Annotated in this window: 28 protein-coding genes, 3 tRNA genes and 2 pseudogenes; 13 read left to right on the top strand and 20 right to left on the bottom strand. The window is 41.0% G+C overall.

Going from position 1 to position 42,969, the window contains the following annotated elements; all coding sequences use genetic code 11:
• Nucleotides 1-401: 401 nt before the first annotated feature.
• Nucleotides 402-1,349: a cysteine synthase A gene (gene cysK, locus HMPREF1505_RS00910; protein WP_009011384.1), complete on the bottom strand. Its 948-nt coding sequence runs from the start codon at nt 1,347-1,349 to the stop codon at nt 402-404.
• A 194-nt stretch (nt 1,350-1,543) separates the two neighbouring features.
• Between cysK and HMPREF1505_RS00905 the strand changes: the two genes are divergently transcribed.
• The 3 genes from HMPREF1505_RS00905 to HMPREF1505_RS00895 all read left to right on the top strand — a co-directional run bounded on the left by HMPREF1505_RS00905 (nt 1,544) and on the right by HMPREF1505_RS00895 (nt 4,826).
• The gene (locus HMPREF1505_RS00905) at nt 1,544-2,362 is read left to right on the top strand and encodes an AAA family ATPase (RefSeq protein WP_025837893.1); all 819 of its coding nucleotides are present in this window, start codon (nt 1,544-1,546) and stop codon (nt 2,360-2,362) included.
• 19 nt (nt 2,363-2,381) lie between these two features.
• Entirely contained in the window at nt 2,382-3,395 is a 1,014-nt protein-coding gene (locus HMPREF1505_RS00900; protein WP_036921181.1) for a DUF4435 domain-containing protein, read from the top strand.
• Between the two features lie 129 nt (nt 3,396-3,524).
• The gene (locus HMPREF1505_RS00895; protein WP_036921179.1) at nt 3,525-4,826 is read left to right on the top strand and encodes an alpha-L-fucosidase; all 1,302 of its coding nucleotides are present in this window, start codon (nt 3,525-3,527) and stop codon (nt 4,824-4,826) included.
• A gap of 304 nt (nt 4,827-5,130) precedes the next feature.
• Here HMPREF1505_RS00895 and HMPREF1505_RS00890 read toward each other — a convergent pair whose 3' ends face one another.
• From HMPREF1505_RS00890 to HMPREF1505_RS00875, 4 genes and pseudogenes are all read right to left on the bottom strand, one after another.
• Entirely contained in the window at nt 5,131-8,349 is a 3,219-nt protein-coding gene (locus HMPREF1505_RS00890) for a P-loop NTPase fold protein (protein ID WP_231480312.1), read from the bottom strand.
• Nucleotides 8,350-8,775: 426 nt separating this feature from the next.
• Nucleotides 8,776-9,072, bottom strand: a pseudogene (locus HMPREF1505_RS00885) (winged helix-turn-helix transcriptional regulator); the annotation flags it as partial.
• Nucleotides 9,056-9,376, bottom strand: a pseudogene (locus HMPREF1505_RS00880) (BRO family protein); the annotation flags it as partial. The pseudogenes HMPREF1505_RS00880 and HMPREF1505_RS00885, both read right to left, overlap by 17 nt.
• Nucleotides 9,377-9,772: 396 nt before the next feature.
• Nucleotides 9,773-11,017 (bottom strand): VapE domain-containing protein, encoded by a 1,245-nt coding sequence (locus HMPREF1505_RS00875; protein ID WP_036921172.1) that lies wholly within the window; start codon nt 11,015-11,017, stop codon nt 9,773-9,775.
• 580 nt (nt 11,018-11,597) lie between these two features.
• On the opposite strand from HMPREF1505_RS00875, the gene HMPREF1505_RS13065 reads away from it, so the two are divergent.
• Nucleotides 11,598-11,756: a hypothetical protein gene (locus tag HMPREF1505_RS13065; RefSeq protein ID WP_155948901.1), complete on the top strand. Its 159-nt coding sequence runs from the start codon at nt 11,598-11,600 to the stop codon at nt 11,754-11,756.
• 54 nt (nt 11,757-11,810) lie between these two features.
• Here the strand turns inward: HMPREF1505_RS13065 and HMPREF1505_RS00870 are convergent, their stop codons facing one another.
• The 12 genes from HMPREF1505_RS00870 to HMPREF1505_RS00815 form a co-directional block, all read right to left on the bottom strand.
• Nucleotides 11,811-12,236, bottom strand: a complete 426-nt coding sequence (locus HMPREF1505_RS00870; RefSeq protein WP_197017484.1) for a DUF6078 family protein — start codon at nt 12,234-12,236, stop codon at nt 11,811-11,813.
• 436 nt (nt 12,237-12,672) lie between these two features.
• Nucleotides 12,673-13,503: a CPBP family intramembrane glutamic endopeptidase gene (locus HMPREF1505_RS00865; protein WP_036921166.1), complete on the bottom strand. Its 831-nt coding sequence runs from the start codon at nt 13,501-13,503 to the stop codon at nt 12,673-12,675.
• Between the two features lie 503 nt (nt 13,504-14,006).
• Complete coding sequence (locus HMPREF1505_RS00860; RefSeq protein WP_036921163.1) at nt 14,007-14,372, bottom strand: hypothetical protein; 366 nt, start codon at nt 14,370-14,372, stop codon at nt 14,007-14,009.
• A gap of 74 nt (nt 14,373-14,446) precedes the next feature.
• A complete protein-coding gene (gene dnaK, locus HMPREF1505_RS00855) occupies nt 14,447-16,354 on the bottom strand; it encodes a molecular chaperone DnaK (protein WP_036921161.1) in 1,908 nt (635 codons plus the stop codon).
• Nucleotides 16,355-16,732: 378 nt separating this feature from the next.
• The gene (locus HMPREF1505_RS00850) at nt 16,733-17,356 is read right to left on the bottom strand and encodes a DUF4840 domain-containing protein (protein ID WP_036921158.1); all 624 of its coding nucleotides are present in this window, start codon (nt 17,354-17,356) and stop codon (nt 16,733-16,735) included.
• Nucleotides 17,357-17,818: 462 nt separating this feature from the next.
• The gene (locus HMPREF1505_RS00845) at nt 17,819-19,276 is read right to left on the bottom strand and encodes a TrkH family potassium uptake protein (protein WP_036921155.1); all 1,458 of its coding nucleotides are present in this window, start codon (nt 19,274-19,276) and stop codon (nt 17,819-17,821) included.
• A gap of 2 nt (nt 19,277-19,278) precedes the next feature.
• Nucleotides 19,279-20,619, bottom strand: coding sequence for a Trk system potassium transporter TrkA (gene trkA, locus HMPREF1505_RS00840; RefSeq protein WP_036921152.1), 1,341 nt, complete (start codon nt 20,617-20,619; stop codon nt 19,279-19,281).
• A gap of 49 nt (nt 20,620-20,668) precedes the next feature.
• A complete protein-coding gene (dxs, locus tag HMPREF1505_RS00835; protein ID WP_036921148.1) occupies nt 20,669-22,588 on the bottom strand; it encodes a 1-deoxy-D-xylulose-5-phosphate synthase in 1,920 nt (639 codons plus the stop codon).
• 271 nt (nt 22,589-22,859) lie between these two features.
• Nucleotides 22,860-23,948: an OmpA family protein gene (locus HMPREF1505_RS00830; RefSeq protein WP_036921145.1), complete on the bottom strand. Its 1,089-nt coding sequence runs from the start codon at nt 23,946-23,948 to the stop codon at nt 22,860-22,862.
• A gap of 590 nt (nt 23,949-24,538) precedes the next feature.
• Complete coding sequence (locus tag HMPREF1505_RS00825) at nt 24,539-25,960, bottom strand: MATE family efflux transporter (protein WP_155948900.1); 1,422 nt, start codon at nt 25,958-25,960, stop codon at nt 24,539-24,541.
• 236 nt (nt 25,961-26,196) lie between these two features.
• Entirely contained in the window at nt 26,197-26,892 is a 696-nt protein-coding gene (locus tag HMPREF1505_RS00820; protein ID WP_197017483.1) for an FKBP-type peptidyl-prolyl cis-trans isomerase, read from the bottom strand.
• Nucleotides 26,893-27,003: 111 nt separating this feature from the next.
• Nucleotides 27,004-28,551 carry a glycine--tRNA ligase gene (locus tag HMPREF1505_RS00815; RefSeq protein WP_036921142.1) on the bottom strand — a complete coding sequence of 516 codons (1,548 nt, stop codon included), beginning with the start codon at nt 28,549-28,551 and terminating at the stop codon, nt 27,004-27,006.
• A 492-nt stretch (nt 28,552-29,043) separates the two neighbouring features.
• Between HMPREF1505_RS00815 and HMPREF1505_RS00810 the strand changes: the two genes are divergently transcribed.
• The 3 genes from HMPREF1505_RS00810 (at nt 29,044) to HMPREF1505_RS00800 (ending at nt 33,797) form a co-directional block, all read left to right on the top strand.
• Complete coding sequence (locus HMPREF1505_RS00810; RefSeq protein ID WP_036921139.1) at nt 29,044-31,770, top strand: DNA gyrase/topoisomerase IV subunit A; 2,727 nt, start codon at nt 29,044-29,046, stop codon at nt 31,768-31,770.
• A 156-nt stretch (nt 31,771-31,926) separates the two neighbouring features.
• A complete protein-coding gene (locus tag HMPREF1505_RS00805) occupies nt 31,927-32,763 on the top strand; it encodes a DUF3316 domain-containing protein (RefSeq protein WP_036921136.1) in 837 nt (278 codons plus the stop codon).
• Nucleotides 32,760-33,797, top strand: coding sequence for a S41 family peptidase (locus HMPREF1505_RS00800; RefSeq protein WP_036921132.1), 1,038 nt, complete (start codon nt 32,760-32,762; stop codon nt 33,795-33,797). Before HMPREF1505_RS00805 ends, HMPREF1505_RS00800 begins: the two co-directional genes overlap by 4 nt.
• Before the next feature lie 37 nt (nt 33,798-33,834).
• On the opposite strand, the gene HMPREF1505_RS00795 is transcribed toward HMPREF1505_RS00800, so the two are convergent.
• Complete coding sequence (locus HMPREF1505_RS00795) at nt 33,835-34,332, bottom strand: hypothetical protein (protein ID WP_231480311.1); 498 nt, start codon at nt 34,330-34,332, stop codon at nt 33,835-33,837.
• Nucleotides 34,333-34,624: 292 nt separating this feature from the next.
• Between HMPREF1505_RS00795 and HMPREF1505_RS00790 the strand changes: the two genes are divergently transcribed.
• Nucleotides 34,625-34,706 (top strand) — tRNA-Leu (locus HMPREF1505_RS00790).
• Between the two features lie 228 nt (nt 34,707-34,934).
• Here the strand turns inward: HMPREF1505_RS00790 and HMPREF1505_RS00785 are convergent.
• Nucleotides 34,935-35,426 carry a porin family protein gene (locus HMPREF1505_RS00785; protein WP_036921129.1) on the bottom strand — a complete coding sequence of 164 codons (492 nt, stop codon included), beginning with the start codon at nt 35,424-35,426 and terminating at the stop codon, nt 34,935-34,937.
• 549 nt (nt 35,427-35,975) lie between these two features.
• On the bottom strand, nt 35,976-36,410 hold the full coding sequence (locus tag HMPREF1505_RS00780) for an HU family DNA-binding protein (RefSeq protein ID WP_036921126.1): 435 nt from the start codon (nt 36,408-36,410) through the stop codon (nt 35,976-35,978).
• A gap of 975 nt (nt 36,411-37,385) precedes the next feature.
• Between HMPREF1505_RS00780 and HMPREF1505_RS00775 the strand changes: the two genes are divergently transcribed.
• From HMPREF1505_RS00775 to asnS, 5 genes are all read left to right on the top strand, one after another.
• Nucleotides 37,386-37,463: transfer RNA gene (locus HMPREF1505_RS00775), tRNA-Val, on the top strand.
• A gap of 45 nt (nt 37,464-37,508) precedes the next feature.
• A tRNA-Val gene (locus HMPREF1505_RS00770) sits at nt 37,509-37,583 on the top strand.
• A 157-nt stretch (nt 37,584-37,740) separates the two neighbouring features.
• Complete coding sequence (purB, locus tag HMPREF1505_RS00765) at nt 37,741-39,087, top strand: adenylosuccinate lyase (RefSeq protein WP_036921125.1); 1,347 nt, start codon at nt 37,741-37,743, stop codon at nt 39,085-39,087.
• 335 nt (nt 39,088-39,422) lie between these two features.
• Nucleotides 39,423-40,970: a pseudouridine synthase gene (locus HMPREF1505_RS00760; protein WP_036921122.1), complete on the top strand. Its 1,548-nt coding sequence runs from the start codon at nt 39,423-39,425 to the stop codon at nt 40,968-40,970.
• A gap of 140 nt (nt 40,971-41,110) precedes the next feature.
• Nucleotides 41,111-42,502, top strand: a complete 1,392-nt coding sequence (gene asnS, locus HMPREF1505_RS00755) for an asparagine--tRNA ligase (RefSeq protein WP_036921119.1) — start codon at nt 41,111-41,113, stop codon at nt 42,500-42,502.
• Nucleotides 42,503-42,969: the final 467 nt, after the last annotated feature.

The raw sequence follows: 42,969 nt of genomic DNA, 5'->3' as shown, positions 1-42,969 counted from the left end.
CTTTTTAGGCTTGCCAAAATATATGCCTATCCCCACTAAATATCTACTGTCCCCTCGTTTTTAATCAAGCACCTTCTGCATTCGAATTAACGCCCTTTTGGCTTGCAAAAGATGCCCTTTTGAGGTGTTACTAACGCCCTTTAAGAAGCCAATTAAGCACCTTTTCTTTTACGAGTTTGCAATCGACTGATAATCTGAACGTTAGAAAGAGGGAAACTAAAGCATTATTTTATAGTGTCAATAGGAGTTAAAGTCTCATTTGTGTAAAACATTTTCAAATGTCAAAATAGTATTTATCAAACTATAAAAGCATTATCTTCCTACCTAAAAATAAAAACAGACTGCCGTGTCTTAAGGACAAAAGCAGTCTGTTGGGAAAGTATTTTAGAATTTGAAAACAATTAAAGAGGATACTCGTCAAAGGCGTAAAGCACTGTTGAGAGATAACGCTCACCTGTATCTGGCAGCAAGGTTACGATGGTCTTACCAGCATTCTCTGGACGCTTAGCAATCTCAGTAGCTGCAAAGGCTGCTGCACCAGATGAGATACCAACCAACAAACCTTCTTGTTGTGCCAACTGACGACCAGCAAGGATAGCCTGATCATTCTCTACTTGGAATATCTCATCAACATACTTATTATTATAAGTGTTTGGTACGAAGCCTGCACCAATACCCTGAATCTTATGTGGTCCACTCTCTCCACCGCTCAAAACTGGAGATGAGGTTGGCTCAACAGCAATAATCTTCACATCAGGGTTCTGCTCTTTGAGGTAGCGACCAATACCACTCACTGTACCGCCAGTACCTACACCAGCTACAAAGACATCAACCTTACCATCTGTATCGCGCCAAATCTCAGGACCCGTAGTAAGATAGTGACGTTCTGGATTAGCCTGATTCTCGAACTGCTGAAGGATAATACTACCCGGAATAGAATCTCTCAACTCCTCCGCAGCCTTGATAGCACCCTTCATACCATCCTTTCCACTTGTCAACTTCACAGTAGCACCGTAAGCCTTTACGAGATTACGACGTTCCACACTCATGGTCTCTGGCATAGTGAGAATAAGCTTATAACCCTTCACTGCTGACACCAAAGCCAAGCCAACACCTGTGTTTCCACTGGTTGGCTCAATGATTGTAGCTCCTGGCTTTAAGAGTCCTTTAGCCTCAGCATCCTCTATCATCGCCAATGCTATACGATCCTTCACACTACCACCGGGATTGAAATACTCAACCTTTGCAAGAACAGGAGTTTTGAGTCCTCTTTCTGCTGAGAATTTATTAAGTGCTAACAGCGGTGTATTACCGATAAGTTCTGTGAGTTTGTTTACTATCTTTGCCATATTCTTTAGGGATTTAATTTCTTACTTAATGTTCACGGATGCAAAGGTACGGATATTTGCCAACATGTGAAATACTCTCTTTATGTTATTTAGCATACCATAAATGTGGTATTTACATTAAAATAAGACTTTCTTATTGCCATTAAAGCAAAATTCCTTATATTTGCACTACGATTGTCACTATATCTACGAGTATGCAGAAATACGCAGATTACATAGAAGAGATTGAGATAGACTCGCTTTGGAGCGGGAAGAAACACATTCGCTGGACACTGGACCGACAGGTGAATATCCTAAGTGGTATCAATGGTGTCGGGAAGAGTACCATACTTAATAAGGTGATACGCAGTCTGTCGCAAGGTGGTGAATTCCCCAGCCATTCACTGAAGGGTGTCCGACTGAAGGTAAGTCCTAATGATGCGCGGTGGATACGTTATGACATTATCCGCTCGTTTGACCGTCCACTGATGAACTCGGATAGTATCAGCAAGATTAACGTCGATCTTGTTACAGAACTTGATTGGCAGCTCTTTCAGCTTCAGCGCAAGTATCTTGACTATCAGGTGAATATCGGTAATCGTATTATCGAGACATTACAAAGTGGTGAAGCTGATGCTGCAGAGAAAGCACAACAGATATCACAACCTAAGAAACGTTTCCAAGATATTTTGGACGACCTCTTTACCGAAACAGGTAAGAAGATTATTCGCTCGGAGAATGAAATAAAATTCTCTTCTTTAGGTGAAGTCCTCGCTCCCTATCAGTTGTCAAGTGGCGAGAAGCAGATTTTGGTTATCCTGCTGACCGTATTGGTTGAGGACAATGAGCATTACGTTCTCTTTATGGATGAGCCAGAAGTGAGTCTGCATATAGAGTGGCAGAAACGCTTAATCGACCTCATCTTAGAACTGAATCCGAATGTTCAGATTATCCTCACAACCCACAGTCCAGCTGTCATCATGAACGGATGGATTGATCGTGTGACAGAGGTTACGGACATAACCGATAAATGATTGTCAGAAGGAGGGAGCGATGGGAAAAAGACTGAGCGACAACCTATCATCGGCTTATATTGATGCAGCAAACCGATTGAACGGTAAGCGGGCACGGAGAAAGATTATCGCATACGTGGAAGCGTATGACGATATCTTCTTTTGGCGCACTGTCTTAAGCGGATTTGAGAACGAGGAGCGTTACTTTGAAGTGATGTTGCCATCGCGATTAAACCTTACCAAGGGCAAACGGTCGGTATTGATGAACCTTGTTTCGCAGAATATTGGTGAGAACATGATTGCTTGCGTTGATGCTGATTATGACTATCTGCTACAAGGAACTACCCCACTATCCGATGAAGTAATCAACAACCCATACGTTTTTCATACCTATGCTTACGCTATTGAAAATCTACAATGTTATGCACCGAGCCTACATGATGTGACTGTAGCAGTAACGCTCAACGACCATTCTATCTTTAATTTCGAAGAATTCCTAAAGCTGTACAGTGAGAGTATACATCCCCTCTTTGTCTGGAGTATCTGGCATTATCGCCAAGGTATTCATCGACGTTTTACGATCTCCGACTTTAATCGAGTTGTGGAGATTGGTAATTTCTCTCTACAAGGGGCAACTGAAAGTATTCAACGGCTACGCCATAAGGTGCAGATGCGTGTACGACAACTGCAAAAGGAAAATCCGAACGCAAAGGATAGCTATCTAAAACTAAAAGACGAACTGCGTTCCTTAGGGGTTACACCTTCAACAACCTACTTATATATACAAGGTCATCATCTCTTTGATAATATTATCGTACCGGTATTGAAACGAGTATGTGACATCCTCATTCGCGAACGTGAAGACGAGATTAACCGCAATGCAGTACACGATACGCAACGTCGAAACGAACTATCAAGTTATGGTCATAGTACGGAGGCGATTATCCCTATGCTCCGTCGCAATGTTGGTTATACGAACGCTGAACCATTCCTAAGATTGAAAGAAGATATTTATACATTCTTGAATCCACCGACACAACAACCAACAGACTGAGTCCTTCTGTTTTCTTCATAACATCACCCTACCCCCATGGTTCTACCTACACTTTCTTTACGAAGTGGGGCATTATCTGCTGTACTTTTATTATCTTTGTACTCAAAATCTAAACAACAAAATTCTTACATGAAGAAGACTCTACTTTTAATCGCAACACTGCTGACAAGTTACGTCGGTATGGCACAAGAGACTTATCATCCAACGGCTGAGAATCTTAAAGCACGCGAACAGTTTCAAGACGAGAAGTTTGGTATCTTTCTACATTGGGGACTCTACTCAATGATGGGTACTACCGAATGGATTATGACCAACAGGGATATCAACTATAAGGAATATCCTAAATTGGCAAAGACGTTCTATCCTTCAGAGTTTGATGCGGATGCTTGGGTGAAAGCTATCAAAGCTGCTGGTGCAAAGTATATCACCATTACGACACGTCACCACGATGGTTTCTCACTCTTTAAGACAGCCACCAGCACGTATAATTCCGTTGATGGAACTCCTTTCAAACGTGACATCATAAAAGAAATGGCTGATGCTTGCCAACGTAATGGTATCAAGTTGCACCTTTATTATTCTCACCTTGACTGGGGACGTGAAGACTATCCAGTGGGAAGAACAGGAACTGGTACTGGTAGAACAAAAGAGAAGGCTGACTGGGCAAGCTACTATAAGTTTATGAACACGCAGTTGACGGAATTGCTCACTAACTATGGAAAGGTGGGTGCAATCTGGTTTGATGGATGGTGGGATCATGACAGCGATGCAAAACCTTTCGATTGGCAGTTGGAGGAGCAGTATGCTTTGATTCACAAACTGCAGCCACAGTGCCTCATTGCTAACAATCATCACCATACTCCTTTCCCTGGCGAGGATATCCAAATCTTCGAACGTGACCTACCGGGTGAGAACAAGGCTGGTCTCTCTGGTCAGAGCATCGGTCGCCTACCCTTAGAATCATGCCAGACTATCAACGAGCATTGGGGTTACAACATCACTGACACCCTCTACAAATCACCCAAAGAGTTGATTCAAATGCTTGTTCGTGCTGCTGGAAAGAATGCCAACCTCCTGCTCAACATCGGTCCAGAACCAGGTGGAGCCCTTCCCGAACTTGCCCTCAACCGTCTTCAGTCCTTAGGTAAATGGCTGAACCAATATGGTGAAACCATCTACGGCACTCGTGGTGGTATCGTTGGGCCACACGACTGGGGTGTAAGTACACAGCGTGGTAACAAACTCTACATCCACATCCTAAACTGTATGGACTCCAGCCTCTTCATCCCTACTGGCAACCACAAAATCAAGTCCGCCACCGTCTTTGGCACCAACAAGCGTGTCAACTTCACAAAGACTGGCAACGGCATCACCCTTAACTTCGACACCGTCCCTACTGATATTGATTATATCGTTGAGTTGACGTTGTAAAAGGATATCAAGTTTATTAGTATGCAAAACAACCCGCAGCAATCAATCCGTTGCTGCGGGTTTGTTTATGCATAAGTATGGTTTTCTTCCTCAAACTTATCCGACACTGATTATCAGAACCTGACATTTGCATGACGCAAAAATATTTCCTCAATTTGAGTAGTATCGATTAGTAAACATCTTGGATGTTATCATATAATATTTACTATGACTCTATGTGCAAAGACGAAAGCAATGTTTGATAATCCATCTTGTAATTGTCTTATAACAGCTTTTCGTATAATATCAGCAATATAATCAACTTTTATGTATTGTTTTTACTAGAATCATCTTGCTTATTATTTATCAATGTAGCAATTTTATCATGTATTGATTCATATATTTCTAATTCTAACATATTTTTTAGGATAGGCTGACCAACAGTTACTCCAACTTTGAATATATAGAGATAAAAGTCAGAAAAACTTGTAATGATCTCTGCACATTTTTCGTCATGATAAACAGGTTTAATGAAATGTTCTATTATGCCTATACATGTATTTACAGCAATATTTTTATATAGTCTTGGAAATAATTTTCCAAAGACTTGGAACTGTATATTATTGGTATAGTTCTGTGTAAAGTAAACCGACATCTTGTCGTTAAGGTAGCTAATAAATATGGACGTATCGGGTGAATTGCTTAATAAGCAATTTAGAAGTTCTTCATCTCTAATAGCATTACAACTAGTAACATAATCCAGATGTTGTTTTAATTCTACTGTAAGCTGTTCATTTGTTGATGGTAGACATTTCATTCCGAGGAAGACTTTCACAAAACTAATCCAGTAACTACCACTATTTAAGAAACCTTCAGGTTGCCTTTCCATTGCTTTTACTGCCAATGTAATAAGCCCGTGTGTGAAACTTCCAGGATTACTCTTATAATCTTCGAATAATGGTTCAAGAACATAGCTACTATAAGAACTTATATCATTTTCATCCCATTTAAAAGGGCAACGATTAAATTGTTTAAATAAAACTTCATAAGTGATATTTAGCGCATTCTTAATACTTTGTATGTTTTGAGCAACATATTTTGGATTAAGCTTGCTTCCAACACAATTCTCTATCATATATCGATTTATTTTATATAGAGCACTGCCAGAATTACCCAATCTAGTTATAAGGCTAGTATAATTTATATACTTTTCGATTATATGACTTACTCTTGGAACCATCCTATCCTCAAAATTGGTAATGTCATAGCCGTTTGCAACATACATTGCGGCTATGTCTTCATTACCTTGCTTTGAAAACTCATTCCAAGGAGCAGAACAAATAGCAGGAGCCTTCGGATTTATGGTTTCAGCATTAAAATGTGTTTCCAACATATCATCTCCATCATGCAAAAGGCGATTCACAAGTGCGGAAAGACGAAGATTATCGTCATCATTTGCCCAATGTTCAATTCGCTCTGAAAGTTCATTTCTCAATACACTAAAATTATATCGTGGGTCTTTAAGTACTAATTGAAACATAAAAATAGTAGAATCTATGCCTTTTAGTGTATTATCTAATACATACTCATTGAGTAGTTGATTATCTGTGGAGACTTTGAATATAGGATAATTCTCTCCTGCAGCATTCACATATTCCTCAAATATCTTTGGAGTAACTTTTCTTTCCTGCAACATTCCTATTATATTAATTTCCTTATATGTATTATCAATCGCTTCTTGGAGATTGTTCAATACGATATAATAGTTTGCTCCATTTATCAAACTACATTTGGATATTTTGCTACAGTATGATTTAAGTAATCGTTTAGCACAATTTTCTGAAACTTTCTGTATTAAAGTATGTATAGTCTCATCATTTTCTATCTCCGTGAAATCTATTTCTGATTTCATATTCGCAAGCGCATCCCATTTTTTATTAAGCCGTTCTTGTTCTTCCTCATTAAAATTAGAAGTATCGAGCGAGTTGAAACTCTTAACTGCATTCGCAAGACAGTCTTTTGTAATAGACCTAGAAGTAAGAATAGATTCTAAAACAGGAACAAAGTGTGGAGATTTTGCATATTCTGAAATAGAATTCCCATTATTAATCAAACTCAATAATACATTTCTAAGCGGAAGTTCACCAGCCAATTTTTCATCTTCAATGCCATAGGCAAATTGACATAGTTGCACTCTTACATTGTCTGTCTGTGGGTAGAAACTATTTACCTTGTCGAAAAGTTCATTTGATAAAAGGCGACTTTCCATAGTCCCATCTTGATCATACAATATGTACTCTTTCTTCAATACATATAAGGCTAGGTTCTGAAGGCGAAACTGCTCTTCAGGCCACTGGTGGCGTAATGCTACAAGTTCATTTATGAAACAGATAACGGAACGGGGATTTGGTTCATCTTCTAAACACATAAACACTTGGCAAATATGTTCTTCATCATGCTCATTCTTCCCAAAAGCTTTTTCAAAGAATTTTCTAAAAAGTTCTCGATAATCTGTAAAAACTGGTTTAGGAATAGTAAATACAATTGGGAAGGTCTTATTAACAAACTGCTTAAATTTATACGAATTTTCTTCATCTTTAGAAAATACAGCCTCACATAAATGCCTATAATCAAAAGGTATTATCGCCCATATACTTTGAAAGTCACTTCCTGCAAAGAATGTATAAATAAGAGACCATAACTGAACAACTTTATAAGAGGGAAGTCTATCCATATTATCAAATACGATAATGATTTTCTTCTTTTTAGAATTTTTATTATTTAATTGTTCTGAAATTGCTTGTAACCAATTTTTAAATTCAGTCACAGATGGCTCTTCACTAGATGTAAATTGCTCATCTATTGTATTATCATTTTTTTGTGTAAAAAAAGTTATGAGATCCCCCCATTTTTCGTTACAGCTTGCATACAGTATAGCAAAAATAAAAGCTAATATTATAGGGCACAACTCTATTAATAATATACATAGCAAACTTAGTTCTATTTTATTATCAATTAATTGGCTACATATTGTCGTTGACAAACCAAAATATCCTACTGTCAAAATACCAACAATAGCAGTCCAAGAGAATTTAGGGATAGATTTAGTTATCGTGGTCGTCTTATTAGATAGAAGCATTTGAAGTTGATCAGCCCATTCTGCAACGTGGTCTTTTCCACTCCTCATTTTTATTTTAACTTCCCCACTAAGTACACCATCTTGTATAAGCTTATTAGTAAGAGTCTCTAATATAGAACGACGTTGTAAATCTTCTTGATGCCCCCATGAATCATAAGTAAATGTATAATAAGAATCAGATTTTAGTTTCTCTTCTATCTTTGCAACTACATTTGATTTACCCGTTCCCCAACGACCTTCCAACCCTATTATACGTGGTATACTTACCTGACCAACCTGATTATCATTGTCTGTCTTTCGAATGTAATCAGAAATACTCTCTGCTAATCTTGACTGAGACTGTCCTTCAGAAAGATCCTCACCAACAGGTTTATCTACAATAAAACGAGGAAAAGTTGTTTCCATATTTTTCATACTATAAATGTTTATCTTACTTAATTAGAAAATTTACACACAATTTCTGCTAGACAAATATCTAACTATTTTCAATTTATATTGAAAAATCTACAACGTTTTATGACAAAAATGAGTTACTTGCCTGCTAAAAACGAATATGATTGCAACTTGAAAACAAATTAGTCTTCTCTTCATCTTTCATTTCGAATTCTTTATACATATAAAGTAGTATTTTGCTGTCTTCCAAGCACCTTTTCATAGATAAGTTTTTAGTTATACTTCCCATTAACATGGGTAACACCTTGCAAATATAATATAAAATATTTATATAAAGAATAAAGAGAAAAGGTTTTTTACAAAAAACTTTGCTTACAGAATAGCATTTATATCTAATATAATTTTATTTTAAGTGAATAGCGATTCATAAATTAGATTTTAGTTGTTTAGTTCTTTGCTTTTAATCTCCCAATAGCCATTGCACTTACCATTTTTGCGTTCAATAATGCCACGTTCTGACAAACGCGTTGTCATACGTTTTACGGTTCGCTCAGACTTACCTATATGCACAGCAATTTCCTTTTGTGTTGCTTGTGGTTTCTCCTTGACAAACTTTATAAGTGCAACTTCTTCCAAAGTGTAATCCAAAGTGTCATTATGGCTCTTTGAAACTTCCAGGCTGGCACTTTGAACCAAATGCTTTGGTGCCTCTATATGTAGAAGTCTGTTCTTTACGTGGGTCACCATTTTGTGCAATTAGGTAACAGCCATAGCGAGTTAAGAGAATATCATCAATCTCTCTTTCTGACCCAGACCCAAGATTAACCATTTTCCTGACGTCAGGAAAATGGTCAGAAACCAAACTCCCTACATTTTCACAGGCAATTTTGGCTTTATCTATTACTTTCGAGAAGTTCTCCCATTTAGAATAACCCAAAAGCAGCTGAAGTTCGCGTGCACTCCAACATTCAATCTCCTCGACCTCTACAGCCACAGCTTCAAAGCCATTGTATAATTCTTGAATTACTTCTTTTTTCATCTTATCAGTTTTGTAGCTTTTATCTTATTCATAGCAGCAAGACTTAGAACACTTTGTAGCTTAGATATTAAATATCCTCTCACTTTATCGTCATTTACGAACAAGAAAATATATAGTGTCTTTCCTTGCGCTCTTTCATAGATGAGTTTTTAGTTACACTTTCCATTAACATGGGTAACACCTTGCAAATATAATATAAAATATTTATATAAAGAATAAAGAGAAAAGGTTTTTACAAAAAACTTTTCATGCTGAATGTCAATAAAGCAAACATAGTTTTGTTTTTAGTTGCTGTCACTTTTAACACTTTACGCAACGAACAGATTATAAACCACTTATAACGCATCAAGGAGTGACAGTAGTGACAGCAACATTGAAAGTTTATTCGGACAGTAACTAACGGTTTAAGATGGGAGAGGCAGACTGGTCAAGGCTACTACGTACTGCCACCAAATACTCTGTGCCATGCGAAGAATGTTTACTGTGGAGGTTCGGGATGTTGGCAAGGACACGACCGAAATGGGAGAGGCTTGTTAGGTGTAGCTGACTGCCGTATCGCTGGCGGAGAAGACTGAAGATGGAGGCGGCTGTCATATAGGCACCCTTGGTCAGGTCCTTAGGAATGGAAAAGCACTCAAAGAAGAGAGCCTCAGCAGGGCTGCGCTGTTGATACTGCACGTTGTTTGCCATAATCTCTTGGGTGTCAGCCTCATCAAACCAATAACGTCTACCAGCCTCAAGTTCGGCAACAGCCTGCGCATAGAGCTGCTCATAGTCTATGTGGTCGACCAGATGGATTGGACCAGTCAGCGTAACTGCAATAAAACGGCGACAACCACTGGGATCGCTAAAGACATCCGAGACGTTTGCCGTAGCAATGAAAGAGGCAACACGTGGCAACGTAAGCTGCTGCTGACGATAAGGCTGACGGAGTTTTACGCTTGCAAGCTGCATGACATTCTTCAAAAAACCCTCTTGCGTCTTTGCCGACAAGGCATTGAACTCATCAATGTTTATCAGCAGCGACTGGCTCATTGCCCGCAGCGTATTCTGTTTCTCACTCATAATAAGATTATCGTTATATCCCCACTGCAACGCTTCAGGCAGAAGACGTTTGCAGAAGGTAGACTTCCGATAGCCTTGTCGGGAGATGAGCAGCGGAGCCACACTGTTACCATGCGAAACATCCAGCCCCATCCATTGTGCCACCATCGCCAGAAACCACGTATGGAACCATTCTGCCCACCGTGCGTTGTCATTAGGAACACAGTCAGCCAAAGCCCTGATATGATCCTTTCCGTCCCATCGCCCACGCAGACTATTGAGGAAGTCGTCCACAGGATTAAAAACCTTGACAAAGCCCGACTCCGTATATCGTCGGATGTCCTTGTCCCACACATCAATCCCATCAAGACGCGCCTTGATAGCGATTGTGTTGCGCATCCGTTCATCCGCAGGCACAAAAGGTTCATCACTCCCTGCCTTACGGATTTCCGTACACCCTAAGGCGGTGTTAAATCTCATTTCATACTTCCGCTCAAGATAGTTGAGCAGACGACGAGTAATATCATTTTTAAGTCTTTCCGACTGTCGTTTTCGCTGATTTTCAGCTTTAATATTCTTAAGATTCTTGTATTGCATATACGATAGTTTTAAGTTGACAAGTTTACGAGTGAACAAGTTGCTTGCGAAGAAGGAGAAAGAATGAAAAGGTTAAGCCGTAGTTCTCACACAGAGAACACGGAGAAACAGAGGACAGAACAAGCACTGAGAAACCTAAAGGTTTAAGGAGGAAACAGAGACATAGAAAAACTTATGTCTTTTTCCATCTGACCTTATGTCATTATGGCTGTCATTAAGTCTACCACAGAATAAGTTAATCTGTTATTATGTCTTTTCCCGTCTGACCTTATGTCATTATGGCTACTGTATTGGCTCACACAGAGAACACGGAGGAACGGAGGACAGAACCAGTACAGAGAAACCTAAAGGTTTAAGGAGGAAACAGAGACGTAGAAAAACTTATGTCTTCCCTCATCTGACCTTATGTCATTATGGCTATCACAGAATAAGTTAACATGTTACTATGTCTTTTCCATCTGACCTTATGTCATTATGGCTATCACAGAAAAAGTTAAACTCTTATTATGTCTTTTCTCGTCTGACCTTATGTCATTATGTCTGTCATTTAGTCTACCACAAAATAAGTTAACATGTTACTATGTCTTTTATTATCCTGTCTACCAGCACCACACGTGCGGAGCATCAACACATGATGTGCGGAGCGTTAGCACCACAGAAACAAGACCTCAATAACAAATCACTTACTCCACTTCGTAACGCAAAGATTACCTTTTCTTTCTCTTACAAAACGTGCTAATGTCTTAACTCCTATCACTCCCTTTCACTCCTTAACTCCTTCCCGAAAGCACTACTAATATTTCCAGCTCGTCTGGTAGTTATCATAAACACGTGGGGCAGCATAGCCATAACGCTGGAAAAGTTCGTCAACCCATTTCTGTTCACCCTCACTCAGTTTATTAATTCCTCGATGGTAACGATAATAAACAAAGCGACTTCCGAAATGACTCTCCATTGTACTACGCAGAGAGCGGTAGTCACTGTGCTTCACATCATCGAAAAGGTGCGAGAATCCCCACGCCAGTCGTTCTTTCTTCATTGTGTGAAACTCCTTACAGCTATTGCCAGAGCGAGCAGAGGGAAGAACGGTCAATGCCGAATGTTGGCTAATAGAGAGTGTCTTAGACGCATAATAACGTAGGCACTGCTCCTTGAGAATACAATCGTGCATAAAGCACACTGCCCAGTCTTTGGGCATGTTAGAAAAATCTGTACACATAAATAGAATGATTTAAGAAAAATAAATTCAAAAAGGAAGATGCAATTAGTTTGTAGGAAATCACGCTTAGTGTGTCGTTATTCTTCCTTATTTCTGCTTGCAAAGATACAATACAGAGATACCCCTTGTCAAGTTTTTCACCGATTATTTTTATTTTGTTGTCACTCCTGTCAGCCTTTTACCTATTCTAACACACTGACAAACAAGCATCTATAGTAAATGTTAAAAATGACAGCAAACAGTTTTTTAACTTTGTGTAGTAGATAAGAGATTTATAGAAAAGAGTAAATAAGCTTTTTCACGATTACATCAAGTATTATACAGGTTGAACAACATAAAAAAACTGGCTGACTCTCTGCGAGTGCCAGCCAGTGTGCAGTTAATACCTAAATAATTGTATTCTTCTTGGAACTAAGATTTAAATGGTGAGTACCAACTACTCCAATGCTCGGTTAAAGAACAGTCGGCGTTCTTTAACCACAATGATAACAGACACGATAAGCAATAATACCGTCTGTATACACTTGCTGTCGGGGTGAGTTGCAAATATTTCATTGAAATAACCTGCCGTAATGTGAAAGATAATAGCTACGAGAATATTTCGGTTGGTTTTATAATAAAGCCAATTCATCAAGATAACAAAAGGGAAAATACTAACGATGAAGTTCAGACTATAAAGCCAGCCCTCGCTCACCACATTAGCGTGATAATAACCCTTAATACCTGCAAGGGGGAAATGCCAGACTGCCCAATAAGCTGCAAACAGCATAGATGTTTTGAAGAGACTCATTCGAGAACGGAGACAGTCTGTTCCATAACCATGCCACGCAAGTTCCTCAAGCGTAGGTGCAAGTATAAGGAGGAACCATACAGGGAAGACACCCGAAGTGAAGGTGTAATGACCTGTAATAATGAATTGCGATGGACTGTAACCGAACAACAGAGAAACTGCCATAGCACACAAGATACTTGCTGGCATCAGTAGGCAGGCAGTGAGATAATATTGCCACTTATCGGAAGACAAGTTTAGGAATCTTCCAAGAAAGTCTTTCCGCAGTTCTTGACGCTGAAAAACCAAAATAATGGTCAGAAACATTGGGAAGAAAAGTCCTGCCAATCCCAACAATGGCGCTACCCATGTGCTTTCCGAATAAACTACATGATGACTTACATAACTTGCAGCAAACCAGAATATCCATGGGATAAGGGTTGCCAAGAGATAGAAAAGTACCGTATGGCGATACTTGATGACGATGTTTTCTTTCATATTGCTTAAATGCTATCAATAATCACAGATTACATAAATAACAAGATGTACATAAACTGTAATAACCAATGTATTACAAAATCGTCACAAATGTACTTCCTACATCGCAAAGAGCCAAAATAATATACTTAAAATACTGTATATCTGATATATTTTTGATTTAGATTATCTGATGTTGAGTAAAGATATGATAACAGGTAATAGACTCTTCTCCAAAACATTTCATTACAAGAATAGCCACCACGAGCTGTTAAACTGTACATCTATTCCCACATAAACATAAAAAGCTACATACCACTTTTTTAAATCATTTTGAGCAGCGTGTAGGTTGTGTGAACAAGCACAGGCTGGTTTTCTCACAGTAAGTACCAGTGCAAAGTTAGTAATCGTAGATTAATTGGTTGTATTGTTTAAGGACTATAGGGTTATTATTTATAACTAACAAGTCGCAACAATATCTTTAAGACTGTTGCGACTCATCATTACAGTTATCTTAATTTGATCTATAATTCTATTCGCTCTACAATATCATCACCTTGAATGCTTAGCACTTCTAACATCCTGTCATGAAGATCTGTATTTTGTTTTGTATTTTGCGGACGAATCGCAGTGAATATTCGTGACGCTTCTTCATGTTGGACTAAGAAATCTCCAAACTCTTTTATGATACATTTTAGGTCTGAACCTGAGTTTAAAATAGCAACCTCACCTGTTGGAGACTTTAAAGCGAAGATAGCTTGATTGTAGTCTGTTTCTTTTTGGGCATCTATTTGTTTCCATCCTTCAGAAAGCATTTCATCTTTCTTTTCAAGAATCCATTTTGACTTCCCAGCTCCTTTCTTACCGATAACTAAAGTAATAATTCTCATATAATTTAGGTTTTAAAACTTTAAAAAAGCAGTAGGAAACGTTATCCTACTGCTTTATTTGTATTAGTTAGATATTACTTTACTTCCTCAAAGTCTGCATCTTGGATGGTGTCATCCTGCTTTGGCTGCTCCTGCTGACCGGCGTCTGCGCCTGGCTGAGGACCTGCCTGCTGACCGCCTGCTTGGCTATACATCTGCTGTGATGCTGCCTGCATAACGGTGTTGAGGTTGTTGATAGCTGTGTCGATGGCTGCAACGTCAGCTGACTTGTGAGCGTCACGGAGCTGCTGGAGAGCAGACTCGATGCCTGACTTCTGGTCGGCTGGAATCTTGTCACCGTTGTCCTTCAAGAAGTTCTCGGTGGTGAAGATCATTGAGTCAGCCTGGTTCAGCTTGTCAATCTTCTCACGCTCTGCCTTGTCGGCTGCAGCATTCTGCTCAGCCTCAGCCTTCATACGGTTGATTTCCTCCTCACTCAAACCACTTGAAGCCTCGATGCGGATGCTCTGCTCCTTACCTGTTGCCTTGTCCTTAGCAGATACGTTAAGGATACCATTAGCATCGATGTCGAATGTTACCTCAATCTGTGGAACACCACGGCGAGCTGGAGCAATACCTGTCAAGTTGAACTGACCGATAGACTTGTTCTGTGCTGCCATTGGACGCTCACCCTGCAGAACGTGGATAGTAACCTCTGTCTGGTTATCAGCTGCAGTAGAGAACACCTCGCTCTTCTTGCAAGGGATAGTAGAGTTAGCATCGATGAGCTTTGTCATTACACCACCCATTGTCTCAATACCGAGGGTCAATGGAGTAACGTCGAGCAATACGATGTCGCCTACACCGCTCTCCTTATTAAGGATAGCACCCTGGATAGCTGCACCAACAGCAACCACCTCATCAGGGTTAACACCCTTTGAAGGCTCCTTACCGAAGTAGTTCTTAACTAATGTCTGCACTGCAGGGATACGGCTTGAACCACCTACGAGGATAACCTCATCAATATCTGATGTCTGCAACTTAGCGTCGCGGATAGCATTCTGGCAAGGAACGAGACAAGCCTGAATGAGGCTGTGTGCCAACTGCTCAAACTGTGAACGAGTCAAAGTCTTAACCAAGTGCTTTGGAACACCACCCTCAGCTGTGATGTATGGCAAGTTAATCTCGGTAGAAGAAGAGCTTGATAACTCAATCTTAGCCTTCTCAGCAGCTTCCTTCAAACGCTGCATTGCCATTGGATCCTTTCTCAAGTCGATACCCTCTTCTGACTTGAAGCCATCAGCGAGCCAATCGATAATTACCTGATCGAAGTCGTCACCACCAAGGTGAGTATCACCATTCGTAGAAAGTACCTCGAACACACCGCCACCGAACTCAAGGATAGAGATATCGAACGTACCACCACCAAGGTCAAATACGGCAATCTTCATATCCTTATTAGCCTTATCAACACCGTAAGCAAGCGCTGCAGCAGTAGGCTCATTCACGATACGCTGTACGTTAAGACCAGCAATCTGACCAGCCTCCTTAGTTGCCTGGCGCTGTGAGTCAGAGAAGTATGCTGGTACGGTGATAACTGCATCAGTCACCTCCTGACCGAGATAGTCCTCAGCGGTCTTCTTCATCTTCTGCAATATCATTGCAGAAATCTCCTGTGGAGTATATTTACGGTCGTCAATCTGTACACGTGGATAGCCACCATCATTAACAACCTTGAATGGAACACGCTCAGCCTCTTTCTGACACTGCTCGTAAGTCTCACCCATGAAACGCTTAATAGAGTAAATCGTCTTCTCTGGGTTTGTGATAGCCTGACGCTTAGCAGGGTCACCCACCTTACGCTCGCCGCCTTCAACGAAACCTACAACAGAAGGAGTTGTACGCTTACCTTCGCTGTTAGCAATTACCACTGGCTCGTTACCTTCAAATACAGCAACACAAGAGTTTGTTGTTCCTAAGTCAATTCCAATAATCTTTCCCATAATTGTATATCTTTATTTTATTATTATTCGTATTCAGTTATTGACGCTTGTCCGTCGTAGTATCATCAGACTAATATCGCCTTCAGCTGCTACTGACAGCGTCATTCGCCAATAATTAGACAAATGATGTGCCAACAGACATAGACTGACAGAATGGCAGAAAGAGTCTACAATATTGTCACAATTCCAATCTAACAGATGAATATAGTCTCTTTTTATTTATCGTTTTCTACAGTTTCACTATCCATTCAGACTTTCCTTATCCAACTATATCGCAACAGAAAGGGTAACGATTATCTTCTTATACTATAAAAAAAATAAACCCGAAAACATCCAAATAGATGTTCTCGGGCTTTTGATTATATTGTCTTATAAAACTTATACTCTTGGTTCAGAAGCAAGATAGAAGCTATCTGCACCCTTACTAACAGACTTGTCGAAGACACCATCAACAACTATTCCTGCCTCTAAAAGGCGAGCACCAAGCACCTTGCGGTCAGTATCATAACCACCATAGGTATAATCAGCCTTGAAAAGGAAAGCTATAGCTACATCATGAGTTTTACCCCCATAAGTAACCTTACCTAAATCCAAACGATAAGGAGCAATATAAAAGAGGATTGGTTTCACGCTGAACACGCTAATAGCACATTTGATTTCCTGATTTGGCAAAGCCTCAACCGCCTGCTTTAAGTTAGTATCAATGATACTTGCTGTCAACATCTTAGTTGGGATATTTTTGATGATGAGTGTTGTATCATCCTTGATTTCCCAAGTGGTACTGACAGAATCCTGCTTTTCTATCTGTTCCCGTTCGTTTAGACCATATCTGGAAAGTTTACCATGATAAAGACCTTGAATAGTATGGCTTGCAGCCTTCAGTTCAGCCGCAGTTGGGAGGTTTCGTTTTGCCTGCTCTTCATAATCATCATTCAGACAAGCAGTAAGTGATAGTGTTGCCATAAGTGCAACAACTAAAATCAATAATTTGTTCTTTTTCATTATAGTGCGTTTTGGTTATGATATTTAAGTTTATCGGTTACAAATTTACACATTATCAACTTATTCCCAACACAATTACTGTTAAAATACTGATAAGAAGTTTGTATGATAGTTTTTAGAGTCCACATTATACCCAAATCGGGGCATTATACCCTGATGTTCATAGTTCTTATTATTGTTTTGTTTCCTTTTAGCAAATAAAAACAAAGCACTCTTGACATCGTATAACACACTATATAACATCCAAAGGAGAGTAAATAGAGAAAGCATTTACAGTTATCAACAATTTACTTTCACGATCATAAATCTTTTTCTTCATGAAAAGAAATATTTTTTTTCGTGAAGATAAATATTTCTTTTCATGAAAATAATTCACTATCGTTGGTAAGACAGGAGTAATAAAAGCCCATAAAAGTTGTAATTCCCGTACGAGTCAGACAGGAAGATAACCTTTGTTTACCTTTAGTTTTCCTTCCAGAATGCAGGAGAGAAAAGTACCAAGACAGTAAATAGTTCCAAACGACCTACAAGCATGAGGAATGAACAAATCCACTTTGCAAAGTCTGGCAACTGTGCCCACGACATTGTAGGACCGATTTCCATACCCAATGTAGGTCCAACATTACCCAAACAACTTAATGTAATTGTGATAGCATTCGTGTTATCAATACCAAAGGCAATCATCGTAAAAGCACAGAAGAGCGTCAGAATAAGATAAAGTCCGATGAAACCTAAAAGTGTTACACGCTTTGACTGTGGTATATTCACTCCATCAACCTTCATTGGTAAGACAGCATTAGGGTGTAGTATCTGACGGAACTCATTGCGCACCACCTTTAATAACATCACACCACGAATACTCTTGATACCACCACTGGTAGAACCAGAACAGCCGCCAAAGAACATACAAGCAGCCAAGACAACCCATGTGACATGAGGCCATTTAGCAGCATCATCGCTGAAAAGTCCTGTCGTTGTTATAAAGGAAACAACTTGGAAGAGCGCACTACGGAAGGCATGCTCTATATCATAATGATTACGATAAACAAGCTCAAAAGCAATAAAGATAGCAAACGAGAGTACCATGGTGGTATAGAAACGGAACTCGCTATTCTTTATGAGCTTCTTAATATCTAATCCTGCTGCCGAGGCATATAGCAATGTGAAGTTGACACCAGATAGGAAACAGAATAATGCAGAGACATACTCCTCTGCTGGAGAATGAAAGGTTGTGATAGAACCGCTCTCCGGAGAGAATCCACCCGTCGCAGTACTGGTCATTGAATAGTTGAAAGCATCAAACCATCCCATACCACATACCTTATATGATAGAATACAGGCAGTAGTCAGAACCAAATAAACTACCCATATCCACTTAGCACTTGTGCTTAGACGTGGGTGTAGTTTACTTTTAATAGGACCAGTTGCTTCGGCAGCAAACACCTTTACCGAACCGCCCACCATAGACGGGAGAATGGCTATAGTAAAGAATACTATTCCCAATCCACCAATCCATTGTGTCAATGAACGCCAGAAAAGGAGTCCTTTTGGTAGATATTCAGGATAGTCTATAATCGTTGCACCAGTTGTTGTGAAGCCTGACATAGCCTCAAAGAAAGCATCAGTGAAACTCCCAATACCTCCGCTAATCATAAAGGGGAGTGTACCGAATATCGTAAAAAGAATCCAAGATATCGTTACAACAAAATAAGCATCACGACGTCCAAGAAGATTGTCAGCATGACGACCTAACAGTCGGAAGATAAAACCAGCACCTACTGTTATGAGAATACTCCACACGAATGGTATAATGTCACTGCCATTATAAAACAAGGACACGAATAGACAACTGAGCATCAGTACGCCTTCTATCCATAACAAGGATCCAAGAATTTTGGAAATTAGTTTCAGATTAAGCATGGTTAAATAAATAATTTCTCCACCTTTTTCATATCAACATTATAACAGAAGACCACAACAGAGTCGCCTGCTTCAATCTGTGTATTACCAGAAACAAGCATTCCTTCTTTGTTTCTTACAAGTCCACCAATAGTCACTCCTTTAGGAAGATTTAACTCTCTTACAACCTTTCGGGTTATCTTTGAGTCTGGACTTGGTACGAATTCAGCCACATCAGCATTGATAGACATAAGAAACTTTACGTTAGCTACGTTTGCGTCAAGCATCATCTGATAAATATGGCTGGCAGCAAGTGCTTTCTTATTGATAATCGTACCAATGTCAAGTCCATCAGCTGTATTCACGTAATCAAAGTTCTCTACTGATGCAACAGTTTTGCGAACACCAAGTCGTTTAGCCGTAAGACAGGCAAGAATATTCGTTTCTGCATTTGAAGTCAATGCCACGAAAGCTTGTGTATGACGGATTCCCTCCTCCTGCAACAAACCAATATCACGACCATCGCCATTGATAACCAGTCTGTCTTCACTGAAGATATCATTAAGAATCTCGCAACGAGTAGGATTCTGTTCGATAATCTTCGCATTCATATATTCAGGCAGCATCTTTACGGCACGTGCAGCAGTCTTACCACCGCCCATAAAGATAACATTCTGTACATCGACATAATGTTCCTTACCAACAATCTTACGAACATACGGAATATACTGCTTTGTGGTCATGAAATAAACCAAGTCATATAACTGCAAAGTATCATTACCTCCAGGAATAATCGTCTCGTCATTGCGCTTTATAGCGACTACATGATAAGGATCATCAGGACCACTAATATCTTTCAAAGGACGGTTGAGTATCTCACAAGTTTCACGCAATTTGATACCCAACATTACCAATGCTCCATCATGTACATCCCATCGTTGGCGAACCCATGACATCTTCAAGCCATTGATAATATCCCTTGCTGCAAGGATTTCTGGATAGATAATATCACTGACACCCATCTGACGAAACAACTCCTTATTCTGTTCTTCAACATACTCTGGATTGTCCACACGTGCAACAGTCTTCTTTGCACCCAGCTGATGCGCCATAACACAAGCTGCGATATTACCCGATTCACTTGGAGTAACAGCGATAAAGAGGTCAGCATGTTCAACACCAGCCTCTTTCAATCCCTTGATATTCGTAGGTGAACATTCCATAGTTAGCAAGTCATACTCACTACTGATCTTCTCCAGATTCTCTGGGTTCTCATCCATGAGTACGATATCCTGCATATTACGAGAAAGCAGTTTTGCCAAGTAAGTTCCTATGGCGTATGCTCCTGCTATGATGATTTTCATTTCTTTTTCTTTTTAGTTTGAACGATGGTGAGGCGTAAGTGATAAATTATCAGTTAGCCTTAATTAACTCTTTCTTGATACTTTCAAGATCTATTCCACAGATTTCACGTAGCTGTTGTACCGTTCCCTGCTCTACAAAATGGTCAGGCATACCCATACGAGTTATCTGTGGTGTATAGCCATGATCGCTCATCCACTCTGTAACAGCAGAACCCAATCCACCATTGCGTACACCATCTTCTATTGTTATGATGCGTGAGAAACGACTTGCAACCTCTTCAAGAAGTTTATCGTCTAATGGTTTCAAGAAACGCATATCATAGTGTGCGATTGATGGACAATGACCTTCTGTTTTTGGAGATTCAGCACTCTCTATCAGTTTTATAGCCTTTTCAACATCATTACCAATAGGTCCGATACTCAATACAGCAACATCCCAGCCATCATGAAGACGACGTCCTGTTCCTACCTCTATCTCTTTCAGCGGACACTCCCAATCAGTTAAAACACCATTACCACGTGGATATCGAATCACAAAAGTTCCCTTATCAGGCAACTGTGCCGTGTACATCAATCTACGAAGTTCACGTTCGTCCATCGGAGAGGCGATGGTAAGATTAGGAATTGGACGCAAGAAAGCCATATCAAAAGCACCATGATGCGTCGCACCATCTTCACCTACCAATCCAGCACGGTCCAAACAAAGGACTACAGGAAGATTAAGTATAGCTGCATCGTGGATAATACTATCATATGCACGCTGTGAGAAGGCACTATAGATATTACAGAAAGGCTGTAAACCATCCTTTGCCATACCAGCTGAGAAGGTGACTGCATGTGCCTCCGCAATACCCACATCGAAGGTACGGTCAGGCATAGCCTTCATCATTATGTTCATAGAACAACCCGTCGGCATGGCAGGTGTAACACCAACAATACGAGGATTCTTCTTTGCAAGTTCTAATAGCGTCTTTCCAAATACATCTTGAAACTTAGGTGGTTCATTGCTACAGTCTTGCACAATACGCTCACCTGTCTCTGGGTCAAACTTACCTGGAGCATGCCATACCGTCGCACTCTTCTCAGCAGGTTCATATCCCTTACCCTTCTTGGTGTGTAAATGGAGTAGTTTTGGTCCCTTCATATCCTTCAACTGACGAAGAATACGAACCAACTCTTCAACATTATTCCCATCAAAAGGTCCGAAGTAACGAATATTCATACCTTCGAACATATTCTGCTGATGTGCTAAGGCTGACTTAAGAGCATTATTAAAACGCAGTAAACCCTTTCGACGTTCATCATTCAATAAGCCTTTATCATGCAACCATTGTGACGCCTTGAAGCGTAAACGATTGTATGTCTCGTTGGTGTCAAGCTTCAACAAGTACTGCTCCATACCACCCACTGCCCTATCAATAGACATATCATTGTCATTAAGAATGATAAGCAAGTCATTAGGTTGGCTGGAAACATTGTTCAGACCCTCGAAAGCCAAACCACCACTCATAGCTCCATCGCCAATAATAGCAACGACATGACGATGCTGCTTCGTAAGGTTAGAAGCAACAGCCATGCCCAAGGCAGCCGAGATAGAGTTAGAGGCATGTCCACAAGTAAAGGTATCATACTCGCTCTCAAAAGGAGAAGGGAATGGCATCAAACCATTTAACTTACGGTTATTACAGAAGTTCTCACGACGACCCGTCAAAATCTTATGGCCGTATGCTTGATGACCGACATCCCATACGATACGATCTTCTGGAGTATTAAAAACATAGTGGCATGCCACCGTTATTTCAGTTGCACCTAAGCTGGAGCCAAGATGACCTGGATTAACGGCAACCTCTTCTATGATATCCTTCCGCAACTGCTGACATAACTTTGGCAAATCATCCAAAGAAAGCTTACGCAAGTCTGCAGGCGATTGTATTTTATTTAAAAGGTCGAATCTATTTTCCTTTGACATTATCAAATAACATGAAATCAATGCAAAGGTACGCTAAATAGATTAAAGGGCAAAATAAAACAGAGAGGTATTCTATTATTTATGGTCTAATTTACAAATGAAGCTCTGTTTCACAGCTCGATATATTTTTTCTTACACAGATAAATAAAGTCTAATTAGGTAAGAAACGAATAAAATAAGACATAAAAAACAGGGATAAACCTTAAAGATTCATCCCTGTTTATTATTTCAGTCAACCAACCTTATTAAGGTTAGCTAATTGGTAGCTTAATTACTTAACGTAAACAACAGCCAAACGGTTAGAAGTTACGCCCTGTACACCCTGACCCTTAGCTTCATCAACGATGACACCACGGCTCTGGAGATACTTAGCAACAACGTCTGCACGGTTCTGAGAGAGGCGATCGTTGAGTGCCTTTGGACCCTCTGGAGAAGCTGTACCTACGATCTGTACGTGACGGCCTGCCTTAACATCATCAAGAGCCTTCTTAGCCTCGTTTGTGAGGAAGTACTTACCCTGAGCGAATGTTACAAATACCAAGTTGTCAATGCAGAGAGTCTGAGTTGTCTGTGCAGGAACCTCCTTAATAACTTCCTTAACAACCTCAACCTCCTTAACAACCTCCTTTGGCTTAGCGTTAAGCTGATCACGGAGAGAGTTAATCTCGTCGTTCAACTCACCAACGTTCCAAACCTTGAAGTTGTGTGTACCGTTAGAAGTCTTGAACTTGTAGTTAAGACCTACGAAGAGACCAAGCTGAGCAGCCTGCTTACCGAACTGTACAGCATCGCCAGGACCGTGTGTAAGGTTCCAGAGAACAGCTGGCTCTACATAAAGCTGCCATGCTCTCTTCTCACCGAGGTTGTAAGCGAAAGTAAGACCAGTCTTAGCTGTCAACTCTGTATCATCACCAGTGTTATTAGTCTGAATGATGTGCTTGTCACCGTAAGTGATCCAGTAACCGATACCTGCCTCAGCACCTACCTCGAAACGACGATCTGGGTTGTACTCGCAGAAAAGGTTTGTGAAGTTGATAGTACCATTCAAACCGAGGTTGATGGCACGAACAATTGTGTGACTGTTAGAGAAACCTAAAGAACCTGTCTGCCAACGGTTGTCACCGAAGAAAGCAAGACCTTCGAGGTTTGCACCATAAACTGGGCTGAACTGCTTACCGAGCTTAAGACCTGCTGCAGGGTTAACTGGAGCAAAATGTTTGAAATTAAGAGGACCAGTAACACCACCCTCTACACCGAGGTAAACGTTGTCAAATGCCTTAGCCTTCTCGTAAGCTACCTGAGCCTGTGTACTTGTGATACCCATAGCGAGCATCGAAAGTGCAATCAAAAACTTTTTCATAAATGCTTAATATTAATTCTGTTAATTTTAGCGACTTAATTATATTCGGTTTGCAAAGATAGCACTTTTTTTGAATAGACTACATTATTTCATAGAAAAAAATCTAATTTTTAGGTAAAAAAGTGGTTTTTCAACATCTTTTTAACTGTTTTGGGCAATAAATATCTCTAAAGAGGTAAATTTGCGTTTTAACATTCCCCTTTTAAAAATAGATTTAAAAACACATATTCTACACCATATTTTATTGCTATTTTGAAATGTCGGTCATAGCTGGATTACTTCACCTTATTATATATATAGGAGAAACTAACATACAACAATGCGCATATTCCACACAGATTAGGGATAAAATCTGTAGGTTTTTACCAAGCATTTTCATGAAGTATGGGGCATGTAACCTTTATTCTTACCATCAGAAGTAAATTACAGTCATGAAAATAATAAATTATTTACATGAAAAGAAATATTTTTCTTCATGAAAATAATTATTTCTTTTCATGAAAAGAAATCGCAATCCTTCATTTTTATAAAAAGAAAAAAGACTTTATAAGAAAGACTACTACCCATTTTTATCCCTCACCCTATGACAGTTATGTTCGTCGAAGACGCTTGAAAAGATAGAAGATAAACATCATTCCACGGAGAGAGAGTTCAACAGCCATAGCAAACCAGACACCACGAAGACCGTACTGCGTTGCCAGTGCATAAGCCAAGGTCAGACGGATAAGCCACATACTACCCAAGTTTATTAAGGATGGCTTCAGCGTATCGCCTGCTCCTATACAGACACTATAAGCAACAATAGCTGCAGCAAAGAATGGTTCGGCAAAGGCTTCAATACGAAGAACGGAAGTTCCCAATACCTGGATGTCAGCCACAGGAGACAATAAGCCAATCATTTCTGGAGCAAAGATATACATCACAATACCCATAAATGCCATGACTACCATTCCGAGCGACACAGTCATCCACGCAAAACTACGATGAAGGTCACGCCTATCTGCCCCAACACTCTGCCCCACCAATGTTGTGGCAGCCTCGCTAATACCATATCCTGGCATATAACAAAGACTCTCTGCGGTAATCGCAAACGAATGAGCAGCAATAGCGATATTACCCAAAGGAGCTACAATCATTGTCGAAACAAGTTGCGCACCATTCATCAGAAGATATTGTAATGCCATCGGTGCACCAATCTTCATTGCATTCCATATATATTGCCAACGCCAAACAAAACGTTCGACATCCTGTTTCCAAGCTAAGATAGGACTGCGAAAGATTGCATAATAAGCCAATGGAAGTGCTACACAAACGAAGGATAAAAGACTTCCAAGAGCTGCACCAGCCACACCTTCACCCAAACCCGGCATCGTCACCTCTACTCCAAAAAGAGAAACTGTGCGTGTAGGAAAAATAAAGAAGTAATTGAAAATCACATCCAACACACACATTAATATCGCCATAAAACTCGGACGACGCATATCACCCGACACCTTCAGCATAGCTGCTGACATATATTCAATAAGGTGGAAGGGAATAATTAGAGAGAAGATAAGGAAGTAAACAGTTGCATCATGCTGGATATCAGTACCACCACCCAACCATACAGGAAGGCGAGAACCAATAAGAAAAGTTATCAGCAACAAAAGCAATGCAAAGCATAGTCCGAAAATATAACCATGACGCATCACTGCACGCGCCTTTGCAAAGTCGTTAGCACCAATAAAGTGAGCTACCTGAACTGAAAAGCCCATTGTCACTGCACTCACTAAAGAGAAGAAAAGCCATGTCGCCGGTTCGACAAGTCCAATAGCTGCTGATGGCTCTGCACCCAACGAACCTACCATTCCCGCATCAATATAGAACATTAGAACTGTCGTCACCTGCGCTAAGATAGATGGGATACTGAGTTGGATAATGAGATTAAACTTCTCATTCCTGCTCATCATCTCACCACTACGAATCTTGGCAAGAAGACTTTCAGTAACAGACTTACTAAAGGATATACGCACGGGAAACTATAATTTGGAATAAATGAGAAACTGAATAATAAATAATGAGAGCTTAAAAAGAGATAGTAAACAAAAGCCCCTCGCTAAGAATATCGAATTATTAAAAGTAAAATAGGGACCTTGCTCCCGTCTGTTCACTGCTATTATTGAGTCGAACACACGGGAACTTGTGTCCCTACCTATAAGACTAAAGGTCATTCAGACCTTTCAAAAAGGCTATGACAATACACCTTAAATTATGAATCCTTCAACTTTGTACCAGGGTGAGAGAAATCAACCAATCGTAAGTCGAAGATAAGCGTTGAGTAAGCTGGCACCATACCCGAAGTACTCGCACCATAACCCAACTGATAAGGAATATATACTGTCCAATGGTCACCACGATGCATTGACATCAAAGCTGTTGTAAATCCATCTACAAGACTTACCGCCTTACCCTCTGAACTATAAGTAAGACCAATGAAGCTATGTGCTGGGCGTGACGTTGTTGCATTAAAAGTATCATTCGACCATGACTTATCAAAGATAAGCCCTGACGTATAAGTCGTAGATGGAATCAGACGACCCATATAGTGCATAGACACAGAGTCAGAATACAACGGACTTGCTGTGCCTGCTCCAGCCTGCTCTACATGTGCAATGATATAATCCTCAGGACTATAAGTCAGTGCAGAACCAGAAGTCTGTTTCTGATTTTGGAAAGTATAATTAAGTATTATCTTCCAAGAAGTGTCCCCACTCTTAATTTTCTGTTGTGTTGTAGTATAAAGCTTATTCCAATAAGTTTCGTTCTTCGACTGCCAATTAGTAAACTCCTCTACAGTGTTATCTTTCTCCGTACAAGAGGTAAAGAGACCTGCAGAAAGCAGCATTCCGCCCAAGCAGAAGGCACCTGCAGCACGACGAATAAGCATCTTTATTTTCTTTGTCATAGTCTTTTATTTAAATCAGAAAGGGATAGCGGAGTGGGATTATTAGAACCAATAAAGAATCTTGTTACTCTATTAGATTCTAAAAAGCCTACTCTGCTATCCTTCTTTTAATTAGTCAATATCAATCTTCTTCAGCAGAGAAGTGATAGATACGCGGTCTTCAATAATCTCACGCAGCTTCTCAACTGGCACACGCTCCTGCTTCATAGAATCACGATAACGCAATGTAACAGTATTATCTGTCAAAGTATCGCCATCTACTGTCACACAGAAAGGGGTACCGATAGCATCCTGACGACGGTATCGCTTACCAATAGAATCCTTAGCCTCCATGTGTGTATTGAAATGGAACTTAAGACTATTCACAATCTCCTGCGCCTTCTCTGGCAGACCATCCTTGTTAACCAAAGGAAGAACTGCACACTTAACAGGTGCCAGTGGCTCTGGCAACTTCAAGACAACACGACTTGAACCGTTCTCCAATGCCTCCTCTGTATAGCTGTGACACATAACAGAAAGGAACATACGGTCAACACCAATAGATGTTTCTACTACGTATGGAGTATAGTTCTCATTGCGTTCTGGGTCGAAGTACTTTACCTGACGGCCAGAGTACTTCTCGTGCTGAGAAAGGTCAAAGTTAGTGCGTGAGTGAATACCCTCAACCTCCTTGAAGCCGAATGGCATATGGAACTCAATATCTGTTGCTGCATTAGCATAGTGAGCCAACTTCTCGTGATCGTGGAAACGATAGTTGTCATCGCCCATACCAAGACCCTCATGCCATGCCAAACGATGCTTCTTCCAATATTCAAACCACTTCATCTCGGTTCCTGGCTGGCAGAAGAACTGCATCTCCATCTGTTCGAACTCACGCATACGGAAGACAAACTGACGTGCAACGATCTCGTTACGGAAGGCCTTACCAATCTGACAGATACCGAAAGGCAACTTCATACGACCAGTCTTCTGTACGTTGAGGAAGTTTACGAAGATACCCTGTGCTGTCTCTGGACGCAGATAAATCTTGTTAGTAGCATCGGCAGATGCACCCATCTCAGTAGAGAACATGAGATTGAACTGACGAACGTCTGTCCAGTTAGTTGTACCACTGATTGGGTCTACTATACCCTCGTCAAGAATAATCTGCTTCAAAGCCTCCAAGTCTGGTCCTTGCATAGCCTCGGTATAGCGTGCATGAAGGTCGTCACGCTTCTTCTGATTTTCAAGAACGCGTGGGTTAGTCTCGCGGAACTTAGCCTCATCAAAAGACTCACCGAACTTCTTAGCAGCCTTAGCTACTTCCTTCTCTATCTTCTCCTCGTATTTACCAATCTGATCCTCGATAAGGTTATCAGCACGATAACGCTTCTTTGAATCGCGGTTATCAATCAATGGATCGTTGAAAGCATCAACGTGGCCACTTGCTTTCCATACTGTAGGGTGCATAAAGATAGAGGCATCGATACCAACAATATTGCTATGCAGCAATACCATTGACTGCCACCAATACTGCTTGATATTGTTTTTCAGCTCAACACCATTCTGACCGTAGTCATAAACAGCTGCTAAACCATCATAAATATCACTACTTGGGAAGACGAAACCATATTCTTTACAGTGGCTTACAATCTTCTTGAAAACATCCTCTTGTGCCATAATTATCTATTTATACCTTAATTTTTACCGCAAAGTTACGCTTTTTTAGCCGAATAAGAACAGGTTTACCACGAAACTTTATTCTAAATCGATTATTCATGAGTCTGTCCTTTGATTTACTTGAGGTTATGCTATCTCGTTAATAACACTTCACGATATTGTAATGTGCCGACAACCACGAACTTTTCTTACATTTCCAACAGACTTATTAATGCCCAACACGAATGGTGTTAAGCCTCCGCACCATGCGTGCTAACACCCCGCACCAATGGTGCGGAGGCTCAGTCCAATCATTAAGAGGGGTTCTCTATCCGTATGTTAACAACCCATTTGGCTTGAAAAAGGGCTATAAGACGAGTGAAACAAGAGCAGGCTACAAACAGAAAACCAAATCCAACACTTGAATAAGCTATAATTTGCCTATTTACTTTTTTTTTCGTACATTTGCAGTCTTATGAAGCTTGCTTCTTTACGTGATAAAACAAGAACTATATGGATGACGAAATAAAAGACTTGGATGGACAGACTCCTGAGGAAGAGACTCAGGAACAGGATTCCCATTCCGATTATAAACCTGCCGATAGGTTTGATGCCTCTGCCGTACATCATCTCTCTGGCATGTACAAAAACTGGTTCTTAGATTACGCCAGCTACGTAATCTTGGAACGTGCCGTACCTCATATCGAGGACGGCTTGAAGCCTGTACAACGCCGTATTCTCCACTCTATGAAACGAATGGATGATGGACGATACAATAAGGTAGCAAACATCGTAGGTCATACGATGCAATTTCACCCACATGGTGATGCCTCTATTGGTGACGCCTTGGTACAGTTAGGACAGAAAGACCTACTCATCGACATGCAGGGTAACTGGGGAAACATTCTCACTGGTGACCGTGCTGCTGCGCCACGATACATTGAGGCGCGCCTATCAAAGTTTGCCTTAGAGACTGTATTCAATCCGAAGACAACAGAATGGCAACTTTCTTATGACGGAAGGAACAAAGAGCCGATTACGCTTCCTGTGAAGTTCCCACTGCTTTTAGCACAGGGTGCTGAAGGTATCGCTGTAGGCTTGTCATCCAAGATTCTTCCACATAACCTCAACGACATCTGCGATGCAGCTATCAGCTATCTGCGTGGTGAGGAGTTTAACCTCTATCCAGACTTCCCAACAGGTGGTAGCATTGATGTATCGAAGTATAATGATGGTCAGCGTGGTGGTGTTCTGAAGGTGCGTGCAAAGGTTGAGAAGCTCGATAATAAAACCCTCGTCATCCGTGAGGTTCCTTTTACAAAGACCGCTAACACGCTTCAAGAGTCTATTACGAAGGCTGTTGAGAAAGGCAAACTAAAGATTCGAAGAGTAGAGGACATGACTGCTTCGGAGGTGGAGATTCAACTTCATCTTACACCGGGTACGTCAAGCGACAAGACCATTGATGCCCTCTATGCTTTCACTGATTGTGAGATAAACATTTCGCCAAACTGTTGTGTCATCCGAGACAACAAACCAGAGTTCTTGACGATATCAGATGTATTGCGCAATTCTGCCGAACATACGAAGGCTTTATTGAAGTTAGAGTTAGAGATTCGCAAGCATGAATTAGAGGAACAGTTGTTCTACAACTCTCTGGAACGTATCTTCATCGAGGACCGTATCTATAAGGAGCGTAAGTTCGAAACAGCTAAGGATATTGATGAAGTTGTGAGCTTCGTCGACTCAAAACTCGAGCCATATAAGAAGACGTTTATCCGTGAGGTGACACGTGACGACATCATCCGCCTTTTGGAAATCAAGATGCAACGTATTCTGAAGTTCAATAAGGATAAGGCTGACGAACTGATTCAGAAGATTAAGGCAGAGATTGCCGAGATTGACAAGGACCTCAGCGAGATGGTTCGCGTCACTATCGAGTGGTTCACACACTTGAAAGAGAAGTACGGAAGCGACCATCCACGTCGTACAGAGATTAAGAGCTTCGATACGATTGTTGCTGCTAAGGTGGTTGATGCCAACGAGAAATTATATATTGACCGTCAGGAAGGTTTCATTGGTACAGGTCTTAAGAAGGCAGAGTTCGTTCAGAACTGCTCTGACCTCGATGACGTGATTATCTTCTACCGTGATGGTAAGTATAAGGTTATCCGAATTGCCGACAAGGTGTTTGTTGGTAAGGGTGTACTTCACGTACAAGTGTTTAAGAAGAACGACAAGCGTACGATTTATAACGTCGTTTATCGTGACGGAAAGACGGGACCTTACTATATCAAACGCTTCAACGTGACTTCTATCACACGTGATAAGGAATATGACGTAACCCTCGGTACACCTGGTTCAAAGATTAACTACTTCACAGCCAACCCTAATGGTGAGGCTGAGTTGATAAAGATTACACTCGATCCGAACCCAGACAAGAAGAAGCAAAACATCTTCATGGAGCGTGACTTTGCAAGTATTCTCATTAAGGGACGTGCAGCAAAGGGTAATCTGCTGACCAAAGAGAGCATTCACCGCATCTCACTCAAGAGCCACGGACACTCTACATTGGGTGGACGAAAGGTGTGGTTCGACCCAGATGTCAACCGTATCAACTACGAAGACCATGGTCGTTACCTTGGAGAGTTCTCTGATCAAGACAGCATCCTTGTGATACTTAAGAACGGAGAGTTCTATATTACCAACTTTGACGCATCCAACCACTACGAAGATAACATTCTCCGTATAGAGAAGTTTGATGCTGATAAGCCTTGGACAGCTGTCATCTTTGATGCCGACAATCAAGGTTATCCTTACTTGAAGCGATTCCAGATGGAAGCAAGTAAGCGTCATCAGAACTTTATTGGTGACAATCCTGATTCGCAGATGGTACTGCTGACTGATATTGCCTTCCCTCGCATACAGATTACTTATGGTGGTGCTGATGCGGCACGTGGCACTGAAGAAATTGATGCAGAGCAGTTTGTTGGCGTGAAGGGATTCAAGGCAAAAGGTAAACGATTGACAACTTGGACAGTTGACAAGATTGAAGAGCTGGAGCCAACACGCTTACCTGAAGAGGAAAAAACTGATGACGAGAGCAATGAAGATGATGTACAAGAAGAGAATTCTGCAGCTACTGAAAAGGAAGAGAACCTCGATCCGGATGCAGGTAAGTCTCAACAGCAGGTCATCGATGAGATTACTGGTCAGCTAAACCTCTTCGACAATGAATAAACAACACGATAAATAACGAATTGAAAAAGGGGACATACCTCCCGTATGTCCCCTCCTTCAAAGACTATTTATAAACGCTTGGGACCTTATCACCCAAAAGTTAACACCAAACATCTATTTGACTTACACTTTTATTGACACTTTTCCATTACGCCTATGAACCTAAAAAAGTCCTTATTTCGCTGTTTCTCCCTTGCAGCAATAATTCTTTTCGCTTTATCAACACCTACACTTGCACAGGACACACTGCGTAGTAACAAGGTAATTACCAATACACAGATGTTGGGAATAGGTGCTGTAAACACTCTCGACACCTACCTCTCACCTGAAGAATATACAGGAACAGAGTTTCGTTATATCTCTCATTCTGTGCGTGAGAACGGCAGTAAGCTATCAAGAGAACTCGTACATCAGGCACAAATACTATCAGTACGTAATCGAAGGGAGAATAACAACGAGTTGGGTGGCTTCTACAACTTCCAATACAACTGGCAATATGCCTTAGGACAATGGAACGTTGGAGAGGGAGAACTACGCTTAAAAGTGGGTGGAGGAGTTGATACACGGCTCGGTTTCCTCTACAATATACGTAATTCTAATAATCCTGCACAGGCTTACGGACAAGTGAATATCGCTCCGAATGCTGTTGCTGCCTACCGTTTCCGTCTTCAAAATCTTCCTTTCCAACTGCGATATGAAGTGCAAGTACCGCTTCTTGGACTGACTTTCTCGCCCAATTACGGACAGAGTTATTACGAGATTTTCACTCGTGACAACTATGACCATAATCTTGTTGTCACAACTCCTGTTTCTGCCCCATCGCTCCGCCAGCTGCTTACTCTTGATTTCACGGTTCGACACACGACCTTCCGTGTTGGCTATCTTGGCGATTATCAGCAAGCAAAGATTAACCAACTGCGCCAGCATGTATGGAGTAATCTCCTTGTATTAGGTATTGTTCGTAAGTTTTCTATCAATAAGTTCATCCCATGAGAAAGCTATATCACTCCTTCCTATATTTACTGATTCCGGCACTGACCCTACTTAGTACTGTGACAAGTTGCGTCACCAACGACCAGCAATCAGATAGTCCTCAAGGCAACTTTGAAGCTTTGTGGCGAATTATCGATGAGCATTACTGTTTCTTCTCACAAAAAGGGATAGACTGGCAGGAGGTACACAGCCGTTATGCACGCCAGTTTGACAACTCTATGACAGCCAAACAACAGTTCGAAGTAATGACTAATATGCTCTCAGAACTAAAGGACGGACACGTCAATTTATATACCTCTTTCAACGTAGGTCGTTATTGGTCATGGCATGAAGACTATCCCAAGAACTACTCTGACACACTTCAACGTCTTTATCTCAAGACTGATTACCTCATTGCAAGCGGCTTAGACTATACTGTCCTTGATGATAATATCGGCTATGTACGCTGTGAAACCTTCCAGAATAGTATTGGTGCAGGTAATCTTGACGACATCTTTATTCATCTTCAACCTTGTAACGGACTGATTATCGACGTGCGCAACAACGGAGGTGGTAATCTAACAAATGCCGAAGCATTTGCTGCACGCTTCACAAACAAGGAACTACTCGTTGGCTACATACAGCATAAAACGGGGAAAGGTCATAACGACTTCTCTGCGTTACAACCTGAATATCTCAAGCCTGGAAAGGGTATCCGATGGCAGAAACCAGTTATCGTATTAACCAATCGTAGCGTTTTCTCGGCAGCAAATGAGTTTGTTAAATATATGAAGTGCTGTCCAAATGTTATTGTAGTAGGCGACCGTACGGGTGGCGGAGCTGGTATGCCCTTCTCTTCCGAGCTACCTAATGGATGGTCAGTCCGCTTCTCTGCTTGCCCAATGTACGACCGTGACAAACAAATGACGGAGTTCGGTATTGACCCAGACTATAAAGTTTCCCTCACTTCCGACGACTTCGCACGAGGCAAGGATACTATTATAGAGTTTGCAAGGAAGATGATAAAGACCTTTCCCAAGCCCCAATCCCTCTAAAAGGAGGGACTGGGAGGTTCTGAAGAAACTCTAAGTTTTATATTTTACCTTGCTTAATCTCGTCAAACAACAGTTTGTTACCAACCTTGATAACCTTTACCTTATTGGTACATTTTATACCCATATCCAAGAAAGTATACTGATACCAGTTGTTACCAAGGCTCACAACACGTAGCACCTTATGAGCATTAGACGGTCCATCTTGAGCACCAGAGCGGAACAACCAGCCTGCATAAGCATTTGGAAGTGGATCATATTCATAATCATACGCAGCCTTCAACACCTTCAGCAACTTCTTTGTGCAGTGCCTCTTCAGGTATGCAGTGTTATCAAAGCCCTTTGTGTTATACATAGACGTAATGAGTGAGATAGCTGCACGCTCATCTTTACTCAAAGCATTCTTGGTAGGAGTAGCCTTAACAGAGGCTGCATTCTGATTCATCATTACGCCAGTTTCACCAACACCATTGTAAACTACAGAAGCTGACGCATACAAAGTTCCCAGGCACAAAACAGTTAATAATGTCTTTCTCATTGTCAATCGTTAGTTAGTTAAAGAAATAATATTGTTAAACGCATAGTCGGTTATTCGCAAAACCAGTCCTCTCATTCTCATAAGGTATCGTGATAACATTAGAACTCAAGGAGATATTTTACTCAGCAACCAAACCTTCTTCGCAAAGATATATATTTAATTTCACTCATAAACAAATAGTATAAGATTATTTACTAACAAAAATCATATAGGCAGAAAAGGTTTATAAGAGAAAAGAAATTCCCAAACATTTGGCTATATCCAAAACATTGCGTATCTTTGCAGTCGTTATGCGCCTGTGGCGGAATTGGTAGACGCGCTAGACTTAGGATCTAGTAACTTACGTTGTGCAGGTTCGAGTCCTGTTAGGCGCACTGAAATAAGAGCCGGATAATTGGTAATCAATTATCTGGCTCTATCATTTATAAAGGCTTATTTCTATAAGGAATAGACATAAACAAGAAATCGGTTCATTAGAAAGTTACCAAGAACTTTTTCTAATGAACCGATTTATTTTATACAGATAAATCCCAAAACCTATCTATTAAACTCAACCAAACAGCTGATGTCTGACGTAGACTTTTAGGACCTACCTTATATATTTAGAACTTGTAAGCTACACCTACACCAAGTACCAACTGGCTGTAGTTGTTGCTAACAATCTGATACTTCAACTCAGCGTTTACGCTCAAGTCCTTAGTAAGCTCATACTCAGCACCACCACCGAGGTTAATAGCGAGACGACCATCTGAACCCTCAATTACAGAATGACCAGGATACTCATACTTGTATGACCAGTTTGTATAGCCAAGACCTGCGAGTGGATATACCTTAACCTTGTTAGCTACATCAAAGAGGTAGTGAACATTCGCATTGATATCCCACATTGAGATACCCTTATTCTTGAGGAAGTAGTCAAAAGAGCCCTCACCTCTAATCTGGTCTGTGAAGTAGTACTGACCCTTAACACCGAAACCGATGCTGTTTGTCTCAGAACCGAACACGAGCTGTGCACCAAGTGCCTTATCACCTGCCTGCGCTGAAGCTGAAAGACTCATAACTGCAGCACATACTAAAAGTAAAAGTTTTTTCATTTCTAATAATTGTTATGTTAAAAAAATAAGTTTATTTAGAGTGAGGACATCTTACAAAAAGAATGGTTATAAAAACCTATCAGCTTATTATTTCTGATTAACAGAATAACTAAAATTGAAAAAATGTCCTTTTATAAAACGATTTTTAGAGTATTATCCCTAATAGTTTTAAATTTCTTATTATATCCGCGATAAACGAATTCTAACCTCATACACAGTCTATTCAATCTGTATATATAGAGGAAGTACTTTATTTCCGAGTGCAAATATATACAAAATACTTTTAACACCAAAGAAAAATAGCACAAATCTTACGAAAACAAGAACAATAAAGAGGAAATGTTAAATATTTTGGAGACTAAATGATAGATATCATCTTTCAGTTTGCTTATTATCTACATAAACGAAAGACGAATATCCAAAAGTATAACAAGCTTCTGCCTAATCCCTTTATCACTGGAGAAAACAAAAACTCTTGACTTTATTCATAAAGCCAAGAGAAATCTTATAAAAATGCGAGTTAACCCCAACACATTTTATAGAAGGGGATTAATCATCGTCTTCATCATCATATTCAGGCTCTGCCCACTCCACACGTGCACCATAAGCAAGGGTCTGATTTTTCTTTCCTGTACGAGCATTTCGTGTACTGGTAGGAACGAAGCGGCACTTTACATTCTTAATATGTTTCTTGATATCGAAGTCGTCAGGATTGTCAACGGGTTCACTCTCTACTGTCAGATGAAACCTCCCTAACCCCTCAAGTGCTACCGTTTCGCCCTGACGAAGACGATAAGAGATTTCGTCAATCAAAGCTATAACAAGTCCTCGCACGTCACCACGTGAGAACGAGGTATTCTCCTGAATAGAATCAGCAAGGTCATCGGTCGTTGCAACTCCAGTGCTAACAGTACGAGCATACCATTTACCAGATCCTTTCTTATCCTTGAACTTACTCTGTTCCAGTCTTATTTCTACTGACATAATCTTCTACTTTTCGTTCCTTATTATATAACACAATGCAAATATAATCAAAATAAACAATTCACGCAAAACAAAATAAACTATTTTACGAAAACTATCCATGCCTTCTACTAACAAAACAAACAATTATATTATAAGTAGAAATAGACTCTTCCGTTAAATGTGTGGATGACTTTCGTGGTTTCTTAACAAAAGAATCGGAGTTACTCATTAATAAAAGTCATAGCTAAGACTATCAAATTACTTATTTTATTATCGTCTTCTGACATAGAACCCCCTTTCTATTTAATACCTCAATTATGTAGATATGATTTTGAAAAATCATTACATAATTTCAAATAAAACATCTACAAATAAGGATAAAAACACGTATAAAAGACAAGCCTGCAACCAACAGAAAATCAATTAGTTATAAAGCAACAAAGCAAAAGGTGCTTAATTGGACTTCAAAAGGGCGTTAGTAAGACTTCAAAAGGGCACCTTTTGCAAGTCAATTAGGCGTCTTTAAGAAGCCAAAAGAGCATGTATAGGTTTTGAGTTGTATGAAAAGAGTTTACAAATAGCAAACAATAAGGAAATAAGCTGTTCGTAGAAGACGAATAAAATAGCATCAATTTGTATTTATCGCCAACTTTATCCTCCTTTAAAAGCCTGTATAATTTGGTATAGTAATACCATACAAGTGTATAAGTCTTTATCCTCCCAACACGCAATATACTTAAAGGAAGAACCGAAAAAGCAATCAACAGTCTACCCATTCATACGAGAATCTACCAATTTATAAAGTACATTACCGACACAACAAGCCATCACCCTCATATTATTTTCGAGAAAATAATTCATTAGATATAAATGAATTGAAGAAGAAAGTCTCTTAACAGCAAGCTAAAATGAGATTTTCAACTAAATTATTTGCCATTTGTTTGCGAGAATAAAAAACTTTCCTTACCTTTGCACCCGTCTTACAAAAGTAAGGGGCGTTTAGCTCAGCTGGTTTAGAGCATCTGCCTTACAAGCAGAGGGTCGGCGGTTCGAATCCGTCAACGCCCACCAAGGGGTGTATCCCTGTAATCTCTTGGGGTTGCAGGGTATTTTAAGGGGCGTTTAGCTCAGCTGGTTTAGAGCATCTGCCTTACAAGCAGAGGGTCGGCGGTTCGAATCCGTCAACGCCCACCTTTAAAACTTGAAACGGATGACTTTGCAACATTGTTGTGAAGTCTTTTTTGTTTTATTCAGCTTTTATCTGCATCCTTTTTGATATTATTATTATTATTATTTGCGCTATTACTGAATTTATTGTTAAATTTGCACCATATTAATAAATAAAATTATGACCCTTGACGCATTAACAGCCGTATCGCCTATTGACGGACGCTATAGAAGTAAAACGGAAAGTCTTGCTGACTATTTCTCAGAGTACGCACTTATCCGTTATCGTGTTCGCGTAGAAATTGAGTATTTCATCACGCTTTGCGAGTTACCATTACCACAATTGGAAAGCTTTAACAGCGCCCTCTTTGAACAGTTGCGCGACATCTATCGCAACTTTGATGAGGCTTCGGCAGCACGTGTAAAGGAAATTGAGAGCATCACCAATCACGATGTAAAGGCGGTTGAATATTTCATCAAAGAGGAGTTTGACAAGATTGGCGGACTCGATAACTACAAGGAGTTCATCCACTTCGGACTGACCTCACAGGACATCAACAATACAAGTGTGCCATTGTCTGTAAAGGAAGCTCTCGAAGAAGTATTCTATCCTCAGGTTGAGGAACTGACTGCGCAACTGAAGGAATACGCTGAAGCATGGAAAGACGTACCAATGTTGGCAAAGACACATGGTCAGCCAGCCTCTCCTACTCGATTGGGCAAGGAGGTTGAAGTGTACGTTTATCGTCTCAGTGAACAGCTCGCAACCTTGCGCAACTGCAAGATGACAGCTAAGTTTGGTGGTGCAACTGGTAACTTTAATGCGCATCACGTAGCTTATCCACAGCATGATTGGCGTGCCTTTGGCAATCGCTTTGTCAGTGAGAAATTAGGATTAGAACGTGAGCAGTGGACTACACAGATTAGCAACTACGACCACTTAGGTAGCGTGTTTGATGCCATTCGTCGCATCAATACTATCATCATCGACCTTGACCGCGACTTCTGGATGTACATCTCAATGGAGTATTTCAAGCAGAAGATTAAGGCAGGAGAGGTTGGATCAAGTGCAATGCCTCACAAGGTAAACCCAATCGACTTCGAGAATAGTGAGGGTAACCTCGGTATAGCAAATGCAATCTTACAGTTCTTGGCACAGAAGTTGCCAGTAAGTCGCCTACAGCGTGACCTTACAGACTCAACAGTCTTGCGTAATGTTGGCGTTCCTGTTGGACATAGCGTTATTGCAATACAGAGCACATTGAAGGGTCTTCGCAAACTCATCCTCAACGAAGAGAAGTTGAGAGAGGACCTTGAAAACACATGGGCAGTTGTGGCAGAAGCCATTCAGACCATCTTACGCCGTGAAGCCTATCCACATCCTTACGAGGCATTGAAGGCACTCACTCGCACAAACGAGAAGATGACAGAGGAGACAATACACGCATTCGTGCAGACACTCAACGTCAGCGACAGCGTGAAAGCCGAACTAATGGCAATCACCCCATACAACTATACAGGAATTTAACCCAATTCGGTCATTAGAGTCTAAACATATTTTGTTTTATTGTCGAGCAGATTGCCTGTCTTTGTTACGCAGGCGTAGCGGGCTACGTCAAGTTGTAAAGACAGGCAAGATACCGACAAGAAAATAAAAGATGTTAGGAAACAACACAAAACAAGAATTCCTGAAACATTGTGGTCTAATGACCGATTTGGGTTTAACTACTCCTATAGAGTCAAAGAAGAAGAAATTAAACTGAGTATCTCCTTTAAACGGAGTTCGATATTTTAATAAAACAAAAAAAAGTAATAACAAATTGGCCGTGAGGCCAGTAGTATCAAATTAAAAGTAAAACAATTATGGCAGAAGAATTCGAGAACAAAGAAGTTCAGTCTGAGCAGAATGAGAACAGCCGCGACGGCTATTCAGCAGCCGAACAAGGCGGCTATCAAAGAGAGTACCGTGGCACAGGACGTACACAACGTCCACGTATTCACAGCCAACGCGCTTACAGCAGCGACAAGGCTAATAGCAGTAATGACGAAGGCGGATTCCGTCCTGAGGGCTTCGGCTCTGGCTTACAGAGTGCAGGTCGTCCACAGCAGGGAGGTTATCGTCCACGTCAGAACAGCTATGGTGGCGGATATAACAACAGCCGTGGTGGCTATCAGAGCCGTCCACAGCAGGGAGGTTATCGTCCACGTTACAATAGTAACGGCGAGGAAGGCGGTTACCAGCCACGCCAGCAAGGTGGATACAACAATCGTGGTGGATATCAGAGTCGTCCGCAGCAGGGTGGCTATCGTCCACGTTACAACAATGATGAGAATGGCTATCAGCCACAGGCTTATCGTCCACGTTACAACGCCAACAATGGTGCTGAGGGCGAGGAGAATAACAACTATCAGGCAAATCAGGGCGGTTACCAGCCACGTCAGGGTGGATACCAGCCTCGTCAGCAGGGTGGTTATCAGAGCCGTGGCGGATACAACAATAACCGTGGCGGTTATAACAACAATCGTGGTGGATACCAGAGCCGTGGTGGATACAACAATAACCGCGGTGGTTATAACAACCGTGGCGGATACAACCAGGGTGGTTACCGTCAGCATAGTGCTGATTATGATCCAAATGCAAAGTATTCACTCAAGAAGCGTATTGAATACAAGGAGGAGAACTACGATCCAAATGAGCCAATCCGCTTGAACAAGTACCTTGCTAATGCTGGTGTTTGCTCACGTCGTGAGGCTGATGAATTCATCCTTTCTGGTGCAGTAACCGTAAATGGCGAGGTTGTAAAAGAGCTCGGTAGCAAGGTTATGCGTACTGATGAGGTGTACTTCCAAGACAAGTTGGTTTCATTGGAGAAGAAGGTTTACGTTCTTTTGAACAAACCAAAGGATTATGTTACCACAAGCGACGACCCACAGCAGCGTAAGACTGTTATGGACCTCGTGAAGGGTGCTTGTCCAGAGCGTATCTATCCAGTTGGTCGTCTCGACCGTAACACAACTGGTGTACTGCTCCTTACTAACGATGGCGACCTTGCTTCAAAGCTTACTCACCCTAAGTTCTTGAAGAAGAAGGTATATCATGTATTCCTCGACAAGGCTATTACAGCTAATGACTTGCAGAAGATTTCTGACGGTATTGAGTTGGAAGATGGCGAGATTAAGGCTGACGCAATCGAATATGCTGACCCACAGGATCAGACTCAGGTTGGTATTGAGATTCATAGCGGTAAGAACCGTATCGTACGTCGTATCTTCGAGAGCCTTGGCTATCGCGTCGTAAAACTCGACCGTGTACAGTTTGCTGGTTTGACAAAGAAGAACGTACGTCGTGGTGACTGGCGCTTCCTCACTGAGAAAGAGGTTGACATGCTGCGTATGGGTGCGTTTGAATAAAATAGAAACCTCCCCAAACCTCTCAAAAGAAGTGGATGTGAGAGACCAAGCAATGCTATTATTGAGGCATTAAACTGATTGGTAAACAACATTCCTCTCCTTTTGAGAGACTTGGGGAGTACCTAATTATAATATAGCAAATGAAAAGAACAAAAATCGTCGATGCACTTGCTTGCACCGATTTTGGTAAGGATATCAACGTAAAGGGTTGGGTTCGTTCTCATAGAAGCAGCAAGGCTGTTGACTTCATCGCCTTGAATGATGGTTCTACGATTAAGAACATCCAGGTTGTTGTTGACCCTTCGACTATCGACGAAGACAAGCTGAAGAGCATCACAACGGGTGCTTGTATCAGCGTTGTTGGTACGCTCGTAGAGAGTCAGGGTGCTGGTCAGACCTCAGAGATTCAGTGCAAGGAGATTGAAATCTACGGTCTCTGCCCAAGCGACTACCCTATGCAGAAGAAGGGACAGAGTTTTGAGTACATGCGCAAGTATGGTCACATGCGTCTTCGTACCAATACCTTCGGTGCTGTATTCCGTATTCGTCACAACATGGCTATCGCTATCCATCAGTATTTCCATGAGCATGGTTTCTATTATTTCCATACTCCACTGATTACAGGTAGTGATGCTGAGGGTGCTGGTAATATGTTCCAGGTGACTACACTCGACCTTGACCGCGTTGCAAAGGGTGGTGAGGTTGATTATAGTGCTGACTTCTTCGGTAAGCGTACTAACCTTACCGTATCTGGACAGTTGGAGGGTGAGTTGGGTGCTACTGCACTCGGTGCTATCTACACCTTCGGTCCTACCTTCCGCGCTGAGAATTCAAATACTCCACGCCACTTGGCTGAGTTCTGGATGGTTGAGCCTGAGGTTGCCTTCATCGACAAGGACGAACTGATGGATCTTGAGGAAGACTTCATCAAGTACTGTGTTCGTTGGGCTTTGGAGCACTGTAAGGACGACCTTGAGTTCCTCAATAAGATGATTGATAAGGAGCTTATCGCTCGTCTGGAGGGTGTATTGAAGGAAGACTTCGCTCGTCTTACTTACACAGAAGGTTTCGAGATTCTTCAGAAAGCTGCTGCTGACGGTGTGAAGTTTGAGTTCCCTATCACTCACTGGGGTATGGACCTCAGCAGTGAGCACGAGCGTTACCTCGTTGAGGAACACTTCAAGCGTCCTGTAATCATGACCGATTATCCAAGTGAAATCAAGTCATTCTATATGAAGAAGAATGAGGACGGCAAGACAATGCAGGGAACTGACGTACTCTTCCCACGTATCGGTGAGATTATCGGTGGTTCAGTTCGTGAAGAAAGCTACGAGAAGCTGGTTGAAGAGATTGAAAGCCGCGGTATGAAGCGTGACATTTACGATTGGTACCTTGACACTCGTAAGTACGGAACCTGCCCACATGGTGGTTTCGGTCTCGGTTTCGAGCGTCTCATCCTCTTCGTTACTGGTATGCAAAACATCCGTGACGTAATCCCATTCGCACGTACTCCTAAGAACGCAGAGTTCTAAACATAAAACACAAAAGGCGGCTATCCACACAGATAGTCGCCTTTTTTATTTACTTATAAGAACACTCCCGACGAAACTTAAAACATAATACATAAAATAAATTATTCATCGAAGGGACTCTACATGATACCATAAGACTGTCAAAAACTTAATCATTAACCCAAATATAAGTATAATTTCGTTTGCTGTCATTTTAACATTTCTCATTAAATTCCTATATATTAAGTATTTAAGAACTCATAAAGAGTGACAGGAATGACAGCAAGTTAAATCACATACAAGCCCATCTAATCTACGTATCACTTACCTATCAACTATCGAACTTCGATAAAGAAAGGTTCTTCTGAAATATAGAGTGATAAACTAAAAGTCTGTATAATAGGCACACGGAGTCACGGAGGGAACAGAGGTAAACGCAATGTCACGGAGGTGCCGACGGCACAAAGAGCGACGGAGGTGTAGCGTAC

This window comes from Prevotella sp. ICM33, assembly GCF_000517825.1.
Taxonomy (GTDB): domain Bacteria; phylum Bacteroidota; class Bacteroidia; order Bacteroidales; family Bacteroidaceae; genus Prevotella; species Prevotella melaninogenica.
The sequence above is the reverse complement of the archived record's forward strand: the minus strand, read 5'-3'. Positions and strand labels throughout refer to the sequence as shown.

Coding starts and splice junctions, on each gene's coding strand:
- cysK (WP_009011384.1), bottom strand. CDS start 1,349: ATGGCAAAGATAGTAAACAAACTCACAGAACTTATCGGTAATACACCG.
- HMPREF1505_RS00905 (WP_025837893.1), top strand. CDS start 1,544: ATGCAGAAATACGCAGATTACATAGAAGAGATTGAGATAGACTCGCTT.
- HMPREF1505_RS00900 (WP_036921181.1), top strand. CDS start 2,382: ATGGGAAAAAGACTGAGCGACAACCTATCATCGGCTTATATTGATGCA.
- HMPREF1505_RS00895 (WP_036921179.1), top strand. CDS start 3,525: ATGAAGAAGACTCTACTTTTAATCGCAACACTGCTGACAAGTTACGTC.
- HMPREF1505_RS00890 (WP_231480312.1), bottom strand. CDS start 8,349: ATGGAAACAACTTTTCCTCGTTTTATTGTAGATAAACCTGTTGGTGAG.
- HMPREF1505_RS00875 (WP_036921172.1), bottom strand. CDS start 11,017: ATGCAATACAAGAATCTTAAGAATATTAAAGCTGAAAATCAGCGAAAA.
- HMPREF1505_RS13065 (WP_155948901.1), top strand. CDS start 11,598: ATGTCTTTTATTATCCTGTCTACCAGCACCACACGTGCGGAGCATCAA.
- HMPREF1505_RS00870 (WP_197017484.1), bottom strand. CDS start 12,236: ATGTGTACAGATTTTTCTAACATGCCCAAAGACTGGGCAGTGTGCTTT.
- HMPREF1505_RS00865 (WP_036921166.1), bottom strand. CDS start 13,503: ATGAAAGAAAACATCGTCATCAAGTATCGCCATACGGTACTTTTCTAT.
- HMPREF1505_RS00860 (WP_036921163.1), bottom strand. CDS start 14,372: ATGAGAATTATTACTTTAGTTATCGGTAAGAAAGGAGCTGGGAAGTCA.
- dnaK (WP_036921161.1), bottom strand. CDS start 16,354: ATGGGAAAGATTATTGGAATTGACTTAGGAACAACAAACTCTTGTGTT.
- HMPREF1505_RS00850 (WP_036921158.1), bottom strand. CDS start 17,356: ATGAAAAAGAACAAATTATTGATTTTAGTTGTTGCACTTATGGCAACA.
- HMPREF1505_RS00845 (WP_036921155.1), bottom strand. CDS start 19,276: ATGCTTAATCTGAAACTAATTTCCAAAATTCTTGGATCCTTGTTATGG.
- trkA (WP_036921152.1), bottom strand. CDS start 20,619: ATGAAAATCATCATAGCAGGAGCATACGCCATAGGAACTTACTTGGCA.
- dxs (WP_036921148.1), bottom strand. CDS start 22,588: ATGTCAAAGGAAAATAGATTCGACCTTTTAAATAAAATACAATCGCCT.
- HMPREF1505_RS00830 (WP_036921145.1), bottom strand. CDS start 23,948: ATGAAAAAGTTTTTGATTGCACTTTCGATGCTCGCTATGGGTATCACA.
- HMPREF1505_RS00820 (WP_197017483.1), bottom strand. CDS start 26,892: ATGACAAAGAAAATAAAGATGCTTATTCGTCGTGCTGCAGGTGCCTTC.
- HMPREF1505_RS00815 (WP_036921142.1), bottom strand. CDS start 28,551: ATGGCACAAGAGGATGTTTTCAAGAAGATTGTAAGCCACTGTAAAGAA.
- HMPREF1505_RS00810 (WP_036921139.1), top strand. CDS start 29,044: ATGGATGACGAAATAAAAGACTTGGATGGACAGACTCCTGAGGAAGAG.
- HMPREF1505_RS00805 (WP_036921136.1), top strand. CDS start 31,927: ATGAACCTAAAAAAGTCCTTATTTCGCTGTTTCTCCCTTGCAGCAATA.
- HMPREF1505_RS00800 (WP_036921132.1), top strand. CDS start 32,760: ATGAGAAAGCTATATCACTCCTTCCTATATTTACTGATTCCGGCACTG.
- HMPREF1505_RS00795 (WP_231480311.1), bottom strand. CDS start 34,332: ATGAGAAAGACATTATTAACTGTTTTGTGCCTGGGAACTTTGTATGCG.
- HMPREF1505_RS00785 (WP_036921129.1), bottom strand. CDS start 35,426: ATGAAAAAACTTTTACTTTTAGTATGTGCTGCAGTTATGAGTCTTTCA.
- HMPREF1505_RS00780 (WP_036921126.1), bottom strand. CDS start 36,410: ATGTCAGTAGAAATAAGACTGGAACAGAGTAAGTTCAAGGATAAGAAA.
- purB (WP_036921125.1), top strand. CDS start 37,741: ATGACCCTTGACGCATTAACAGCCGTATCGCCTATTGACGGACGCTAT.
- HMPREF1505_RS00760 (WP_036921122.1), top strand. CDS start 39,423: ATGGCAGAAGAATTCGAGAACAAAGAAGTTCAGTCTGAGCAGAATGAG.
- asnS (WP_036921119.1), top strand. CDS start 41,111: ATGAAAAGAACAAAAATCGTCGATGCACTTGCTTGCACCGATTTTGGT.